This window comes from Teichococcus aerofrigidensis (assembly GCF_054073225.1).
The window spans coordinates 1-56,483 of record NZ_JBSXMU010000012.1 but is presented as its reverse complement, the minus strand read 5'-3'; the positions used below and the strand labels follow the sequence as shown (position 1 = coordinate 56,483).

General features: G+C 69.4%; 50 protein-coding genes and 1 pseudogene (1 of these 51 running past the window's edge). 29 read left to right on the top strand and 22 right to left on the bottom strand.

The window, feature by feature from the left end; all coding sequences use genetic code 11:
- The 7 genes from ACVMLK_RS05075 to ACVMLK_RS05045 all read left to right on the top strand — a co-directional run.
- Positions 1–423, top strand: the 3' portion of a protein-coding gene (locus tag ACVMLK_RS05075) for a GntR family transcriptional regulator (RefSeq protein ID WP_198367781.1). It extends 321 nt beyond the left edge of the window; only the last 423 of its 744 coding nucleotides appear in the window; its start codon lies beyond the left edge, outside the window; the stop codon is at positions 421–423.
- Positions 424–544: 121 nt separating this feature from the next.
- Positions 545–748 (top strand): 50S ribosomal protein L32, encoded by a 204-nt coding sequence (gene rpmF / locus ACVMLK_RS05070; protein ID WP_198367782.1) that lies wholly within the window; start codon positions 545–547, stop codon positions 746–748.
- 109 nt (positions 749–857) lie between these two features.
- Positions 858–1,880 carry a phosphate acyltransferase PlsX gene (gene plsX, locus ACVMLK_RS05065; protein ID WP_370592072.1) on the top strand — a complete coding sequence of 341 codons (1,023 nt, stop codon included), beginning with the start codon at positions 858–860 and terminating at the stop codon, positions 1,878–1,880.
- A gap of 23 nt (positions 1,881–1,903) precedes the next feature.
- Positions 1,904–2,857 carry a beta-ketoacyl-ACP synthase III gene (locus tag ACVMLK_RS05060; protein ID WP_198367783.1) on the top strand — a complete coding sequence of 318 codons (954 nt, stop codon included), beginning with the start codon at positions 1,904–1,906 and terminating at the stop codon, positions 2,855–2,857.
- 322 nt (positions 2,858–3,179) lie between these two features.
- Entirely contained in the window at positions 3,180–3,593 is a 414-nt protein-coding gene (gene dksA / locus ACVMLK_RS05055; RefSeq protein WP_198367832.1) for an RNA polymerase-binding protein DksA, read from the top strand.
- Positions 3,594–3,964: 371 nt separating this feature from the next.
- A complete protein-coding gene (fusA, locus tag ACVMLK_RS05050) occupies positions 3,965–6,046 on the top strand; it encodes an elongation factor G (RefSeq protein WP_198367784.1) in 2,082 nt (693 codons plus the stop codon).
- A gap of 141 nt (positions 6,047–6,187) precedes the next feature.
- Positions 6,188–6,505, top strand: a complete 318-nt coding sequence (locus ACVMLK_RS05045) for a hypothetical protein (RefSeq protein ID WP_232477384.1) — start codon at positions 6,188–6,190, stop codon at positions 6,503–6,505.
- Between the two features lie 16 nt (positions 6,506–6,521).
- Here ACVMLK_RS05045 and ACVMLK_RS05040 read toward each other — a convergent pair whose 3' ends face one another.
- The gene (locus ACVMLK_RS05040) at positions 6,522–8,024 is read right to left on the bottom strand and encodes a YifB family Mg chelatase-like AAA ATPase (RefSeq protein ID WP_457485796.1); all 1,503 of its coding nucleotides are present in this window, start codon (positions 8,022–8,024) and stop codon (positions 6,522–6,524) included.
- A gap of 44 nt (positions 8,025–8,068) precedes the next feature.
- Positions 8,069–9,106: a histone deacetylase family protein gene (locus ACVMLK_RS05035; protein ID WP_457485795.1), complete on the bottom strand. Its 1,038-nt coding sequence runs from the start codon at positions 9,104–9,106 to the stop codon at positions 8,069–8,071.
- Between the two features lie 90 nt (positions 9,107–9,196).
- Here ACVMLK_RS05035 and ACVMLK_RS05030 point away from each other — a divergent pair, with 90 nt between their 5' ends.
- From ACVMLK_RS05030 to ACVMLK_RS05000, 7 genes are read left to right on the top strand one after another with little or no spacing between them, the layout of a single operon-like run.
- The gene (locus tag ACVMLK_RS05030) at positions 9,197–10,783 is read left to right on the top strand and encodes an ABC transporter substrate-binding protein (RefSeq protein WP_457485794.1); all 1,587 of its coding nucleotides are present in this window, start codon (positions 9,197–9,199) and stop codon (positions 10,781–10,783) included.
- A 2-nt stretch (positions 10,784–10,785) separates the two neighbouring features.
- Positions 10,786–11,772 (top strand): ABC transporter permease, encoded by a 987-nt coding sequence (locus tag ACVMLK_RS05025; protein ID WP_422923975.1) that lies wholly within the window; start codon positions 10,786–10,788, stop codon positions 11,770–11,772.
- Entirely contained in the window at positions 11,769–12,614 is an 846-nt protein-coding gene (locus ACVMLK_RS05020) for an ABC transporter permease (RefSeq protein ID WP_198367788.1), read from the top strand. Before ACVMLK_RS05025 ends, ACVMLK_RS05020 begins: the two co-directional genes overlap by 4 nt.
- A complete protein-coding gene (locus ACVMLK_RS05015; protein ID WP_198367789.1) occupies positions 12,611–14,224 on the top strand; it encodes an ABC transporter ATP-binding protein in 1,614 nt (537 codons plus the stop codon). The genes ACVMLK_RS05020 and ACVMLK_RS05015 overlap by 4 nt, the downstream gene beginning before the upstream one ends.
- A gap of 10 nt (positions 14,225–14,234) precedes the next feature.
- Positions 14,235–15,524 (top strand): ArgE/DapE family deacylase, encoded by a 1,290-nt coding sequence (locus ACVMLK_RS05010; protein WP_422923978.1) that lies wholly within the window; start codon positions 14,235–14,237, stop codon positions 15,522–15,524.
- Positions 15,521–16,771, top strand: a complete 1,251-nt coding sequence (locus tag ACVMLK_RS05005; protein WP_457485793.1) for an allantoate amidohydrolase — start codon at positions 15,521–15,523, stop codon at positions 16,769–16,771. The genes ACVMLK_RS05010 and ACVMLK_RS05005 overlap by 4 nt, the downstream gene beginning before the upstream one ends.
- Before the next feature lie 5 nt (positions 16,772–16,776).
- The gene (locus tag ACVMLK_RS05000) at positions 16,777–18,267 is read left to right on the top strand and encodes a M81 family metallopeptidase (protein WP_457485792.1); all 1,491 of its coding nucleotides are present in this window, start codon (positions 16,777–16,779) and stop codon (positions 18,265–18,267) included.
- A 32-nt stretch (positions 18,268–18,299) separates the two neighbouring features.
- On the opposite strand, the gene ACVMLK_RS04995 is transcribed toward ACVMLK_RS05000, so the two are convergent.
- The 3 genes from ACVMLK_RS04995 to ACVMLK_RS04985 form a co-directional block, all read right to left on the bottom strand.
- The gene (locus ACVMLK_RS04995) at positions 18,300–19,232 is read right to left on the bottom strand and encodes a sugar kinase (protein ID WP_457485791.1); all 933 of its coding nucleotides are present in this window, start codon (positions 19,230–19,232) and stop codon (positions 18,300–18,302) included.
- Positions 19,229–19,861 carry a bifunctional 4-hydroxy-2-oxoglutarate aldolase/2-dehydro-3-deoxy-phosphogluconate aldolase gene (locus ACVMLK_RS04990; protein ID WP_422923982.1) on the bottom strand — a complete coding sequence of 211 codons (633 nt, stop codon included), beginning with the start codon at positions 19,859–19,861 and terminating at the stop codon, positions 19,229–19,231. Before ACVMLK_RS04990 ends, ACVMLK_RS04995 begins: the two co-directional genes overlap by 4 nt.
- A 141-nt stretch (positions 19,862–20,002) precedes the next feature.
- Positions 20,003–20,281 (bottom strand): hypothetical protein, encoded by a 279-nt coding sequence (locus ACVMLK_RS04985; RefSeq protein WP_198367795.1) that lies wholly within the window; start codon positions 20,279–20,281, stop codon positions 20,003–20,005.
- A 171-nt stretch (positions 20,282–20,452) separates the two neighbouring features.
- Here ACVMLK_RS04985 and ACVMLK_RS04980 point away from each other — a divergent pair, with 171 nt between their 5' ends.
- The gene (locus tag ACVMLK_RS04980; RefSeq protein ID WP_457485790.1) at positions 20,453–21,733 is read left to right on the top strand and encodes an Hsp70 family protein; all 1,281 of its coding nucleotides are present in this window, start codon (positions 20,453–20,455) and stop codon (positions 21,731–21,733) included.
- On the opposite strand, the gene ACVMLK_RS04975 is transcribed toward ACVMLK_RS04980, so the two are convergent.
- Positions 21,730–23,067, bottom strand: a complete 1,338-nt coding sequence (locus ACVMLK_RS04975) for a hypothetical protein (RefSeq protein WP_457485789.1) — start codon at positions 23,065–23,067, stop codon at positions 21,730–21,732. The two genes, ACVMLK_RS04980 and ACVMLK_RS04975, sit on opposite strands and share 4 nt — an antisense overlap.
- A 153-nt stretch (positions 23,068–23,220) precedes the next feature.
- Here ACVMLK_RS04975 and ACVMLK_RS04970 point away from each other — a divergent pair, with 153 nt between their 5' ends.
- A complete protein-coding gene (locus ACVMLK_RS04970; protein ID WP_457485788.1) occupies positions 23,221–24,522 on the top strand; it encodes a hemolysin family protein in 1,302 nt (433 codons plus the stop codon).
- A 150-nt stretch (positions 24,523–24,672) separates the two neighbouring features.
- On the opposite strand, the gene ACVMLK_RS04965 is transcribed toward ACVMLK_RS04970, so the two are convergent.
- The 4 genes from ACVMLK_RS04965 to tkt all read right to left on the bottom strand — a co-directional run bounded on the left by ACVMLK_RS04965 (position 24,673) and on the right by tkt (position 30,575).
- A complete protein-coding gene (locus ACVMLK_RS04965) occupies positions 24,673–26,106 on the bottom strand; it encodes an NAD-dependent succinate-semialdehyde dehydrogenase (RefSeq protein WP_422923992.1) in 1,434 nt (477 codons plus the stop codon).
- Between the two features lie 127 nt (positions 26,107–26,233).
- Positions 26,234–27,430, bottom strand: a complete 1,197-nt coding sequence (locus ACVMLK_RS04960) for a phosphoglycerate kinase (RefSeq protein ID WP_422923994.1) — start codon at positions 27,428–27,430, stop codon at positions 26,234–26,236.
- Between the two features lie 14 nt (positions 27,431–27,444).
- Entirely contained in the window at positions 27,445–28,464 is a 1,020-nt protein-coding gene (gene gap, locus ACVMLK_RS04955; protein WP_457485787.1) for a type I glyceraldehyde-3-phosphate dehydrogenase, read from the bottom strand.
- 47 nt (positions 28,465–28,511) lie between these two features.
- Positions 28,512–30,575: a transketolase gene (tkt, locus tag ACVMLK_RS04950; protein ID WP_457485786.1), complete on the bottom strand. Its 2,064-nt coding sequence runs from the start codon at positions 30,573–30,575 to the stop codon at positions 28,512–28,514.
- 214 nt (positions 30,576–30,789) lie between these two features.
- On the opposite strand from tkt, the gene ACVMLK_RS04945 reads away from it, so the two are divergent.
- Positions 30,790–33,447, top strand: coding sequence for a bifunctional acetate--CoA ligase family protein/GNAT family N-acetyltransferase (locus ACVMLK_RS04945; RefSeq protein WP_457485785.1), 2,658 nt, complete (start codon positions 30,790–30,792; stop codon positions 33,445–33,447).
- Here the strand turns inward: ACVMLK_RS04945 and ACVMLK_RS04940 are convergent.
- The 3 genes from ACVMLK_RS04940 to otnI form a co-directional block, all read right to left on the bottom strand.
- A complete protein-coding gene (locus ACVMLK_RS04940; RefSeq protein WP_198367803.1) occupies positions 33,444–34,319 on the bottom strand; it encodes a helix-turn-helix domain-containing protein in 876 nt (291 codons plus the stop codon). The genes ACVMLK_RS04945 and ACVMLK_RS04940 overlap by 4 nt on opposite strands.
- A 188-nt stretch (positions 34,320–34,507) precedes the next feature.
- Positions 34,508–35,389 (bottom strand): 2-hydroxy-3-oxopropionate reductase, encoded by an 882-nt coding sequence (locus ACVMLK_RS04935; protein ID WP_198367804.1) that lies wholly within the window; start codon positions 35,387–35,389, stop codon positions 34,508–34,510.
- 53 nt (positions 35,390–35,442) lie between these two features.
- On the bottom strand, positions 35,443–36,225 hold the full coding sequence (gene otnI / locus ACVMLK_RS04930; RefSeq protein WP_198367805.1) for a 2-oxo-tetronate isomerase: 783 nt from the start codon (positions 36,223–36,225) through the stop codon (positions 35,443–35,445).
- A 150-nt stretch (positions 36,226–36,375) separates the two neighbouring features.
- Here otnI and ACVMLK_RS04925 point away from each other — a divergent pair, with 150 nt between their 5' ends.
- Complete coding sequence (locus ACVMLK_RS04925; RefSeq protein WP_457485784.1) at positions 36,376–37,452, top strand: AI-2E family transporter; 1,077 nt, start codon at positions 36,376–36,378, stop codon at positions 37,450–37,452.
- A gap of 156 nt (positions 37,453–37,608) precedes the next feature.
- Complete coding sequence (locus tag ACVMLK_RS04920; protein WP_457485798.1) at positions 37,609–38,352, top strand: tellurite resistance TerB family protein; 744 nt, start codon at positions 37,609–37,611, stop codon at positions 38,350–38,352.
- Between the two features lie 17 nt (positions 38,353–38,369).
- Here the strand turns inward: ACVMLK_RS04920 and ACVMLK_RS04915 are convergent, their stop codons facing one another.
- On the bottom strand, positions 38,370–40,154 hold the full coding sequence (locus ACVMLK_RS04915; RefSeq protein ID WP_457485783.1) for a gamma-glutamyltransferase family protein: 1,785 nt from the start codon (positions 40,152–40,154) through the stop codon (positions 38,370–38,372).
- Between the two features lie 88 nt (positions 40,155–40,242).
- Here ACVMLK_RS04915 and phnN point away from each other — a divergent pair, with 88 nt between their 5' ends.
- Entirely contained in the window at positions 40,243–40,824 is a 582-nt protein-coding gene (phnN, locus tag ACVMLK_RS04910) for a phosphonate metabolism protein/1,5-bisphosphokinase (PRPP-forming) PhnN (RefSeq protein WP_457485782.1), read from the top strand.
- Here phnN and ACVMLK_RS04905 read toward each other — a convergent pair.
- From ACVMLK_RS04905 to phnG, 8 genes are read right to left on the bottom strand one after another with little or no spacing between them, the layout of a single operon-like run.
- The gene (locus ACVMLK_RS04905; protein ID WP_457485781.1) at positions 40,808–41,485 is read right to left on the bottom strand and encodes a DUF1045 domain-containing protein; all 678 of its coding nucleotides are present in this window, start codon (positions 41,483–41,485) and stop codon (positions 40,808–40,810) included. The two genes, phnN and ACVMLK_RS04905, sit on opposite strands and share 17 nt — an antisense overlap.
- On the bottom strand, positions 41,482–42,621 hold the full coding sequence (locus ACVMLK_RS04900; RefSeq protein ID WP_457485780.1) for an alpha-D-ribose 1-methylphosphonate 5-triphosphate diphosphatase: 1,140 nt from the start codon (positions 42,619–42,621) through the stop codon (positions 41,482–41,484). The genes ACVMLK_RS04905 and ACVMLK_RS04900 overlap by 4 nt, the downstream gene beginning before the upstream one ends.
- Complete coding sequence (phnL, locus tag ACVMLK_RS04895) at positions 42,618–43,316, bottom strand: phosphonate C-P lyase system protein PhnL (protein WP_457485779.1); 699 nt, start codon at positions 43,314–43,316, stop codon at positions 42,618–42,620. Before phnL ends, ACVMLK_RS04900 begins: the two co-directional genes overlap by 4 nt.
- Complete coding sequence (gene phnK, locus ACVMLK_RS04890; protein WP_198367812.1) at positions 43,313–44,086, bottom strand: phosphonate C-P lyase system protein PhnK; 774 nt, start codon at positions 44,084–44,086, stop codon at positions 43,313–43,315. The genes phnL and phnK overlap by 4 nt, the downstream gene beginning before the upstream one ends.
- Complete coding sequence (locus ACVMLK_RS04885) at positions 44,083–44,937, bottom strand: alpha-D-ribose 1-methylphosphonate 5-phosphate C-P-lyase PhnJ (RefSeq protein ID WP_457485778.1); 855 nt, start codon at positions 44,935–44,937, stop codon at positions 44,083–44,085. Before ACVMLK_RS04885 ends, phnK begins: the two co-directional genes overlap by 4 nt.
- The gene (locus ACVMLK_RS04880; protein WP_198367814.1) at positions 44,934–46,028 is read right to left on the bottom strand and encodes a carbon-phosphorus lyase complex subunit PhnI; all 1,095 of its coding nucleotides are present in this window, start codon (positions 46,026–46,028) and stop codon (positions 44,934–44,936) included. Before ACVMLK_RS04880 ends, ACVMLK_RS04885 begins: the two co-directional genes overlap by 4 nt.
- A gap of 4 nt (positions 46,029–46,032) precedes the next feature.
- A complete protein-coding gene (phnH, locus tag ACVMLK_RS04875) occupies positions 46,033–46,599 on the bottom strand; it encodes a phosphonate C-P lyase system protein PhnH (protein ID WP_457485777.1) in 567 nt (188 codons plus the stop codon).
- Complete coding sequence (gene phnG, locus ACVMLK_RS04870) at positions 46,599–47,054, bottom strand: phosphonate C-P lyase system protein PhnG (protein ID WP_457485776.1); 456 nt, start codon at positions 47,052–47,054, stop codon at positions 46,599–46,601. The genes phnH and phnG overlap by 1 nt, the downstream gene beginning before the upstream one ends.
- Before the next feature lie 103 nt (positions 47,055–47,157).
- Between phnG and phnF the strand changes: the two genes are divergently transcribed.
- From phnF to ACVMLK_RS04825, 9 genes and pseudogenes are all read left to right on the top strand, one after another.
- Positions 47,158–47,919, top strand: a complete 762-nt coding sequence (phnF, locus tag ACVMLK_RS04865) for a phosphonate metabolism transcriptional regulator PhnF (RefSeq protein ID WP_457485775.1) — start codon at positions 47,158–47,160, stop codon at positions 47,917–47,919.
- Positions 47,916–49,064, top strand: coding sequence for an alpha-D-ribose 1-methylphosphonate 5-triphosphate diphosphatase (locus ACVMLK_RS04860; RefSeq protein ID WP_457485774.1), 1,149 nt, complete (start codon positions 47,916–47,918; stop codon positions 49,062–49,064). The genes phnF and ACVMLK_RS04860 overlap by 4 nt, the downstream gene beginning before the upstream one ends.
- Positions 49,065–49,635: 571 nt before the next feature.
- Positions 49,636–49,743: pseudogene (locus ACVMLK_RS04855) on the top strand (hypothetical protein); the annotation flags it as partial.
- A 275-nt stretch (positions 49,744–50,018) separates the two neighbouring features.
- Positions 50,019–50,399 carry a hypothetical protein gene (locus ACVMLK_RS04850; RefSeq protein ID WP_457485773.1) on the top strand — a complete coding sequence of 127 codons (381 nt, stop codon included), beginning with the start codon at positions 50,019–50,021 and terminating at the stop codon, positions 50,397–50,399.
- 259 nt (positions 50,400–50,658) lie between these two features.
- Entirely contained in the window at positions 50,659–52,866 is a 2,208-nt protein-coding gene (locus ACVMLK_RS04845) for a hydroxymethylglutaryl-CoA lyase (RefSeq protein WP_457485772.1), read from the top strand.
- Positions 52,863–53,921: a Bug family tripartite tricarboxylate transporter substrate binding protein gene (locus ACVMLK_RS04840; protein ID WP_457485771.1), complete on the top strand. Its 1,059-nt coding sequence runs from the start codon at positions 52,863–52,865 to the stop codon at positions 53,919–53,921. The genes ACVMLK_RS04845 and ACVMLK_RS04840 overlap by 4 nt, the downstream gene beginning before the upstream one ends.
- 37 nt (positions 53,922–53,958) lie before the next feature.
- On the top strand, positions 53,959–54,855 hold the full coding sequence (locus ACVMLK_RS04835; RefSeq protein WP_457485770.1) for a LysR family transcriptional regulator: 897 nt from the start codon (positions 53,959–53,961) through the stop codon (positions 54,853–54,855).
- Between the two features lie 116 nt (positions 54,856–54,971).
- Positions 54,972–55,547 carry an amidohydrolase family protein gene (locus ACVMLK_RS04830; RefSeq protein ID WP_457485769.1) on the top strand — a complete coding sequence of 192 codons (576 nt, stop codon included), beginning with the start codon at positions 54,972–54,974 and terminating at the stop codon, positions 55,545–55,547.
- A gap of 23 nt (positions 55,548–55,570) precedes the next feature.
- Positions 55,571–56,239, top strand: a complete 669-nt coding sequence (locus ACVMLK_RS04825) for a Bug family tripartite tricarboxylate transporter substrate binding protein (protein WP_457485797.1) — start codon at positions 55,571–55,573, stop codon at positions 56,237–56,239.
- Positions 56,240–56,483 lie beyond the last annotated feature (244 nt).

Sequence of the window (56,483 nt, the reverse complement as noted above, 5' to 3'; positions counted from 1 at the left end):
ATCGTGGTCTCGTGCGACGAGGGGGCGGCGGAGCCCTGGGAGGCCCAGGCGTTGGCGATCGAGGCCGGGGCCCCCGTCCATCACCTGCGGCGGATTCGCCTGCTCGATGGCAGCCCGCGCATCTTCGAGCGCTGCACCCTCTCGGCCGCGATGCTGCCGGATTTCAGGCTTCCACCCGGCGAGCTGGCCTCGGAGCTGTATGTCCACTTCCAGCGCGCCCATGGCGTGACCATCGCGGCGGCCGAGGAGGAACTTTCGGCGGGCGCGGCGGATGAGGAGACGGCCCAGGCCATTGGCAAGCCCGCCGGAACGCCGCTGCTGATGGTGCAGAGAATCGCCTATGACGTCGCGCATCGCCCGGTCGAGGTGCGGCTCTCAATGATCGACACGGAGCGCCATCGCTACGCGGTCCGGCTGGAATAGCGGCGCCCGGGACGCCGCCGCTCCCCCAAAAGCTTGCGCGGGTGGGGGGAGGGTGGTAATGGCCGCGCCTTCCTGATTTACCGCTGACTACGACAGCACGACGAGAGAGAGGCCCGGCGCCATGGCCGTTCCGAAGAAGAAGGTTTCGCCCTCCCGCCGCGGCATGCGCCGCAGCCATGAGGCGCTGGTGGGTGCCGCCCATCACGAGTGCCCGAACTGCGGCGAGCTGAAGCGCCCGCACCATATCTGCGCCTCCTGCGGCCACTATGACGGCCGCGAGGTCGTCGAGGCCGGCAAGGCCCTGAAGGCCGCGGTCCGCGTCTGATTTCCTGAGCGTCGAGCGAGAAAACAACACCTTGTCGCAGGCGACCATGCCGCAGGGCGAAGCCTCTCAGGTCCGTCCTGCGGAAGTCTTTTCCCTCGCCATCGACGCCATGGGCGGTGACCACGCACCCGAGGCGGTGCTGGACGGCCTGGAGCTTGCCGCCGAGCGGCATCCCCAGGCCCGTTTTCTCCTGGTGGGCGATGAGACCCGGCTGACGCCTCTGCTGGCGCGCCGCCCCAAGGCGGCGCGACTCTGCTCGATCCGCCATGCCGCGGACGCCATTCCCGGGGATATGAAGCCGACCGCCGCGCTTCGCGTCCGCCACTCCTCGATGCGAATCGCCATCGACGCCGTCGCCGGCGGCGAGGCCGCGGGTGTGGTCTCGGCCGGCAATACGGGCGCGTTGATGGCGCTCGGCAAGATCGTCGTGAAGACGCTCCCGGAGATCGAGCGTCCCGCCCTGGCGGCCATCGGCCCTTCCGCCCGCGGCGATGTCGTGCTGCTCGACCTGGGCGCGAACGTCACCTGCGATGCGCGCAATCTGGTCGAGTTCGCGGTGATGGGCGATGCCTTCGCCAGGGCCGTCCTGGGGCTGTCGAAGCCCAGCATCGGGCTGCTGAATGTCGGCAGCGAGGAGCTGAAGGGCGACGACCGGGTTCGGCAGGCCGCCGACATTCTCCGGGAAAGCCCGTTGGCTTCCAGTTTCCATGGCTTCGTCGAAGGGCATGACATCACGGCGGGAACCGTGGACGTCATCGTCACCGACGGCTTCACGGGGAATATCGCCCTGAAGACCGGGGAAGGGGCCTTCAAGCTGGTCGGCTCCCTGCTGAAGCAGGTCTTCACCTCCTCCCTCTCGGCCAAGCTCGGCTATCTCCTGGCTCGTCGCGCGCTCGACCGGCTTCGGGAATGGATGGACCCCAGGCGCTACAATGGCGCGGTCCTGGTCGGCCTGAACGGCGTGGTGGTGAAGAGCCACGGTGGCACCGATGCCATCGGCTTCGCCCATGCCGTCGATGTCGCCATGGACATGGTGACACATGGCTTCAACCAGCGGATTCGCGAGGGCCTCTCCGCCCTGCCGCCGCGAACCAAGACGGCCGTGGCCGACGCCCATCTTCCCGGTCGGTGACCGTGGCTTCAGGATCGATCCCCATGACTCCTCGCAGCCTGATTCTCGGTACCGGCGGCTACCTGCCCGAGACGGTGCTGGACAACGAGGCTCTGGCCGCGCGCTACGGGCTGGACACGTCGGATGCCTGGATCCGGGAACGGACTGGCATCCGCCAACGCCATCTGGCGGCGCCGGGGGAATCCGCCAGCGACATGGGCGCGGCGGCGGCCCGGGCGGCCCTGGAGCAGGCCGGGCTCGATGTCGGGGCGGTGGATGCGATCATCGTCGCGACCGCGACACCGGACGCCGCCTTTCCCTCCACGGCAGCCCGGCTTCAGGCCAAGCTCGGCATCAGCCGGGGCTTCGCTTTCGATGTCTCCGCGGCCTGTGCGGGCTTCGTCTATGCCTTGTCGATCGCGGATTCCATGCTGCGGACCGGGCAGGCGCGCTGCGCCCTTGTCATCGGGGCCGAAGTCTTTTCCCGGCTCATGGACTGGAAGGACCGGGGGACCTGCGTCCTCTTCGGCGATGGCGCCGGCGCGGTGGTGCTCCAGGCCACCGAGACGCCGGGGGATCGGGGGCTCCTCTCCTGCCATCTGCACGCGGATGGCCGGCATGGCGATATTCTGTATGTGGAGCAGGAGGTCGGGCTCCTGCGCATGACGGGGCGCGAGGTGTTCCGGCACGCCGTGAGCAAGCTGGCCGCTGCGGTCGACGAGGCCCTGGCGGCGAACGGCCTGGACAAGTCCGAGGTCTCCTGGCTCGTGCCGCACCAGGCCAATGCCCGCATCATCGACGCGATGGGGCGCAAGCTGGGACTGCCGCCGGAGCGCGTGGTCATGACGGTGGACCGCCATGCCAATACCTCGGCGGCCTCCATTCCCCTGGCTCTGGCGGAGGCGACGCGGGACGGGCGTGTCCAGCGCGGCGATCTGATCCTGATGGAGGCGATCGGCGGAGGTCTGACCTGGGGCGCCGCGCTGGCTCGCTTCTGATCTGTCGGAATATCGAGAGAAAACGGTTTTTTGATACTGCTTTCCTGCCGCAAGGACCTATAGCCTGGATGGCGAACCCGGTGCCTGGGTCCGGTTCCGAAGAAAGGCCTTGCCGCCGCTGTTTCAGGGAGTGCCGGTAAAAGGTGCGATGGCCGAAAGGCTTGACGCCGAATGCGGCAATTCCGAAGTTCCGTAAAAAATTCATATGCCTACGCCTTGGTGGTCGGGCTGGCTTTTCGGTATTGCTGCCGTTATGTTCCGGCCGTTTCCGGGAGGCAGGAATTTTGCGGATGATCCTTTCGGTCGGAGATCGATGACGATGTTGATTACCGTGCCGCCTGACTACCGGCCGTCCGATGCCGAAGAGTTCATGTCTCCCTTGCAGCAGGAGTATTTCCGCCAGAAGTTGTTGAAGTGGCGGCAGGATCTCCTTCGGGAAGCGGGAGATACCCTGGCAAGCCTCAGCGAAGGCGGGATATCCGAAGCCGATCTGACCGACCGCGCCAGCGTAGAGACAGATCGCGCTCTCGAACTGCGCACCCGCGACCGCGCCAGGAAGCTGATCTCGAAGATTGATCAGGCCCTCGAACGTATCGAGAACGGCACATACGGCTATTGCGAGGAGACCGGGGAGCCCATCGGTCTGCGTCGGCTCGAGGCGCGCCCGATCGCGACCCTTTCCATCGAGGCGCAGGAGCGGCACGAGAAGATGGAGCGCATTCACCGCGACGACTGATTTGCCGGCGGGCGGAGTGGCAGGACGTGGAGAAGGCGGCGTCTTTTCCGCGATCTTCCCCGGCCCTTCGGCCCTGGCGGGAACCAGCTTCTTATTGCTTGCAATGCCGTGCGATCCGGTGCATCTGCCGCCGCGACGGTGATTGCGGCAGAACCCCTGCGGTTTGCCGCCATCGATTCTGGCGGATGGTTTGATCATCTTCCTCCCTTGCGTCCCGGCCGCCTGGCCAGGGCGGTTCCGGCTCAGGGGATGATCTCGCGGTCCGGCTGGACTGACACCCAATCCAGCGAGCGCGCGGTACGGGAAGCCGCGCCGATCTCGTATGAAGATTTCCCGCGCGGCTCGCGCCGCGACGCGTATGGAGGCCCCCCGTGGCGCGCACACCGCTCGAGAAGATCCGCAACATCGGCATTACGGCGCATATCGACGCCGGCAAGACGACGACGACCGAGCGGATCCTTTACTACACCGGCAAATCCCACAAGATCGGTGAGGTCCACGAGGGCAACACCACCACCGACTACATGGAGCAGGAGCGTGAGCGTGGCATCACGATCACCTCCGCTGCCGTGACGGCCGAGTGGAAGGGCCACCGGATCAACGTCATCGACACCCCGGGCCACATCGACTTCAACATCGAGGTCAACCGCTCGCTGCGCGTGCTCGATGGCGCCGTCTTCGTGATCGAGGGCGTGGCCGGCGTGCAGCCGCAGTCCGAGACCAACTGGCGCCTGGCCGACCGCTACAACGTGCCGCGCATCATCTACATCAACAAGCTGGACCGCACGGGCGCCGACTTCTACCGCGCCGCCGCGACCCTGACCGAGAAGCTCGGCATCAACTGGGTGGCCCTGCAGCTGCCGATCGGCATCGAGGATACCCTGAAGGGCGTCGTCGACCTGGTCGAGATGAAGGCCCTGATCTGGGAAGGCGACGAACTCGGCGCCAAGTACCACGAGGCCCCGATCCCGGACGACCTGAAGGAGAAGGCGGCCGAGTACCGCCAGCTCCTGCTCGACACCGCCCTGTCCGTCGATGACGCGGCGATGGAAGAGTATTTCGACAAGGGCGACGTCTCCGTCGAGACCCTGAAGAAGTGCATCAAGAAGGGCACGATCTCCGGCGCCTTCCGTCCGGTCGTCTGCGGCTCCTCCTTCAAGAACAAGGGTGTACAGCCGCTGCTGGATGCCGTCTGCGACTACCTGCCGAGCCCGGTGGAAGTCGAGGGCATCATGGTCGCCCCCGAGGAAGGCCAGGACGAGAACACCCCGCGCCGTATCATCGAGGTGAGCGAGACCGCGCCGTTCTCCGCGCTCGCCTTCAAGATGATCAACGACAAGTACGGCAACCTGACCTTCATCCGCGTCTATGCCGGGGTGGTGCGCCAGGGCGATACCGTCCTGAACACCGCCAAGGGCAACAAGGAACGCATCGGCCGCATGTTCCAGATGCACGCCGACAAGCGTGAGGAAGTGAAGGAGGTGTTCGCCGGCGACATCGTCGCCATCGTGGGCCTGAAGGACACCCTGACGGGTGACACCCTGGCCGACCCGGCGGACCCCGTCGTGCTCGAGCGCATGGCCTTCCCGGTGCCGGTCATCGACATCTCCGTCGAGCCCAAGACCAAGGATGGCGTGGAGAAGATGACGCTGGGCCTGCAGAAGCTGGCCGGCGAGGATCCCTCCCTGCGTCTGAAGACCGACCAGGAGACCGGCCAGACCATCCTGTCCGGCATGGGCGAGCTCCACCTCGAGATCATCATCGACCGCCTGAAGCGCGAGTATGGCGTGGACGCCAACATCGGCGCGCCGCAGGTGGCCTATCGTGAGACGATCACGAAGGCGCACACCGAGACCTACACCCACAAGAAGCAGTCGGGTGGTTCGGGCCAGTTCGCCGAGGTGAAGATCACCTTCGAGCCCAAGGAGCGGAACGAGGGCATCGAGTTCGTCAATGCCGTCGTCGGCGGCTCGGTGCCGAAGGAATACATCCCGGCGGTCGAGAAGGGCATCAAGGTCCAGGCCGATACCGGCGTGCTGGCCGGCTTCCCGACGGTGGACTTCAAGTACACCCTGACGGACGGCAAGTACCACGACGTCGACTCCTCGGCCCTGGCCTTCGAGATCGCCGCCAAGGCCTGCTTCCGCGAGGGCATGAAGAAGGCCGGCCCGGTGATCCTGGAGCCGATCATGGACGTCGAGGTGACGACGCCGCAGGACCATGTCGGTGACGTGGTGGGCGACCTCAACCGTCGCCGTGGCGTGATCCAGAGCCAGGATATGGCCGGCACTTCGGTCATTGTCCGCGCCCATGTGCCGCTGAAGGAGATGTTCGGCTACATCTCCAACCTGCGGGGCATGACCAAAGGCCGCGCCTCCTTCTCGATGCAGTTCCACCACTACGATCCGGTGCCGCGCAACGTCGCCGACGAGATCATGAAGCAGAGCGCCTGACACCTGATCGGGGTTCCGATCCGTCAGCTTCTTTCGAACGCGGGCCAGACTGGCCCGCGTTTTTCGTTTCGGTGGGAAGCATCATGTTACCAATCGTCTCCAAGCTCTGTGAGGCTTGAAGGCAGGAGTGGAATCTCCAACATGTCCGCCATGCAATCCGGTCAAGACCACCGCCCTGTCCTGGACATGACGCCCGACGGCGAATTCAAGGGGCCGGCACCTCGCCCCACGACATGGCTGGACAGGCTCCTGCTGAGGCTGGGTGGCGTGGCGGCGCTTGTCGCACTGGTGGCGCTTGGCGTGGTGGTGGCGGGGATCGCCGTGGCGTTCTTCGCGATTGCCCTGCCTGTGGCCCTAATCGCCGGGCTCGTGGCCTTCGGCACCCTGTGGTGGCGAGCGCGACGGAACGGCGAGAGCCTGCGCTTTGAGGCCATGGCCCGGCGATACCGGAGCCGCTGAACGGCGGACCGCCGTCTCAGACCAGGGCGGCGAGCCGGCTGCGGTGCCGGTAGGTGAGGGCCTCGGCCATGTGGCGGCGTTCCACCACATCGCTTTCCTCCAGGTCCGCGATGGTGCGCGCGACCCGGAGGCATCGGACATAGCCGCGATTGGACAAGGCGAGCTGGGTGGTGGCACGGTCCGCCAGAGCCAGCGCCTCCTGCGACAGAGCCGGGACGAGCGTGTCCAGCGCCTCCTCGGCGTTGCTGACGCCGCGTTCACGCTGCCGCGTGCGGGCCTGAGCGACCCGCGCTGCCACCGTCGTGCTGCTCTCTCCCAGCGGCACCTGTGCGATGTCGCCCGGCGATATCGGCGCCATCCCGATCACCATGTCGATGCGATCGAGCAGGGGCCCTGAGAGCTTCTGCTGATAGGTCTCGCCGCAGCGGGGCGCGGAGCCGCATTCCCGGCTCGCCTCGCCCAGGTGACCGCATCGGCACGGATTCATCGCCGCGATCAGCTGGAACCGGGCCGGATAACTGACATGGGCCGCGGCCCGGCTGATGGTGCAGAAGCCGGTCTCCAAAGGCTGGCGCAGCGCCTCCAGGGCAGGGCGGCCGAACTCCGGAAGCTCGTCGAGGAACAGCACCCCATGATGCGCGAGGCTGATCTCGCCGGGACGCGCTTTTGGCCCCCCGCCGACCAGTGCGGCCTGGCTGGCGGAGTGGTGGGGACTCCGGAAGGGTGGCCTCGATGATATCCGTCCCCCCTCGAGAAGCCCGGCAACGCTGCGGATCAGGCTGACCTCCAGGGCCTGCGCGGGGGTCAGATCCGGCAGAAGGCCGGCGATGCGGGAGGCCAGCATGGACTTGCCGGCGCCTGGAGGCCCGGAGAGCAGCAGGTTGTGGTTGCCCGCGGCGGCGATCTCCAGGGCGCGCTTGGCGGCCTCCTGGCCGCGCACCTGGGACAGGCACGCCTGGCCTGCCACGGGGGTCTCCAGGGCTGGCGGCTGTGGCGCGGAGAGCAATTGCTTTCCGTTGAGATGCGCGATGATCTGCGGGAGATCGCGGGCCGCCAGGATCTCGACGGAGCCGGCCCAGGCCGCTTCGCCACCCTGGGCGAGGGGGCATATCAGCCCCAGTTCCCGTTCCGCCGCGCCCAGAGCGGCCGGAAGGATGCCGGCCACGGGACCGATGGCCCCATCCAGGGCCAGTTCGCCCAGGGCGGCAAAGCCCTCCAGTTCCTCGGAAGGCACGATGTCCATCGCCGCGAGAAGAGCGAGGGCGATCGGCAGGTCGAAATGCGAACCTTCCTTCTGCAGGCTTGCCGGCGCGAGATTGACCAGGATGCGCTTGGGGGGGAGGCTCAGCCCCATGCCGTTCAGGGCGGCGCGCACCCGCTCGCGGCTCTCGGTGATCGCCTTGTCCGGCAGGCCGACCAGGATGAAAGCGGGCAGTCCGCCGGTGATCTGGACCTGCACCTCCACCGGCACGGTTTCGATACCGGAGAAGGCGAAGCTGGCCAGACGGACGATGCTCATGGCGGCAGATTACAGACCCACCCCCAGATCATCAACTTAATGGATTATCGCCCGTGCCAGCCATCGAGGAAGCTCAACAGGAGGTTTCCTATGAGATCGACGTTGTAGCCGCCCTCCTGGACAAGCACGGTGGGAAGGCCGAGGCCTGCCAACAGCGCCCCGGCGCGCGCGAAGCCGTCCCGCGTGACCTTGAGAAAACTCAACGGCTCCTGCTCGGACGCATCGAAGCCGAGGGGGATGACGAGCGCGTCCGGCCGGAAGGCCTGGCTGCGTTCGACGGCATGAGAAAGCGCGGCGAGCCACGCCTCGTCGCCCGACCCGCGCGGGAGGGGGAGATTGTGGTTGTGCCCCAGCCCCCGGCCGCCGCCCCGTTCCTCGTCATACCCGACATACCAGGGATAGTAGCCCGCGGGATCGCCGTGCAGGGACACCGTCAGGACATCGTCCCGCTCCCAGAAGATGCCCTGCGTTCCGTTGCCGTGATGGGCATCGATATCGATGATGGCGACCCTGGCCGCGCCGCCACGGCGCAGGCGTTCGGCTGCCAGGGCGCTGTTGTTGACGTAGCAGTGCCCGCCGGCCCGCGCGGCATAGGCATGGTGGCCGGGCGGCCGGCTCAGCGCATAGGCCAGGCCGCCCCCGGCGCTCACGGAGCCGGCGGCGGCAAGGGCGCAGGAGGCGGCGGAGAGGATCGACTCCCAGCTGCCGGGCCCGATCGGGCATGCCGTATCGGCGGTGTACCAGCCGGTCCGCGCCAGGATCGAGGAGGTCAGGCGGGCCCCCTGCGCCAGCATCTCAGGGGAGGGGTGCATGTTGGCCACCACCTCCGGCCCCTTCTCGGGAAGGGCCGCCCAGGCTTTCGCGGCCTCCGCCAGAAAGGCGACATAGCCGGCGTCGTGGATGTCGAGCAGCGCCGCGGGCTCGACCAGTGGCGGCGTCTCCACGGCGGTCCCGCTGCCTCGAAGCGCGGCAAGAAGCGCCTCCGCCCGCTGCGGTATCTCGAAGTTGCGGCGGACCGACCCTCTCTGGAGGAAGAAATGCGGCGAATGCCGCGTCTGATCGGGATGGGCAAAGGCGCGCATGAACTCAGGCTATGCCGGACGGACGCCCTTGTCGATGCGGCTTTCCCAGGGTTAGCGTCGCAGTCTGGGATGCATCAACGGGAGACAAAGATGGGCCTTTCACGTCGTGGCCTTCTGGCCGGCGCGGCCGCCGCGCCTTTGCTGATGCGCGTGGACGACGCCCTGGCCCAGGGCATCCAGCCCAAACGAGGCGGAACCCTGAACTCGATCGTCAACCCGGAGCCGCCCATTCTCCATGTTGGCGTCAACAATCAGGCGCCGACGCTGATCGTCGGCGGCAAGATCTTCCAGGGCCTGCTCCGCTACAGCAGCAAGCTGGAGCCCCTCCCTGAGCTCGCAAAGAGCTGGGAGATCAGCCCGGATGGGCTCGAATACACCTTCCACCTGCAGGAGAACGTCAAGTTCCATGATGGGCAGCCGATGACGGCGGAAGACGTCGTCTTCTCCATCATGAAGTTCCACATGGAAGTCTCGCCCCGTGCGCGCGGCGTGTTCTCGCGCATCAAGGAGGGCGTGGCGGTGGACAGGAACACCGCCAGGTTCGTACTGTCCGCGCCGTTCGAGCCCTTCCTCCTCATGTTCGATGTGACGGTCTCGGCGATTGTCCCCAAGCATCACTTCGAAGGACAGGACTATCGGCAGGCACCCGTCGTCCAGAAGCCGATCGGCACCGGCCCCTTCCGCTTCGTGGAATGGCAGCGTGGCAACTTCATCCGGCTGGAGCGCTTCGACGGCTACTGGAAGCCCAACCAGCCTTATCTCGACGCCATCATCTACCGGGTGATTCCGGACAGCCAATCGCGCCGCCTGGCCCTGGAGAGCGGGCAGGTTCAGCTCACACAGTCGAACGACATCGAGCCTTTCGACGTGCCGCAGATGCGCGCCCGGCCCAATCTCGAGGTGCAGACCACGGGCTGGGAGTATTTCGGTCCGCTCATGTGGCTGGAGCTCAACCACCGGGTGAAGCCTCTGGACGATGTGCGCGTGCGCAAGGCTCTGGCGCATGCCGTGAACCGCGACTTCATCGCGCAGCGGCTCTGGTTCGGCATCGGCAAGCCGGCCGCCGGTCCTGTGGCGAGTTCCACGCGCTTCCATGATGCCACGGCCAGGATGCCGTCCTTCGATGTCAACGCGGCGAAGAAGCTGCTGGACGAGGCGGGGCTGAAGCCGAACGGGCAGGGGGTCCGGTTCACGATCAGGCATCTGAGCCTGCCCTATGGCGAGGTCTTCACCCGGCTGGGCGAGTTCCTGCGTCAGTCGCTGCGGCAGGTCGGCGTCGACCTCCAGCTGGAAAGCGTGGATGTCGGAACCTGGGCGCAGCGGACCGCCAACTGGGAGTTCGATACCACCATCAACTATCTCTACCAGTACGGCGACCCGACCCTGGGCGTGGAGAGGAGCTACGTCTCCACCAACATCAAGAAGATCCTCTTCTCCAACGTCTCGGGCTACGCCAATCCGAAAGTGGACGAGCTCTTCACCCAGGCGCGCGACGCCGCCGAGCCTGCCAAACGCCAGGAATACTTCACGGCCGTCCAGAAGATCCTGGTGGAGGACGTGCCGCTGGTCTGGCTGCTGGAGATGGCTTTTCCCACCATTCATGACAAGCGGCTGCACAATGTGATCACCAGCGGCGCCGGCGTGCATGCCAGCTTCGACGACGTCTTCCTGGCCTGAGCATGGAAGTCTCCAAGCTACCGGCCTATCTGGCGGCGCGGCTGGTCAAGGCGGCGATCGTCGTCCTGGCCATCGTGATCTGCAACTTCTTCCTGATCCACGCCGCGCCCGGCGATCCCGCCAGCATCATCGCCGGCCAGTCCGGCGCGGCGGATGCCAAGTTCCTGGAGCAGCTGAGGGCCCAGTTCGGCCTGGATCAGCCGCTCTACGTCCAGCTCTGGCTCTATCTGAAGGGCGTGCTGACGCTCGATCTCGGCTTCAGCCACCGGCAGCAGATGCCCGTGTCCACGCTCCTTTGGGAGCGGCTTCCGGCCACCCTCCTGCTGACCGGCAGCGCCTTCGTCTTCGCCCTCGTGGTGGGCGTGAGCATGGGAGCGCTGGCGGCCAAGCGCGTCGGCACGTGGTGGGACAGCATCATCACCGTCCTCGCCCTCGTCTTCTACGCCACGCCGCTCTTCTGGGTGGGCCTGATGCTCGTCCTTCTGTTCAGCGTGGCGCTGGAATGGCTGCCCTCCTTCGGCATGGCCTCGGTGGGCGTCGAGCTGAGCGGCTTCCAGGCGGCGCTGGATGTCGGCAGGCACCTCATCCTGCCGGGGCTGACGCTGGGGCTGTTCTATGTCGCCGTCTATGCGCGTCTGACACGGGCCACCATGCTGGAGGTCGCCGACCAGGATTTCGTGAGGACGGCCCGGGCCAAGGGCGTGCCTGAAGGCCGCATCCAGCGGCGGCACGTGCTCCGCAATGCCCTCCTTCCCATCATCACCTTCGCCGGCATCCAGGCCGGTCAGGTCATCGGTGGTTCCATCCTGGTCGAGACGGTCTTCGCCTGGCCCGGCATCGGCCGGCTGGCCTTCGATGCGCTGCTGGCCCGCGACTACCAGGTCCTGATGGGCGTCTTCTTCTGCACCAGCGTCATGGTCGTGATCTTCAACCTGCTGACCGATCTTCTCTACGCCGTCGTCGATCCGCGCGTGGAGATGGCCGGATGAGAATTTTCTGGCGCAACTTCTCCCGCAACCGCGGCGCGGTGTTCGGGATGGTCATCCTGGTCGGGGTGGCCATGCTCGCCCTCCTGGCGCCGGTCATCTTTCCCGGCAGCCCGTGGGACATGGTGGGGGCGCCCTTCATGCCGCCAGGTGAGATGGGGCTTCTGCTCGGTTCCGACAGCCTGGGACGCGACGTCGCCGCCGGGATCGCGCATGGCGCACGGGTCTCCCTGCTCGTCGGGGCGGTCTCCACCGCAGCGGCGCTGCTCATCGGCGTCACGCTCGGCGCCGTCGCCGGCTACTTCGGTGGCATCGTCGACGATCTCGTCATGCGTTTCACCGAGTTCTTCCAGACCATCCCGAGCTTCGTCCTGGCCATCCTGCTGGTGGCCATCTTCACGCCGACCATCGGCTCCATCGTCTTCGCCATCGCCATCGTCTCCTGGCCCCCGGTCGCGCGTGTCGTCCGGGCGGAGTTCCTGTCCCTGCGTTCGCGCGAGTTCGTCCAGGCCTCCGAGGTGCTCGGGAAGTCGCGCTTCTCGATCGTGATCGGGGACATCCTGCCGAACACCCTCTCCCCGATCGTTGTCCTGTCATCCCTCATGGTGGCCTCCGCCATCCTGCTCGAAAGCGCCTTGTCCTTCCTCGGGCTCGGCGATCCCAATCTGATGTCCTGGGGCTTTCTCATCGGATCGGGCCGCAGCGTCATCCGCCTGGCCTGGTGGATGAGCGTCTTTCCCGGCATTGCCATCTTCCTCACCGTTCTCTCCCTGAATCTCGTGGGCGAGGGGTTGTCCGACGCCCTGAATCCCAGGTTGGCGCGCAATCGCGGGGCAAAGCCATGACGCATCTCCTGGAGGTCAGAGACCTGACGATCGGGCTGCCGCAAGGCGCCGACAGACCGCACGCCGTGGACGGGATCTCGCTGCATCTCGATGCCGGCGAGATCCTCTGCATCGTCGGGGAAAGTGGATCGGGCAAGTCGATCACCGCGAACACCATCATGGGCCTGCTGCCGCGCGAGTTGCCGGTCCTCGGCGGCGACATCCTCTTCGAGGGCGAGCGGCTTCTCGGCCTTTCGGCGGAAGCGCTGCGCTCCCGTCGGGGCCGGCGGATGGCCATGGTGTTCCAGGAACCCATGACCGCCCTCAACCCGCTGATGCGCGTGGGCGACCAGATCGCCGAGGCGCTGGCCGTGCATGGCCGAGGTGGCGAGGCCCGGCAGAAGGTGCCCGAGCTGCTGGCAGCGGTGAACCTGCCGGATCCCGCCTCGATCGCCCGGATGCATCCCTTCCGCCTGTCCGGCGGACAGCGCCAGCGCGTGATGATCGCCATGGCGTTGGCCCTGGAGCCGGCGCTGCTAATCGCCGACGAGCCGACGACCGCGCTCGACGTCACCACGCAGATGCAGATCCTGAAGCTCATCCGCGAGATCCAGGAGCGGCGCGGGATGGGCGTGATGTTCATCACGCACGATTTCGGCGTGGTCGCCGAGATCGCCGATCGCGTCGCGGTGATGCAGTACGGAAGGATCGTCGAGCAGGGCCCCGCGAGGGATGTGCTGAACGCCCCGCAACACCCCTATACCAGGGCGCTGATCGCCGCCGTTCCGCATGGCAGATCAACCCAGGGCCAGGCCATCCGCCCGGCTCCGGTGCTGGAGATGAAAGGGGTCACCAAGACCTATCGTCGGGGCGGCTGGTTCGGCGCCAAGGTGGCCGTGAAGGCCATCCACGACGCCGACTTCGTCCTGAACAAGGGCGAGACCCTGGGCCTGGTCGGGGAAAGCGGTTCGGGCAAGTCGACCCTCGCGCGCTGCGTGGTCCGGCTGGTCGAGCCGGAAGCGGGCGAGATCCTGTTCCACGGCGAGGATCTGCGCCCCCTGTCGCGCCAGGGATGGCGGCCCTATCGCAAGCGGATCCAGATGGTCTTCCAGGATCCTTATGCCTCGCTCAATCCGCGGCGGAAGGTGGGCGATGCGATCACCGAGGGGCCTGTCGCGCACGGCGCGGACCCGAAGGAGGCGAGGCGCCGGGCGGTCGAGCTCCTCGAGCTGGTCAAGCTCGATCCCTCGGCGATCGAGCGCTATCCGCATGAGTTCAGCGGCGGTCAGCGCCAGCGCATCGGGCTGGCTCGCGCCCTCGCCATGGATCCCGAACTGCTCATCGCCGACGAGCCCGTCTCCGCGCTCGACGTCTCGGTCCAGGCGCAGGTGCTGAACCTCCTCGCGGAGATCCGCCAGCGTCTCGGCCTCACGCTTCTCTTCATCACGCATGATCTTCGCGTGGCCGCGCAGATCTGCGACCGCATCGCGGTCATGCAGCGCGGCGCCATCGTCGAGCAGGGCCCGACGGCCAGCGTCTTCGGCGCGCCGCGTCACGGCTACACCCGCGCCCTGCTGGACAGCATTCCCGGCCGCAGCTGGACGCCACCGGTCTCCTCCGAACTCGCCTGAAGGATACGTCATGTCGACCCTCGATCCCGGCGCCCGCCGCGCCATCCTCGACGCCGTCAAGACCCTGGAGGGGGACGCCATCGCCGCGCTGGAACGCCTCGTCCGCTGCCCCTCGACCCTGGGCAACGAGGCCTCCGCCCTGGAGGAGATGGCCCGGAACTACGCCACCCTCGGCCTGGAGCCGGTCCGCGTGCCGACGGTGCCGGCGGAGCTGGCGGCGCATCCCGGCTTCTCGCCCCCGCTGATCTCCTATGAGGGGCGCGACAATGTCGTGGCGGTCCACAGGCCGCGGGAGCGCAAGGGACGCAGCCTGGTCCTTCAGGGCCATGTCGACGTCGTTCCGGAAGGCGCCCCTGATCTCTGGACCACGCCGCCCTATGAGCCCACCATCCGGGGCGGCCGCATGTATGGCCGCGGCGCCGGAGACATGAAGGCCGGCGACATCTCCAACGTGATGGCCTTCCGCGCGCTGCAGCTCGCGGGGCTTCGACCGGCCGCCGAGGTCCAGTTCCATTCCGTCATCGAGGAGGAATGCACGGGCAACGGCGCCCTGGCCTGCATGCAGGCGCTGCCGAAGTGCGATGCCGTCATCATCCCCGAGCCGGGGCCCGGTATCGAGGGCATCTATACCGCCGAGGTCGGCGTGATCTGGGCCTGGGTCGTCGTCACGGGCCGCCCGACGCATGTCCGCGAGATGCAGGCGGGCGTGAACGCCATCGAGGCGGCCTATGTCGTCGCCCAGCACTTCAAGGACTACGAGGCCGAGGCCAACCGGGCCGAGAACGTCCATTCCTCCTTCTTCGGCGTCAATCACCCGGTCAACGTGAACTTCGGAACCGTGCAGGGCGGCGAGTGGAACAGCTCCGTGCCGACGCGGGCGCGGATCGGCCTCCGGGTCGGCATCATGGTGGGCAACACGGCCGCCCGCGTGAAGGCCGAGATCGAGCGGATCGTGGCGGAGGCCGCGAGCGACGAGAGGCTCAGAGGGGCGCGGCTCACGCTGGAGTTCGGCGGCTTCATGGCCGATCCCTGCATCTTCGATCAGCAGGCCCCCATCGTGCAGATGGCGCGCCGCAACTTCATCGACGTGGCGGGCCGCGAATTGCGCGACTATCCGGCCTCGGGCCTGACCGACGGGCGTTTCTTCACGCTCTACCAGGGCACGCCCGTGGCCTGCTTCGGCCCGGACGCGGATGCCATCCATGGCATCGACGAAAGTGTCGGGCTGGAGAGCTTCCATGCCATCACGCGCACCATCGCGCTGACCATGGCCGAATGGTGCGGGGTGGAGAAGGCATGAGCGCGGGCAACCTGCCGGTCTCCGGCGCCCGCCTGTGGGACAGTCTCATGCAGATGGCACGCATCGGCGCGACGCCCAAGGGCGGCTGCAACCGCCAGACCCTGACCGATCTGGACGGCGAGGGGCGGGCGCTGCTGCGGCGCTGGGCCGGGGAGATCGGCTGCAGCGTCACGCTCGACCGGGTGGGGAACATGGTGGTGCGGCGGGAAGGGCGCGAGCCGTCCCTGCCGGCCGTGGCCATGGGAAGCCATCTCGACACGCAGCCTACGGGCGGCCGGTTCGACGGTGTGCTGGGGGTGCTGGCCGGGCTCGAGGTGCTACGGGCCCTGCACGAGGCGGGGATCGAAACCCAGGCGCCGGTCGTCCTGATCAACTGGACGAATGAGGAAGGGGCGCGCTTCTCGCCACCGATGATGGGCAGCGGTGTCGCGATGGGGTTGTTCTCCGAGGAGGAGGTGCTGGCCAAGAGCGACCCGTCCGGCGCCATCTTCGGTGAGGAACTGCGGCGGATCGGCTGGCGGGGGGAGGAGGATCCCCGGTCCCTGCAACGCCTCGGCGCCTATTTCGAATTGCACATCGAGCAGGGTCCGCTGCTCGAGGCGGAGGGCATTCCCGTCGGTGTGGTCGACAAGGCGCTGGGGCAGATCTGGCTCGATGTCACCGTGGAGGGCGAGGAGGCGCATGCCGGCTCGGCCATGGGACCGCGCCGGGACGCCATGATGGCCGCGGCGCAACTCATTCAGGCTGTCGAGGAGATCGCGCTGGAGGCCGGCGGAGATGGCCGCGCCACCGTCGGCCGCCTGCTGGTCTCGCCGGACAGCCGGAATGTCGTGCCGTCGCGCATCTGGTTCAGCGTGGACCTGCGGCATGGCGATCCCGCCGCGCTGTCGGCCATGAGCGAGGCGGTGCGGAGGCGCGCGGAGGAGATCTCGGCCGCCCGCCAGGTCTCCGCGCGGGTCGATCTCTTCTGGGAATCCCCGCTGATACCGTTCGACCCGGCGTTGGTGGACAGACTGCGCCAGGCCGCGGCCGGCCGTGGCCTGCCCTTCAGGACCATGCCCACAGGAATCGGGCACGATGCCGTCTATGTGGCGCGGCGGGTTCCGACCGCCATGATCTTCGTCCCCTGCGAGGGCGGCGTGAGTCACAACGAGGCTGAGGCCATCTCGCCCGAATGGGCCGAAGCCGGGCTCGTGGTTCTGGCGGATGCGGTGCTGGCCACCGCCCGGCCGGTGCGGGAGGAGTGAGGAGCATGCGCATCGCCATCGGTGGCTTCCTGCATGAAAGCCATTCCTTCGCGCCGAGATCGACCGCCTGGACAGACTTTCAGCAGCCGGGCGGCTTCCCCCCGTTCCAGCGTGGCGCGGGCCTGCCGGATGCGCTGCGCCCGACCTCCGTGCCCGCCGCCGGCGCGATCGCCCGGGCGGAGGGCGAGGGGGCCGAGATCGTGCCGCTGGCCTGGGCCTTCGCCAATCCGGCCGGGCCCGTGACGGAGGAGGCTTTCGAGCGGATCAGCGCCTGCATCGTCGCCGATCTGGCTTCGGCCATGGAGGCCGCGCCGCTGGACGGGGTGTATCTCGACCTGCACGGCGCCATGGTCGCGGAAGGCTATCCCGATGCCGAGGGCGAGTTGCTGCGCCGGGTCCGCGCCGTCGTCGGGCCGGACATCCCGGTCGCGGCCAGCCTCGACCCGCACTGCAATCTGACGGCCCGGATGGTCGAGATGGCCGATGTCCTGGTGCCGTTCCGCACCTACCCCCATGTCGACATGAAGGCGGCGGGGGAACGTGCGCTCGCGCTGCTGTTGCGGCGCATCGGGCATGGCGCTCCCTTTGCCCGGGCCTACCGGCAGCTCGACTACTGGATGCCGCTCACCACGCAATGCACGCTGGTCGAGCCGATGCGGGGCGTCATGGAGCGCCGGACCGCCTTGTCGCAGCGTGAGGGTGTTGTCGAACTCGCCTTCTGCTTCGGCTTTCCCTATGCGGATTTCCGCGATTGCGGCGTGGCGCTGGCCTGCTACGCGACGGATCAGAATGCCGCCGATGCCGCCGCGGAGGCCCTGCTGGCCTGCCTGGCGGAGCGGGAGGCGGAATTTGCCGGCGCTGCCGTTCCTGCCGCGGAGGGTGTCGCCGAGGCCCGTGCCCTGGCCGTGTCGGCCAGCCGGCCCGTGGTCCTGGCCGACACCCAGGACAATCCGGGAGGCGGCGGGCATGGCGACACCACGGGCCTGCTGGCGGAACTGGTGCACCAGGATGCGGATGCGGTTCTCGGCCTGATCAACGATGCCGAAAGCGCCGCGCTCTGCCATGCGGCGGGTGAGGGCGCGGAACTCGCGCTCAGGCTGGGCGGAAAGTCGGATGGCGCCCCCTTCGAGGCACAGGCCCGGGTGCTGCGTCTGTCGGATGGTCGTTTCACCTGCACGGGTCCGATGAGCGCCGGAAATCCCGCGAATCTGGGCCCCTCCGCACTGATCGCCATCGGGCGGGTGCGGGTGGTGGTGGTCAGCCGCAAGATGCAGGCCCATGACCAGGCCCTGTTCCGTCACCTCGGCGTGGAGCCGGCGCGCGAGAAGATCCTGGCGTTGAAGAGCAGCGTGCACTTCCGCGCGGACTTCCAGCCCATCGCGGAGAAGGTCATCGTCGTCGCGGCGCCAGGCCCGGTTGTCGCGGATCCATCCTCCCTGCCGTTCCAGCACGTCCGCCCCGGCGTCCGGCGCAGGCCACTGGGTCCGGCCCAGTGACGGGGTGACGGGAACCAAGCCGGGCCGGCTTCTCAGCCGGCCTGGTTCATGAAGGCGCGGACGGCTGCCTGACGGGGCATGGGGGCCACCGCGCCGTAACCGGTGGTCGCCAGGGCCGCGGCGGCATTGGCATAGCCCGCGGCTTCCTCCGCCGTGTCCCCGAGAAGGCGTCGCGCCAGGAAGTTGCCGGCGAAGGTGTCGCCGGCTCCCGTTGCGTCCACCGCTTCCACCTGACGGCCGGGCAGGATGATGCGGCGCTCCGACGTCGCGACCATGACGCCGCGCCGGCCGAGCTTCAGCACCACCAGGGGCGCGAGCTTCAGATAGAAGTCGGCGATGGCGTCCGGCTCCGTCAGCCCGGTCAGCGCGACGGCGTCCTCCTCGCTCGGCAGGGCGATGTCGGCCATGCCGAGCGCGGCGTGCATGATGGCGCGCGCCCTTGGCAGAGGCCACAGCGCCCGGCGGAGGTTGGTGTCGTAGGATATGATGACGCCGGCATCGCGGGCGATCTCGATGGCCCGGAAGCAGGCGTCGCAGGCGCTGGTCGAGATCGCCTGGCTGATGCCGGAAAGGTGCAGGATCCGCGCCCGTCGGATGGCATCCTCCGGCACGCTCTCCGGGGTCATGCGGCTGGCGGCGCTGTCACGGCGGTAGAAGGTGAACTGATGGCCGGCCTCGCCGTGAGTCACGAAGTAGATCCCGGTGGGGGCGTCCCCGCGCCGCTCCACCGTGCCGGTGTCCACGCCTTCGGACGCCCAGAGCGCCATGAAACTGTCGCCCGGCGTATCCTGCCCGATGGCCGTGATGTAGCCGGCGCTGGCCCCGGCCCGCGCCGCCGCGATGGCGGCGTTGGAGGTATCGCCGCCGTGCCCTTCCAGGTAGAGCGGCCGGCCCTGCGCGTCCTTCCGGCTCTGATTGAACTCCAGCATGGGTTCCCCCATGCAGAGAAGATCGGCGCCGCTCATGCCTGCTTGATCCCCAGGGCCTCGCGTGCCGCGGCCTCGACGGCGGCACGGTTTCCGGCGGCGATGGCTGCCTCATCGACCAGCTTGCCGCCGATGCCCACGAAGGCCGCTCCGGCCGCGATGTAGTCACCGGCATTGCGGGCATCCACACCGCCGGTGGGGCAGAAGGCCACACCGGGGAACACGGCCCGGAGCGAGCGGATATGGCCCGGCCCGCCGGCCGAGGAGGCAGGAAAGATCTTGACCACATCCGCGCCGGCCTTCAGGGCGGCGCGGACCTCGGTCGGTGTCATGGCGCCCATCATGAGGCAGGCGCCCGCCGCGCGCGCCGGTGCCGCCAGCGCGGGGTCGACCCAGGGCGAGACCAGGAAACGCGCGCCGGCCGCCAGGCACGCCTCCGCCGAGGCGGCATCAGGCACCGTGCCGGCGCCGACCAGCAGGCCCGGATCGGCGGCCAGGTCACGGATGACGGAGAGCGCATCGGGAATGGTCAGTGTGATCTCGAAGATGGTGACCCCCGCATCCTTCAGCCAGGATGCCGCCAGCGCGGCATGGGCCGCGGTGCTGGTCCGCACCACGGGCACGATGCGGGCCTTGCGGAAGGTCTCGATCAGAGGATGCGGTGCCACGGGCTCATATCCTGCTTGCCGGCCGACACCGGGCGCCGTGGGGTTACCGCGCCGGCAGCTGCCTTTCCGTCAGGCTAACGGCCCGGGACGCGGAGGTGAAGCGCCGCCTGGCGGAAGGCACGACCGCCGGAACGGCGGCACCTAGCCTGCCTGGGCCGCCAGATCCTGCGCCGAGCGCTCCAGATGCCGCGCCGCGATCCGGGCATCCTCCACGCGACCCATGACCTCGGTGAGGCCATCCTGGTAGGACGAGACGCTCCTGTGGAGGGAGAGGGTGGACTCGCGCAGCCGGCCGACCTCGGAGCGGAACGCCGAGACGGCCGCCTTTTGCTCCGCCAGAGCACCTTCCAGCCGGCGCAATGCCAGCCGCAACCGGTTGGAATCCGTTCGAGGGAAGTCGAGGAGGCCGCTTTCCGCCATGGGGTTGCCTGCTTAATCAACTGTTGACGACAAGGCAGGCTTAGACGTCTCGCGGGATGATACGAAGTAAAGCCTGTGGGAAAATCGTTAACTGCCCCGCGACGCGGGTTGTTTCCATTCCCGCGCCGATCTGCTCTAACGCCCGGCCCTTCACGGCACAGGGCGCCCGCCATGACCGACATCATCGGCATCGACTTCGGCACGACCAATAGCGTCATCGCCCTGCACCGGCCGGATGGATCGGTCGAGAGCCTCCGCTTCGCCATGGGATCCCGCGAGGCCGAGACCTTCCGCTCGCTGATCTGCTTCTGGATGGAGGAGAGCGGCGCCGGCCGTGGCCGGCTCGAGCATGCCGCCGGGCCGGCGGCCATCGAGGCCTATCTGGATGACCCCCTCGGCTGCCGCCTCATCATGTCCATGAAGAGCTATCTGGCCAGCCGCAACTTCACCGAGACCAGGGTCTTCGGGCAGGCCCTGACGCTGGAGGCGCTGATTTCGCTCTTCCTGCGCGCGTTGCTCGCCAGCCTTCCCGCCGGCCGCGATCTGCTCCGGGCGAGGGTGATCGCCGGGCGTCCGGTCCACTTCGTGGGCGAGACGGCGGATGACGCCCTGGCGGAGCGGCGCCTTCGGTCCGCGTTTCAGGCGGCGGGATGGAGCCAGGTGGACCTGGCCCTGGAGCCGGAAGCGGCGGGCTATCGCTTCGCCGCGGGGCTGGATGAGCCTGCCAATGTCCTGATTGGCGATTTTGGTGGCGGCACCAGCGACTTCTCCATCCTCCGCTTCGAGCCGGGGGAGCGGCGGCGGGTGACCGCGCTCGGCCATGCGGGGCTTGGAATCGCCGGCGATGCGCTGGACTATCGCATCATCGACAATGTCGTGTCGCCCCGCCTGGGCAAGGGCGACCATTACCGCATCCTGGGCACCGCCCTGCCGGTGCCACCCAGTTTCTTCAGCAGCTTCGCGCACTGGCACCGGCTCTCGCTGATGCGGGCTCCCAAGACCATGCGGGAGATTGCCGAGGTGGCCCGCAACGCCGATCATCCGGAGCGGCTGATGCATCTGCTGCGGCTGGTGGAGGACGAGGCCGGCTATGCCCTCTACCGTGCGGTATCGGAGGTGAAGGCCAGCCTCTCGACGCAGGACAGCGCCGTGCTGCGCTTCCGGCACGAGGACTTCGAACTGGACGAAACCGTCCGGCAGGCGGACTTCGAAGCGTGGATCGCGCCCGAGCTGCGGCGGATCGGCGCGACGGTCAGCGAGGCGCTGGAGCGGGCCGGAGTGCGGGAGGACGCCATCGACCGTGTCTTTCTGACCGGCGGCTCCTCGCTCGTCCCCGCCATTCGCCGCATTTTCGAAGCGCGGTTCGGCGCCGACCGAATCGCCCATGGCGGGGAGTTCGTCTCCGTGGCCGAGGGACTGGCGCTGATCGGTGCCGAGAACGGAGCGATCTAGCGGCGCGTAGCCGGATCATCGCGCCAGGGCGCTCGCGCCAGGCAGACCGTCGGGCGCCCTGCCGCCGCCAGGCCGCCGAGGATCGCAAGCGCCACCAATGCCTCCTCCGGCCGCCAGCCGGATGGAGCGACGATCAGCCCCAGCGGCAGCGACAGCCCCGCCACCCAGGCCCAGCCCTGAAGGAGGACAGCGGAGGCCTCGCCCAGCAGTTGCCTCCGCTGCTCCGGCGTGAAAGCGGGATCCGACACATCAGACAGCGCATCGCCATGACGCCGCCAGAGTGTCGCCAGACGCCGCGCCTCACGCCGCAGGGTCGTCCGGCATGGCTGCGGCCGTTGGCAATCCTGCGTCAGAAGCAGGGCCCGCCAGCCCTGCCGGAACAGCAGCGGGCGTAGCGCCGCTTCATCATCGGACGCGGCCGCGCCAGCGGCCATGTCGAGCGCGTCGCGCCGGACCAGGGAGAGGCCTTCGAGCCAGGGAAGGGCGCCGGCGGCCTCCAGTTCCTGGAGCCGCGGAAGATCCGGATGACGCCTCTCGACGGTGTGCAGCACTCCGCAATCAGGCTCCGCCAGCCTAGCCACGGCCTGTGGCCACCATTCGGCCCCGCCGGCGGCTCCGGGTCGGATCAATCCGATCCATTCGGCGTCGGGATGGGTCTCCGCGCGGGCGAAGGCGCGGCTCTGTGCCGCATCGACCGGCCCCAGATGGAAGAACCGGCAATGCCTTAACCGCGCGCAGTGCTCCGCCACGGGCTCCCAGGCCGCCGGGCTGCCACTGGAATCGACCACCAGCACCTCGCAGGACGAGGAGGGAAGGGTGGCCAGCCAGTTCAGCGTGGAACGGACCTCCGGGCCGGAAGCATCCCGGATCAGCAGGTGAAAGGAGATACGGGGAAGCCTCGCGCCCCTGGGGATGGGGGAGGGCACCGGCACGGATGAAACGGGCCGATCCGGCGCGAGACGGGCCCGCAGCACGGTGGCCAGCGGCACAACCATCGGGGCGTACAGCAACAGGAGCAGCGATCCCAGCGCACCCGCTCCCGCCTGCAGCACCGCGAATCCCAGGACGGCGGCCAGTCCCTGGAGCGACACGAGCAGGGCAAGGCCACGGCGGCCCGCCGGCAGCGGCGCGACCCAGCGTGGAAGCAGGATCGCCATCGTGGCGACCGCGGCCGCCGCCCAGCCCGCCGACACCCCCGACCAGGCCAGCGCCTGGAGCAGCGTCGCACCGCGCAGCATCCAGGCGCCCCGGCCACGGCGGGTGCTCCGGTCGGCGGGCACGGCGGCGGTGAGAGACCCCGAAGGGACCATCGGCAGGACAAGGCTGATCTTCATGGCGGAACCGGTCCAGGCGCATGCTTCTCAGCTCTTATCCCCTCCGGTTGCGGCGAAGGCGGGTTCAGTTGATGGCCGGAATAGGGCCGGCGCCGCGTGACCCGCCTGTCCCCAGCAGGTAAACCCCTGTGCCGAGACGAAGGATGGCCTGCCATGGAAGCCGCGCTAGAAATACTCGTGATTCTGCTGCTGGTGCTGCTGAACGGCATCTTCGCCATGAGCGAGCTGGCGATCGTTTCCGCCCGTCGGGTCCGGCTGCTCGGCATGCAGCGGGGAGGAAAGGCGGGGGCGACCGCGGCCCTCGCGCTGGCCGAGGACCCCCAGCGCTTCCTGCCGACGGTGCAGGTGGGCATCACCCTGGTGGGTGTCCTGGCCGGCGCCTTCGCGGGTCAGGGCCTGGCCCAGCGCTTCGCCGGCGTCCTCGCCCTGGTCCCGGGGCTGGAGGCCTATGCCGCGCAGATCGCCCTGGGCGTCGTGGTGCTCGGCATCACCTACCTGTCCCTGATTCTCGGCGAACTGGTTCCCAAGCAACTGGCCCTGCGCAATCCGGAGGCCGTCGCGACACTGGTCGCCCCGCCCATGCTGCTGCTGTCACGCATCGCCGCGCCGATGGTCTGGCTGCTGTCCCGATCCTCCGCGCTGGTGCTGGGCCTGCTGGGCGCCTCCCGGCCGGTGTCCTCGACGATCACCGAGGAGGAGGTCAAGGCCGCCGTGGCCGAGGGCGCGGAGGCGGGAGCGCTGGAGACCGAGGAACGCCACATGATCGAGCGCGTTCTCCGTCTCGCCGACAAGCCGGTGCGCGCCCTGATGACGCCCAGGACGGAAGTGGACTGGATCGACCGCACGGCGACGGCGGAGGAGATGGCTGCCCGCCTGCGCTCCAGCTCGGTGACGCGGTTGGTGGTGGCCGACGGCCGGATCGACAATGTCGTCGGCGTGGTGGCGGCCAAGGACCTGCTGGACCAGCTGCTCTCCGGCCAGCCGCTTTCGACCGCCGAGGCGCTGCGCCATCCCATGATCCTGCCGGACAATCTTTCCGCCCTGGACGCCCTGGCCCGCCTGCGGAGCGACCGTCTCGGCATCGCCCTGGTGATGGACGAGTATGGCAGCTTCGAAGGCGTGGTGACGGCTTCCGATCTCCTGGAGGCCATCGTCGGCGAACTGGGCGTCGAGGCCGTGCCGACGACCGGCGGCGCCGTCGAGCGGCATGATGGCAGCCTGCTGCTGGACGGAATGATGCCCAGCGACGAGCTGCGCGCACGCCTCGACCTGCCGGAGCTGCCGTCCGAGGGCAGCTATCACACCGTGGCGGGGCTGATGCTCTCCCTGCTGCAGAGAGTCCCGCGCGAGGGGGACCGCATCGTCTGGTCCGGCTGGCGGTTCGAAATCATCGATATGGATGGGCGCCGGATCGACAAGGTCCTGGCGCAGCGGGAGCAGGCGACCGGCTCCTAAAGCAGATCCCGATCCGGTGGAATCACCGGATCGGGTGAAGATGCTGGCAAAAACAAACAGCTTGAGCGTTTTCCGTGAGCCAGTGCGAACGGAAAATGCCCGAGGAAGGAGCCTAGCGGCGCTGCGCCGGGCGCCCGTTCACCAGGGTGCTTAGAGCCCCGCCTGCGAGACGAACTTGGTGATCAGATAGGCCTCGATCGCCTCCGAGCCGCCCTCGGAGCCATAGCCGCTATCCTTGATGCCGCCGAAGGGCACCTCGGGAAGCGCCAGGCCAAGGTGGTTGATGGTCATCATGCCGCTCTCCACCTCGGCGGCGATGGCGTTCGCCGTCTTCGCGGAGCGGGTGAAGGCATAGGCCGCCAGACCGTAGGGGAGGCGATTGGCTTCCTCCACCACTTCGTCGAAGTCCTTGAACGGGACCATCAGCGCCAGCGGGCCGAACGGCTCCTCGTTCATCGCCCGCATCTCGCGCGTCAGGCCGGTGACCACGGTGGGTTCGTAGAAATAGCCCTTGTTGCCAATCCGGTTGCCACCGGTGCGGACCTCGGCGCCCTTCTGACGGGCATCGGCCACCAGAGCATCGATCGAGGGAATGCGCCGGTCATTGGCCAGCGGGCCCATGGTCACGCCGTCCTCAAGGCCGTTGCCGACCTTCACCGCCTTGGCGTGGGCGACGAACTTGTCGACGAACTGATCGAAGACCTTCTCCTGCACCAGGAAGCGCGTCGGAGAGACACAGACCTGGCCGGCATTGCGGAACTTGCTGCCGGCGAGCGTCTTGCTGGCGAGATCGACATCGGCGTCGTCGAAGACGATGGCCGGCGCGTGGCCGCCCAGCTCCATCGTCGCGCGCTTCATGTGCTTCCCCGCCATCTCGGCCAGGTGCTTGCCCACCGGTGTGGAGCCGGTGAAGGTCACCTTGCGGATGGTCGGATGGGGGATGAGGTAGGAGGAGATCTCGGCGGGCACGCCATAGACCAGTCCGACCACGCCCTTCGGCAGGCCCGCATCCAGGAAGCAGCGGATCAGCTCGGCGGGCGAGGCTGGGGTCTCTTCCGGCGCCTTGATGATGATCGAGCATCCGGTGGCCAGCGCCGCGGACAGCTTGCGCACCACCTGATTGATCGGGAAGTTCCAGGGCGTGAAGGCCGCGACCGGACCCACCGGCTCCTTGATGACCAACTGGTACACGCCCTGCGCCCGTGCCGGAATGACGCGGCCATAGGCGCGGCGCGCCTCCTCGGCGAACCAGTCGATGGTGTCCGCGCCGGCCAGGACCTCCATCCGGGCTTCCGGCAGCGGCTTGCCCTGCTCCATGGTCATCAGCCGGGCGATGTCGTCGGCGCGGCTGCGAAGCAGATCGGCGGCCTTGCGCATCAGCTTGGAGCGATCGAAGGCGGAGACGCGTCGCCAGGTGGCAAAGCCGCGCTCGGCCGCGGCCAGCGCCTCGTCCAGATCGGTCTCCGTCGCATGCGGCACCGTGCCGATCTGCTCCTCGGTCGCGGGGTTCAGCACCGGAATGGTGCGGCCGCCCGTCGCCGGGCGCCACTGGCCGTCGATATGAAGCAGGACGTCATGATTCATCGAAGCGTCTCCTCGGAGTCTAACCTGGCCCGAATGTGGCGCCATGCCGTGACCTGTGCCACCCCGGCGCCGCAGCTTTTTGCCCGGCACAACGAAGAAGGGCCCCTCCAGGGAGGGGCCCGTTCCATCATGCGGCCTCGAGTACCGCAACGCCTGGCAGGGTCTTGCCCTCCAGCCACTCGAGGAACGCGCCTCCGGCCGAGGAGACGTAGGTCATCCTCTCGGCCACGCCGGCGTGGCGCAGCGCTGACACCGTGTCCCCGCCGCCGCCGATGGTCTTGAGCCCGGCGGAGGTCGTCAGTGCGGCCGCCGCCTGCGCCACCTGCACGGTCGCCGTATCGAAGGGCGGGATCTCGAAGGCGCCGAAGGGGCCGTTCCAGACCAGGGTCGAGGCGCGCTTCAGCCGTGCCTCGACGGAAGCGACCGTGTCCGGCCCGACATCCAGCGCCATCATCCCCGCCGGCACCGCGTCGACCGATACGGTACGATGCGGCGCGTTGGCGGCGAAGGCCTCCGCCACCACCAGGTCGACAGGGAGCAGCACCTCGCATCCGGCCGCCTTGGCCTCGTCGAGGATGCGGAGCGCCGTCTCGTGCATCTCCGCCTCCTGCAGGGACTTGCCCATGGGCTTGCCCTGCGCGGCCAAAAAGGTGTTCGCCATGGCGCCACCGATCACCAGCACATCCACCTTCCTCGACAGGTTGCCGAGCAGGTCGAGCTTGGTGGAAACCTTGGCGCCGCCGACAATGGCCATCACCGGCCGCGCCGGAGTGCCTAGCGCCGCATCCAGCGCCTCCAGCTCCGCCTGCATCAGGCGGCCGGCGTAGGAGGGCAGCCTGTGCGCGACGCCCTCGGTGCTGGCATGAGCGCGATGCGCGGCGGAGAAGGCGTCGTTGACGAAGACATCCGCCAGCTTCGCCAGGGCCTCGGCCATGGCCGGGTCGTTCTTCTCCTCCCCGGCATGGAAGCGCGTGTTCTCGAGGACGAGAACCTCGCCATCGCCGAGCGCCGCGACGGCCTTCTCGGCGTCGGCGCCGATGCAGTCGTCGGCGAAGGCGACCGGCTTGCCGAGGGCCTCGGACAGCGCCTCGGCCATCGGCTTCAGCGACATCTCCGGCACCCGCTTTCCCTTCGGGCGGTCGAAGTGGCTGCAGACGATGACCCGGGCACCCTTCTCCGCCAGCTCGCGGATGGTGGGCACCAGGCGCTCGATGCGCGTGCGGTCGGTGATCTTGCCGTCGCGCACCGGCAGGTTCAGGTCGGCACGCAGCAGGACCCGCTTCCCGGCGGCATCCAGCTGGTCGAGGGTGCGGAAGCGGGCCATGCCGTGCCGATCCCTCAGAGGCTGCCGAGGAGGGCGGCGGTGTCCGACATGCGGTTGGAGAAGCCCCACTCGTTGTCGTACCAGGACATCACGCGGACCAGCCCGCCATCGACCACCTGCGTCTGCGTCGCGTCGAAGGTCGAGGAATGCGGGTTGTGGTTGAAGTCGATGGAGACCAGCGGCGCCGTGTTGTAGCCGAGGATGCCCTTCATCTCGCCCTCGGCGGCGGCCTTCATCACCTCGTTGACGGCCTCCTTCGTCAGCCCTTCGGTCTTGGCCGGGACGAAGTCCAGGGAGACGAGGGAGACGTTCGGGGTCGGGATGCGGATGGCGGTGCCGTCCAGCTTGCCCTTCAGCTCGGGCAGCACCAGGCCGACGGCCTTGGCCGCGCCGGTCGAGGTCGGAATGGCGGAAACCGCCGCGGCACGGGCGCGGTGCAGATCCTTGTGCAGCGTGTCCACGGTGCGCTGGTCGCCGGTATAGGCGTGGATGGTGACCATGTAGCCGCGCAGGATGCCGAACTTTTCATGCAGCACCTTGGCCACCGGAGCCAGGCAGTTGGTGGTGCAGGAGGCGTTGGAGACGATGACGTGATCCTTGGTCAGCGTCTTGTGGTTCACGCCATAGACGATGGTGGCATCGACACCGTCGCCGGGGGCGGAGATCAGCACCTTGCGGGCGCCGGCCTGCAGCAGCTGCGCCGCCGAATCCCGCTTGGTGAAGAGGCCCGTGCATTCCAGCGCCACGTCGACGCCCTGGTACGGCACCTTGGTCGGATCGCGTTCCGCGCTGACCTTGATGGGGCCGTAGACGCGGCCGTTGTGCTTGATGGTGATGGCGTTGCCCTCGACGCCGACCTCGCCGGGGAACACGCCGTGCACGCTGTCGTAGCGGAAGAGGTGGGCATTGGCCTCGACACTGCCGAGGTCATTGATGGCGACAACCTCGACATCGCTGCGACCGCTTTCCACGATGGCGCGCAGCACCAGCCGCCCGATGCGTCCGAAGCCGTTGATCGCGACCTTAACAGCCATGGTGTGTTTCCCTCGTCTCTGTGAAAAGTGGTCTTGAACGTTGCGTTTCAGGCCAGCTTGCGCCGGACTGCCGATACCACCGCCTCGACCGTGATGCCGAAGTGGCGGAAGAGATCGTCCGCGGGTGCCGAGGCGCCGAACCCCGTCATGCCCACAAAGGTTGCGTCCGCGCCCAGCCAGCGCTGCCAGCCGAAGTCCAGCGCGGCCTCGACGCCGATCCGGGGCGCCTCGCCAAGCACGGCGCCACGGTAGCCCTCATCCTGCAACGCGAAAAGCTCCCAGCAGGGCAAGGAGACCACCGCGGTCGGCACCCCCTCGGCCTGCAGCGTCTCGCGCGCGGCCATCGCCAGATGCACCTCGGACCCCGTCGCCACCAGCGTGGCGCGGCGCGGCCCCTCGGCCTCGGCCAGCACATATCCGCCGCGGGCGCAGCGGTTCTCGCCCGCCTCGCCGCGCAGGGCGGGAAGGTTCTGCCGCGACAGCGCCAGCACCGAGGGTCCGTCCGTGCGCTGGATGGCCAGGTCCCAGCACTCCGCCGTCTCCATCGCATCGGCGGGGCGGAAGACGCAGAGGTTCGGGATCGCCCGCAGAGAAGCCAGGGTCTCCACCGGCTGGTGCGTCGGCCCGTCCTCTCCCAGGCCGATGCTGTCATGCGTCAGCACGTGGATGACGCGGGTGCGCATCAGGGCGGCGAGGCGCAACGCGGGCCGCAGGTAATCGGCGAAGACCAGGAAGGTTCCGCCATAGGGGATGATCCCGCCATGCAGCGCCATGCCGTTCATGGCCGCGGCCATGCCGTGCTCGCGGATGCCCCAATGGATGTAGCGGCCGCCCAGATTGTCCGGCGACAGGACCGGCACACCCTTGACGTTGGTGTTGTTGGAGCCGGTGAGATCGGCCGAGCCGCCGATCATCTCCGGAATGGCCGGCACCAGCACCTCCAGGGTCTTCTGGCTCGACACGCGGGTGGCCGCCTTCGGCTTCTCCTCGGCGATGCGCTGGCGGAAGGCCGCGCTGGCCTCGTGCCAGCCTTCCGGCAGCCGGCCGGCCATGGCCCGCTCGAACTCGGCCTTCTGCTGATGGTTGGCCAGCCGCTTCAGCCAGGACCGGCGGGTGCCGGCGGAGCGCCGCCCCGCGGCTTCCCAGGCGGACTTGATATCGGCCGGGATCTCGAAGGGCGGGCTGCTCCAGCCCAGGGCCTCCTTGGCGGCGGCGGCCTCCGCGCTGCCGAGGGCGGCGCCATGACTGCCCGCCGTGCCCGCCTTGGTGGGGGCGGAGAAGCCGATGATGGTGCGGCAGGCGATGATGGTGGGCTTGCGGCTGCGCGTCGCGGCCTCGAGCGCCTTCTCGACGGCAGCGGCGTCGTGTCCATCGACGCGCCGCACCGCCCAGCCATAGGCCTGGAAGCGCTTCAGCACATCCTCCGAGGAGGCCATGCGGACATCGCCGTCGATGCAGATGCCGTTATCGTCCCAGAGCACCGTCAGCTTGGAGAGCCTGAAGTGGCCGGCGATGGCGGCGGCCTCGTGGCTGATGCCCTCCATCAGGCATCCATCGCCCGCGATCACCCAGGTCCGGTGGTCCACGAGGCTGCGGCCGAACCGGACGGCGAGGTGCCGCTCCGCCAGCGCCATGCCCACCGCATTGGCCAGGCCCTGGCCCAGCGGCCCGGTGGTGGTCTCGATGGCGGGGTGCTCGCCATATTCCGGATGGCCGGCGGCCACGGAATGCAGCTGGCGGAACCGCTTCAGATCCTCGATGCCCATGCCGGCATGGCCGGACAGGTGCAGCCAGGCATAGAGCAGCATGGAGCCATGCCCGGCGGACAGCACGAAGCGGTCCCGGTCCGGCCAGGTCGGATCGGCGGCGTCATACTTCAGGAACTTGCTGAACAGGACCGTCGCCGCGTCCGCCATGCCCAGAGGCATGCCGGGATGGCCGGACTTGGCCTGTTCCACGGCATCGATCGCCAGCACCCGGATGGCGTCCGCCATGCGCCGCGTCTCGGTGCACGGCAGTGCCAGGATGCGGTCCTGCGCCGCCAGAGCGGGGTTGCCGGAGGGATCGGGGAGGGGAGCGATACTGGCCAAGGTGGAGAACCTCTCTGGCATCGGACGGCTATAAGGCTGAGATTACGGCGCGGCAACCCGCTGGCACCGCCCCGTCCCAGCTCCGCCAGTCCGGCTGATTCGTCGGGGTTGCGGCTGCCCATAGCCCGGCGAGGCCCACCCGGCCAGCCTTCCTCTCGCATGCCTGCCGCCGGCGCGCGGAACTTCCCGAGCCGGGCGTTGCGAGCCGGCGGCGAAGTTGCCACCTTCCTCCACCATGAAGCTGCCTTTTCCCGTGACGCGCCATAAGCCGGGCTTCCGCGAGACCGCTCTCTTCAGGCCGGCCTGCGTGGTGCTGGTCGCGGACCCCGCCTTGCCGGAGGCCGCCATCCTGGCCGCCAATCTGGCCGCTGGAGGCTTCGAGGGGCGCATCCACGCCATCGGCATCGAGGCGCCGGGCCTGCTCGCGGCGCCGGACATCGAATCCCTGCCCGAGGTTCCCGACCTGGCCGTGATCTGCCTCCCCCCCGAGGCGCAGCGGGAGGCCATGGCGAGCCTGGCCCGGCTGGGCTGCTTCGCCGCCGTCATTCCGGTCGCCTCGCCCGACCTCGCCGAACTCTGCGAGGCGACGGGCATGCGGGCGCTGGGCGGCCATAGCTTCGGCCTCTGTCTCCCCTCGATCGGGCTGAACGCCAGCCTGTCCCACCTGCCGCCCCGTCCCGGACGCCTGGCGCTGCTCTGCCAGTCCTCGGCCATGGCGCGCGCCATCATCGACTGGGCGGACGGGGAGGAGCTGGGTTTCTCCCATATCGTCGGCATCGGCACGAACCAGGGCCTCGGCTTCGCGCTCTCGCTCGACTGGCTGGCCCGGGACCCGGAGGCCGGCGCGGTGCTGCTGGATCTCCGCCGCATCAAGAACCGCAGGATGTTCATCTCCGCCGCGCGCGCCACGGCGCGGACCCGGCCCGTCGTCGCCATCCGGCCCGGCGGCCGGCAGTCCGATGCGAGCGGGACGGCGGATGCCGTCATGGAGGCGGCGCTGCGCCGCGCCGGCGTCCTGCGCGTCTCCGGGCTGGAGGACCTGCTGTCCGCGGCGGAGACGCTGGCGCGCCTTCGCTCGGTCGTGCGGCGCGGCAAGGATGCGCTGCCCGGCAACCGCATCGCCATCGTGGCCAATGGCCAGGGACCGGCGCAGCTGGCCGCGGACGACGCCCTCCGGGGCGGAGCCCGGCTCGCCGAATGGACGGAGAGCGATGCCGCCGCCCTTCGCCTGGCGCTGCCCAGCGCCAGTTCCGGCAATCCCCTGTTGCTGCCCCCGGAGGACAGTCACCGCCTCGGCGAGGCAGCGAGCCTGGTGGCGGCGCTGCAGGGCGTGGACTCGGTGGTCGCCATCCACGCCCCGGCACCCCTGCAGGATGGCGAGATCACCGCCGGACTGCTGGCGGCCGCCTGCAAGGCGACGCGGGGCGCGCCGATCCTGGTGTCCTGGCTCGGCCGGGCCGGTGCCGATGTGGCCCAGCAGCGCCTCGGGCAGCAGGGTATCGCCGTCTTTCCGACGCCCGAGGCCGCGATCCGCGGCGCCCTGCATCTTGCGACGGACCGCCGCAACCGCGCCGCGGCCGCCGAGCTGCCACCGCGCGAGGTCCTCGAGGTGGTGCCGGACCGCCAGGCCGCACGGTCGATGATCGAGCGGATGCGAAGCGACGGCCGGCTGGACTTCAACGAGGCCCAGGCGCTGAGCCTACTGAGCGCCTATGGCATTCCGGTCATCCCTGGAAAGGCGGTGGCCAGCGTCGAGGAGGCCATCGAGGCGGCCATGCGCATGGGCTTTCCCGTGGTGCTGAAGGCGCTCTCCCCGGATCTGCCGCGCAAGACCGAGGTGGGCGGCGTGGTCCTTGGCATCAAGGACGTGTCGAGCCTCCGGCAGGCCGCGGCCGGCATGCTGCGGAACATCCGCGCGCAGCGGCCCGATGCGCGGCTGGATGGCTTCCTGGTGCAGCGCCAGGCCATGAGCGGGCGCCGGCGCAGCCACGAGTTGCGGATCCGGCTGGGCGATGACGCCATGTTCGGCCCCTTCATCGGCTACGGCCGTGGCGGCACCGCCTCGGATTTCGAGCCTGACGTGGCCTTCGATCTGCCGCCGCTCAATCGGACCCTGGCGCTGGCGCAGATCCGGCGCACCCGGAGCGTCCGCCTGCTGGAAGGCTTCCGCGACCATGCCTCCGTCGATCTGGCGGCGGTGGCCGATACGCTGGTGCGGGTCTCCCAGATGGCCATCGATTTCCCGGAGATCGAGGGACTGATCATCAACCCCCTGCTGGCCGGGGATGAGGGCATCCTGGCGCTGGACGCCTCAGGGCGGCTGCGCGCACCGGGCGTGGTCTCGCAACTGGCCGTGCCACCCTATCCGGCCGAGCTGTCACGCCCCTGGACCGCGCGGGACGGGCGTCAGGTGGTCATCCGGCCGATCCGCCCGGAGGACGCGGCCGCCCATGCGGAAGCCTTCCGCAACCTCGCCCCCGAGGATGTCCGCTGGCGCTTCTTCAGCCAGTTGAAGGAGCTGCCCGCCGCGCAGATCGCCCGCATGACGCAGATCGACTACGATCGTGAAATGGCCTTCGTGGCGGTGGAAACGCCTGAGGGCGGCGTTCCGCGTACGGTCGGCGTCGCGCGCCTGATCCGCGAGCCCGGTCTGCGCCAGGGCGAGTTCGCGGTTGTCACCCTGCCGGCCTGGAAAGGGCAGGGACTTGGCCGGCAGTTGATGGAACGGCTGATGGAATGGGCGCGCGACCATGCCCTGGAACGCATCGTCGGGCAGGTGCTGGTGGACAATCAGCCGATGCTCGGCTTCGTGCGCGCCCTCGGCTTCACCCTGCGCCGATCCGCGGAGGATGAGGAGGTCATGGATGCGATCCTTGACCTCCGCCCGTCCTAGCGCGGGCCGCTTTCCCGGATCAGGTCCCGCACGCGGCTGGCCGCCGCGGGCCCCTTCAGCGCGTTGCGCCAGGCAGACTCGGCAACCCGCTGATGCACCGAGACCGCTTCATCCGCCGCCGTGATGGTGCCGACACCGATCGCCGCGCTGGAGGTCACATCCGCGGCGAAGGGGCTGGTGCAGACATGCGCCCGGTCGCGGCCCCGCAGGACCATGAAGCCACCCGCGGGTTCCATGGACAGCAGGCCGAGCTGCAGGCCGATCGGCACGCTTTCCATCAGGGAGGCAATGCTCTCCACCTCGGTCCGCGCGGCGAGGCGGCAGCGGGTCCGCGTGCGTTCCGACACGGCCATCCCCGCCGCGACGCCCTCGGCGAGGAAGCGCCTGATCGCCCCTTCGGACAACATGGAGATGATATTCGCGCGGCGCGACTGGTGCAGCTTCTTGCGCGCGGCGAGCAGGCCCATGGCCTGATCCGCGGCGGCCCTGGCCGCCACCCGCTCGGAGGAGCCGTCGGCGGCTTCCGCCCAGGCCTCGGCGAGGGCGCCATCGAAGGCTTCCGTCGTCGTCTGATAGCAGAAGGCGCCGCCGACCTGCAGGATCTGGTCGGACTGCTCCTCCACCTGGCGCAGCCGCTCCTGGAAGGCGATCGGTCGGGAGAAATATTCGACGCCGATGCCCAGCAGGGAGAGCGGCGAGATCTTCAGCAGCTCCGCCAACCGGCGGATGGTGTCGAGCTTGATGACCTCGCCTTTTTCATAGCGATAGAGCGCGGCGCGTGACACGCCGAGCCGCGCCGCGATTTCCTCCGCGCGTAGGCCTGATTCCAGGCGGTAGGCCCGCAACTGCTGGCCGATATCGGCGAATCGCATGGCACCTCTTGTCGATATCAACCGTGACGAATCTTTCGCAGAGCGAGAATCTCGCCCGGCGGCTTTGTTTCCGAAAATGCGTGGAGACGCGCCACAAGGCAATCAAAGAATTGCCAGAATTGGTCCAGACTCTCATCCCGAGAGCGAGAGCGGTTAAAATTCCTCTCCCGCACCGCGCCCGGACCGTCTTAGTCGTTGACCTTGTGCTGGGCGAGCCGTTCCAGCGCCTGCACCAGCCCTGAATGATCCCAGTCCTCGCCGCCGGCCGCCGCGCAGGCGGAGAAAAGTTGCTGGGTGGAGGCCGTGTTCGGCAGCGCGACGCCCAGCGCCCGCGCCGATTGCAGGGCCAGGTTCAGATCCTTCTGATGCAGGCGGATGCGGAAGCCCGGATCGAAGCTGCGCGTGATCATCCGTTCACCGTGCAGTTCCAGGATGCGGGATGTGGCGAGGCCGCCCATCAACGCCTGCCGGACCTTCGCCGGATCCGCGCCCGCCTTGCTGGCGAAGACCAGGGCCTCGGCCACGGCCTCGATGGTCAGCGCCACAACAATCTGGTTGGCGACCTTGCAGGTCTGCCCGGCGCCGTTCTCCGTACCCACCAGGGTGATGTTCTTTCCCATCGCCTGGAACAGCGGCAAGGCCTTGTCGAAGGCCTGCTGCGGACCGCCCACCATGATGGTGAGCGAGGCCTGCCGGGCCCCCACCTCGCCACCGGAAACCGGCGCGTCGAGATACTCGCAGCCGGCGGCGTTGATCTTGCGGGCGAAGGTCTTGGTGTCGGTCGGGCTGATCGAACTCATGTCGATCACCAGCTTGCCGGCGGAGAGTCCCTCGGCCACGCCATCCTGCCCGAACAGCACCGCCTCGACATCCGGCGTGTCCGGCACCATCAGGATGATCGCCTCGGCCTCGCGGGCCACCGCAGCCGGGCTCGGCACGACCGTCGCGGCCTCCCGGATCTCAGCGGCAAGGCTCTTGCGATCGGGAACGACGAGGTCGTGGCCAGCCTGCTTCAGGTGCAGCGCCATGGGCCGCCCCATGATGCCGAGGCCGATGAAACCGATTTTCATGATGGGAACTCCTCCGCGTTACGATTGGGATGTCCGTGGCGGCGCCCGGCGCGTCAGCGCGGGCGGTAGGGCGCGAACCAGGACAGTCCTTCCAGGGTGTCGCCCCGGGGCCGGTATTCGCAGCCGATCCAGCCGCGATAGCCGAGCGCGTCGATGCGCTCAAAGACGTAGGGCCAGTTGACCTCGCCGGTGCCCGGCTCGTTCCGCCCGGGCACGTCGGCCACCTGCATATGCGCGATGAGCGGAAGGTGCTTCTCCACGCGCCTGACGATGTCGCCCTCGGTAATCTGGCAATGATAGAGATCGAACTGCAGGCCGATGCGATCCGGCCCCAGGCTGCCGATGATCGCGGCGGCCTGATTAGTGTCGCGCAGGAAGAAGCCTGGAATATCCCTCTGGTTGATGGGCTCGATCACGGGCTTCACCCCCGCCTTGGCGCATTCCTCCGCCGCCCAGTGCAGGTTCACGGCATAGCTGGCCGCCATGGCTTCCCGGGATACGCCCTCCGGCACGAGGCCGGCCATGACGTGCAGGCGGGGGCAGGACAGCGCCGCGGCATAGTCCAGGGCCTTCCGGATCGCGTCGCGGAATTCCGCTTCCCGGCCGGGAATGGCGGCCATCCCGCGCTCACCGCCCTGCCAATCGCCCGGCGGCGCGTTGAAGAGCACCTGGCGGAGGCCATTGTCCTGAAGCCTGCGCGCGATCTCGGCGGCCGGAAAATCATAGGGAAAGAGAAACTCGACCGCCTCGAAGCCGCCCCGACGCGCCGCTTCGAACCGTTCGAGGAACGGCAGCTCCTGGAACATCATGGAGAGGTTGGCGGCGAAGCGTGGCATGCGGCGGGACCTCGGCTGGTCACCCGCCCGGGCGGGTGCGTTCCTCAGGCGGGCCACGCTAGTCGGCCTGTCGCCGAGTGCAAGCCCCCGGACCCCCATGCGTTCAGGAGGGCGCTGGCAGAACCGCTGCAGGTCGGGCAGATTTCCCGCATGTCCCTTTCATCCTCGCCGGACCAGCACGGCCTCAAGCCCGCCCGCCTGCTCGGGTTGGCGGCACTCCTGACTCTGCTCGGGGGGTGCCTGATGGTCCTGAGGCCATTCGTCTCGGCCCTGCTCTGGGCGGCGATCCTGGCCTTCTGCACCTGGCCCGCCTATCGGACCCTGCGGGACAGGCTGCATCTGCGGCCCTCGCTGGCCGCCCTGGTCATGGTGACGATCGAGATGCTGCTCCTGGGCCTGCCGATCCTTTTCGCCGCGCCGATCCGCGCCGAGGACGTGGAGAGCCTTCGTCAGGCGATCGACGGCTTCATCGCCAGCGGCCTGCCCAGCCTGGGCGGCAAGCTGGCGCAGATCCCGATCGTCGGCGAGTTCCTGGGACGGCAGTGGGACTCCCTGCAACTCGACTTCACCCCGCTCACCAATCTGCTCCAGCCCTATGCCGGCGTCATCGCGCAGCAGGCACTCGGCCTCCTGCTGGCGGTGCTGTCGGGCCTCGCGGAGCTGGTCCTGGCGATCCTGCTCTCCTTCTTCTTCTACCGGGACGGCCCGCGCATGGCCGCCGGGCTGGAGGCGGTGATCGTCCGCATGGCCGGCGCCCAGGCGCGACGCCTGGTGCAGCTCACCGCCAATGTCACGCTCGGCGTGGTCTACGGGCTGCTGGGCACGGCGGTGGCGCAGGGCGTGCTCACCGGCTTCGGGCTCTGGATTTCCGGCGTGCCGCAGCCGGTGCTGCTCGGCGTGGTGGCGGGGCTCATCTCCATCCTGCCGATCGGCGCGCCGGTCGTCTGGTTGCCGGCCGCGCTGTGGCTGTTCAGCCAGGGCTCGACCGGCTGGGGCCTCTTCCTGCTGATCTACGGCGCGGGTGGCATCAGCAGCGTGGACAATGTCATCCGACCCTGGCTGATCAGCCGCGGCGCCGACCTGCCGCTGCTTCTCACCATCCTCGGTGCACTGGGGGGCATCTTCGCCTTCGGCTTCCTCGGGTTGTTCCTCGGGCCGGTGCTGCTCGCGGTGGGCTTCACCCTTCTGCGCGACTGGGCGGAGGAGGAGCCGCAGACGCTGCGTTGACGCGCCTGTGTCTTGTCTCTCCGAGGCGGCGTACCGAACTGTCGCTTCATGATCGATCCGAAAATCCTTCTCGAGCAATTCCTGGGCGCCGGCCGATCCGGCGGACAGGCGAACCCCTCGAACCCTCGGGCCGGCGGCAGCGATTTCGGCAGTCTGATCGACGCCGCGCGTGCCGCCCTGGGTGGCGGCGGACCGCAGGCTCCGCAAGGACAGTCGGCCCCGGGACAGGCCTTCCCCGGACAGGGTGGCCCGCCCCCCGCGCGAGGCGGCTCGGGCTTTCCGGGCGCGGGTTTTGGCGGTGGTGGCCTCGGAGGCGCCGCCATGGGCGGGCTGCTCGGCATGCTCCTGGGCCGGGGCCGACGGGGTCGCTCCGGCGGCCTGTTGGCCACGCTGGGCCCGATGGTGCTCGGTGCCCTGGCCAGCCGTGCCTTTCAGGCCTGGCAGCAGGGCCGGGCGGCGCAATCCTCCACGCCCCTGGCGCCACAGCAACTGGCTGAGGTGGATCCCCGCTTCCTGCCCTCCGCGGCCCCCGCCACCGATGGCCAGCCTTTCGAGTTCGCGGTCATCCGCGCCATGGTCGCAGCCGCCAAGGCGGATGGGCATCTGGACGAGCAGGAGCGCGCGCAGATCCTGGGCCAGATGTCGGAAGGCGGCATGGATGTCGAGGCCCAGCAGTTCCTCGCCGAGCTGATGGCATCCGACCTGAGCCCAGCCACCGTCGCAAAGGCGGCCGGCAGCGAGGAGCAGGCATCACAGCTCTACGTGGCCTCGCGCATCGTCGTCGATGCCGAATCGCCCCAGGAGCGCGCTTATCTGGACGCGTTAGCGGTGGCCTTGAGGCTTCCCCCGGACTTGGCCGCGCATCTCGATCATCAGGTGACGGTCACGCTGCAAGGCTAGCCACGCGGCGCCGTGGGTCATCGGCCCACGGCGTAGCCCTGCATGCCACGAGGGTTCGCCCCCGCGAAGATCTGTCCGTCCGGCTCGCGCCGCACGGCGGACAGCCGTCCTTCCGACCATTCCCCGCCCATCTCGGCCAGATGGCCCCGCGCCTTCAGATCCTCCAGCACCGCGGCATCGAAGCGCCCTTCCAGCACCACCTTCCCGGGGCGGGCGACGCGCGGCCAGAAGCTTGACGGCCAGTGCTCGGTATGGAACGAGGGGGCGTCGATTGCCTGCTGGATCGTGAGGCCGTGGTCGATCATGCGGGTGAGCATGATGGGCTGCCATTGATCCTGCTGCTCGCCGCCCGGTGTGCCGAAGGCCATCCAGGGCCGCCCGTCGCGCAGGGCCATGCCGGGTGAGAGCGTGGTCCGGGGCCGCTTGCCCGGCCTCAATCCGTTCGGCAGGCTTTCGTCGAGCCAGAACATCTGCCCCCGCGTTCCCAGGCAGCAGCCGAGCTCCGGGATAGCGGGAGACGATTGCAGCCAGCCGCCGGAGGGCGTGGCGGACACCATATTGCCCCAGCGATCGATGACATCGACATGGCAGGTGTCCGCGCCGCTGACGCCGAGGCGCGACACCGTGGGCTCGCCGACGCCGGCAACCTCGGAGAGCTTCTGCGCGCGCCGGGCCGCGTCATGGTCCACCCAGGCCCAGTGCCCCGGGATGCCGCCCGGCCGGAGCTCCAGGGAGGCCTGCCGGCCGATCAGGCCGCGGCGGCGCTGGCTGTACGGTTCCGACAGGAGCTCCGCCATCGGCACGTCCGTGAAGTCGGGGTCGCCGTAGTAGGCTTCCCGATCGGCGAAGCCGAGCTTCATGGCCTCGACAACCGTATGGACATACTCCACCCCCAGGGGGTCCATTCCCGCCAGGTCGAAGCCCGCCAGGATGGCCAGGGTCTGCAGCATGGCGGGACCCTGGCTCCAGGGGCCGCATTTGAGCACGGTGACGCCGCGATAGTCATAGGCCAGCGGCGCTTCCACCGGCGCACGCCAGCGTGCCATGTCCTGGCCGGTGAGAAGCCCGACATGGCGGCGGCCGGAGGCGTCCAGCACCTCCGTCCGGCGGCAGAAGGCGTCGATGGCCTCGGCGACGAAGCCCTGGTACCAGGCGCGTCGCGCCGCCTCGATCTGCGCGACGCGGTCGCCGCCGGCGGCTTCCGCCTCCCGCACCACGCGCCGGTACGTCTCGGCCAGCGTGGGGTTGCGCCAGAGCTGGCCGGCGCGCGGCCCGCCGTCCCGTAGCCACAGGGCGGCGGAGGTTGGCCATTCCTGCTCGAACAGGGGCCGCACGCTCTCGACCGTCGCGGCGATGCGGGGCACGTAATGGATGCCGCGCTCGGCGTAGCCGATGGCGAATTCCAGCACGTCGCCCAGCTTCCAGCTGCCCCAACTCTGCAGCATGGTCGCCCAGGCATCGAAGGCGCCGGGAACCATGGCGGGCAGAAGGCCGGTTCCGGGGATCAGGTCGAGTCCCAGCTCGCCCTTCACCCTGGCGACGCTGAGGGCCTCCGGCGCCGGCCCCTGGCCGCAGATCACGGATTGCCGCCCCGATGCCGCGTCATGGACGATGATCGGACAGTCTCCGAGGGGGCCGTTCAGATGCGGCTCGGCGATCTGAAGGGTGAAGCCCGCCGCCGCCGCGGCGTCGAAGGCATTGCCGCCGCGTTCCAGAACCGCCATCGCCACCTGGCTGGCGATCCAGTGCGTGCTGCCGACAGCGCCGAACGTGGCGGCGATCTCCGGGCGGGTTGTGAACATTCTGCTGCTCCTGCGGCGAGGCGGGCTTGGGTGCTTGCCTCGCCGTCTCTGCGCGTCGAAAACCGGCCGGTCAACCTCGGAGGACGGGATGAAGGGCAGGCTGATCACGGTGGTCGGCGATTCGGGCGCGGGCAAGGACACGCTTCTCGGCCTGGTCCAGGATCGGTTGCGGGAGGATGCCCGGTACCGCTTCGTGCGCCGCTTCATCACCCGGCCCGCCGAGACCATCCGCCACGCCGGTGCGGAGGATCACCTGCCGATCTCCGGCACGGCCTTCCGGGAGGCACTGGCCACAGGCGCCTTTGCCCTGCACTGGGAAGCGCACGGCCTTTCCTACGGTATCCCGCGCGACATCGAGACTGATCTGACGGAAGGTCGCGTCGTCGTGGCCAATCTGTCGCGGACCGTGCTGGAGGAGGCCAACCGGCGCTATCCGTTGCTCGTCCTGCTGGTGACGGCGCCGCTGCCGCTCCGGGCGGCGCGCCTCGCCGCGCGGGGGCGGGAAAGCCAGGAGGAGGTCGCCCGCCGCCTCGGCCGCACGGCGCCGCTCGCGGCCGGGCTCGAGGTGATCGAGATCGCCAATGATGGCACGCCCGAGGCGGGCGCCGCCCGCCTGCTGGCCGCGCTCCACCGGGCCTCGGCCGCGGCGGCGATCAGCCGGCGAGCCTGAACCGCTCCAGAATCAGGAAAGGTTCGCCCGGCCCGGCCTGGGCGAACAGGCATACCTCCCGCACCCGCCGGGGCCGGCCCGCGGCGGTGCCCAGGGCCGCCTCGGCGGCCGGGCGCAGAATATCGGCCTCCCCGGGCGTCAGGCGGCGGGACAGCGTCATGTGGAAGCGCCAATCCTCGAAGACATGAGGATAGCCCCAGCGGTACAGGTGGCTGCGCTGCCGCTCCGCCAGCCGCTCGGGCCTGCGCCGCGCGACCTCGGCCTCGGTAAGAGGCGCCCGGCAGGGCTCCAGCATCTCGACCGCGGCATCGGCGAGAGCCTGAAGGGCGGGGCAGGGGTGGCTTTCCCGCAGCGCCAGGAAGCCATCCAGATCCGCCACCACGAGGGGCGGCAGGTCGAAGGGCGCGATCCGCCCCGCGAGGTTCCGGGCGGCCTCGCGAACTCCCGCCTCCAGGATGGCGGGACGGAAGGGCGCCTTCAGCGTCGCGTGGAAACCGTATCCGCGCGCATCGGCCGTCACCTCGGCCAGATCCAGCCCGGCGATGGAAGGCTGGGGCAGCGCGGCGCCCGTCTCCGCGTCCCGGCCCAGCCAGGCGGAGGCCGCGGCATGCAACGGATCCTCCCGCTCCGGGGCCCAGTAGAGCGCCAGCCGCGCGCTCATGCGATGCGGCTGCCTTCGCGCCACACGCTCCGCACCACGGGGATGCCGTCCAGCGGGCGCAAGCGGACCAGATCGGCGCGCCGGCCTGCCTCGAGCCGCCCGCGGTCCTGCATCCGCAGCATGCGGGCCGGCGCGTCGGTGATGGTGGCCACGGCGGCGGGGAGGCTGATGCCGGTCTGCGCCGCGGCGCGCCAGACGGCCTCGATCATGGCCGGCGGGACATAGTCGCTCGCGAACACATCCACGAGCCCGGCCCGGACCAGATCGGCGGCGGCGACATTGCCGGAATGGCTGCCGCCGCGGACGATGTTCGGCGCTCCGGCGATGATCTCCATGCCATGGCGCCGCGCGCTCCTGGCCGCCTGCAGCGAGACCGGGAATTCCGAGATGAGCACGCCATCGGCGGCGTTGCCGGCGATCTCCTCCTCGTCCCAGTCGTCGTGGCTGGCCAGGGGCAGGTGGCGATGCGCCAGCCGGTCCAGCAGGGCGCGCCGCTGGGGCCCGCGCAGCCGCTCGCGCTGCTCCAGCAGGTTGGCGATCCGGCGGTCCACCTCGTCGGCCGACAGGCCGCCCCGGAGCCGCATGGCACGGTAGCGCTCGACATCGACATACTGCCCGACGCCCGGCGAGTGATCCATGAGGCTCGCCATGCGCACGGCCGGATGGTCGGCCACCCGCTCCAGCAGGGGCAGCAGGTCGGGCGCCGGCAGTTCGCAGCGCAGATGCAGGAAATGCTCGCTCTTCAACAGGCCGGTCGGCGCCAGGGCATCGAGGTCGGCCACCCCGTTCAGGAAGGTTTCCGTACGCTCGGCATCGAAGCCAAGGTCGCCCAGGCACAGCGCGTCCAGCACGGTGGTGACACCGGCGGCCGCCGTCTGCGCGTCATGCGCCAGGAAGGCCGAGCGGGAAGGCCACCGGGCCGCCGAGCGGGGCAGGACCTGGCGCTCCAGATTGTCCGTATGGACGTCGATGACGCCCGGGATCAGGTGGTCGCCCTCCAGGTCGATGGCCCCCGGCAACCGGCTCGGGCCGGGCTGGAGCTCGGCGATCAACCCGTCCCGGACCAGGAGGGTCCCGGCCTCCACGCGATCCGGCAGGACCAGCAGGGCGTTGGTCAGAATGGTTTCGGCGGTCATGCGGCGTCCTGGATGGGCAAGACTTCAAGAAGGCGGTCGGCGACCCTGTCGCGCACCTCGGTATCATGGAAGATGCCGATGATGGCGGCGCCGGCCCGCTTGGCCTCGGCGATCAATGTCATCACGACTTCGCGGTTGGCGGCATCAAGGCTGGCTGTCGGCTCGTCGAGCAGGAGAATGGGGTAGCCGGGGCCGAAGCCGCGGGCAAGGTTGACGCGCTGCTGCTCGCCGCCCGAGAAGGTGGCGGGAGGAAGGCCATGCAGCCGTTCCGGCAGATTCAGCCGGAGAAGCAGGTTGCGGGCCCGGCTCCGGGCGGCCTCGGCCGCCATGCCGGCGGCGATCATGGGCTCCGCCACGATGTCGAGGGCACCGACACGCGGGATGACCCTCAGGAACTGCGAGACATAACCCAGGGTGCGGCGCCGTATCTCCCGCATCGCCCGCGCATCGGCGGCGGTGATCTCCACCGGCTCGCCCTCGTGCCGCAGCCAGATGTGGCCATGCTCGGCGCCGTAATTGCCATAGAGGCATCGCATCAGCGTGGACTTGCCGGCCCCCGAGGGGCCCGCCAGGGCGACGCATTCGCCCGGCATCACGCTGAACCCGACATGGGCCAGCACCGGGATTCTCAGCCCCCCCTGCAGATGCAGGCGGAAGCTCTTGCCGAGATCTTCGGTCCAGAGGGAAGCCGTCATGCCGCCAACACCGATGCGACGAGAAGTTGCGTGTAGGGATGCTGCGGATCGTCGAGCACCCGATCGGTCAGCCCATGCTCCACCACGCGGCCGTGGCGCATCACCAGGATGCGGTGCGCCAGGAGGCGCGCGGCGGCGATGTCATGCGTGACCAGGAGCACCGCGATGCCGAGATTGGAGACCAGCCCGCGGATCAGGTCGAGGAGGCGGGCCTGGACCGAGACGTCGAGCCCGCCGGTCGGCTCGTCCATGAAGACGAGGCGCGGGCGGGTCACCAGTGTCCGGGCGATCTGCAGGCGTTGCTGCATGCCGCCGGAGAAGTCGCGCGGCAGGTCGTCGATGCGCGTGGCGTCGATCTCCACCCGCCGCAGCCAGTCCAGCGCCTCCGCGCGGATATCGCCGTAGTGGCGCGCGCCCACCGCCATCAGCCGCTCGCCGACATTGCCGCCGGCGGAGACGTTCATGCGCAGGCCGTCGCGGGCATGCTGGTGCACGAAGCCCCAGTCGGTGCGCATCAGGCGGCGCAGCGCCGCGGCGCTCATGTCATGCACCGAATGGGCCATGCCCTCCAGGTCTCGATAGACCACCTGGCCCGCATCGGGCCGCATCTGCCCCGACAGGACGCGCAGCAAGGTGGACTTGCCGGAGCCGGACTCGCCGACGATCGCCACGACCTCTCCGGGATGGATGTCGATCTGCACATCCTCGAGGGCACGGATGGCGCCGAAGCGCAGGGCCAGGCCGGAAGCCTCCAGAAGAGCGCCGCTCATGCCGCGTCCTCCGTGCGGGAGGCCTGCCGCTCCTCGCAGTAATCGGTATCCGAGCAGACGAACATGCGGCCGCCGCGATCGTCGGTCACGACCTCGTCGAGGTAGCTGTCCCCGGCTCCGCAGAGGGCGCAGCAGCCCTTGGCGCGGTGCGCGCGGAAAGGATGATCCTCGAAATCGAGGCTGCGCACGGAGGTATAGGGCGGCACGGCATAGATGCGCTTCTCGCGGCCGGCGCCGAAGAGCTGCAGCGCGGGCATGCGGTCCATCTTCGGATTGTCGAAGGCCGGGATCGGCGAGGGCGACATGAGGTAGCGCCCATGCACCATCACCGGATAATTATAGGCGATGCTGATCTCGCCATGGCGCGCGACGTCCTCGTAGAGCTTGACGTGCATCACGCCATAATCGGCGAGGCCATGCATGCGCCGCGTCTCGGTCAGGCGCGGTTCCAGCCGGAACATCGGCTCGGGCATGGGCACCTGATAGACGATGATCTGCCCTTCCGTGAGCTTCGCCTCCGGAATGCGATGGCGCGTCTGGATGATGCTGGCCTCCCTCGTCCGGGTGGTCACCGCGATCCCCGCGACGCGCCGGAAGAAGTGCCGGATCGACACCGCGTTGGTGGTGTCGTCGGCGCCCTGGTCGATGACCTTCAGGACGTCGTCCGGCCCGAGCAGCGAGGCGGTCACCTGGATCCCGCCCGTCCCCCAGCCATAGGGCAGCGGCATCTCGCGGCCTCCGAAGGGCACCTGGTGCCCGGGAATGGCGATGGCCTTGAGAATGGCGCGGCGGATCATCCGCTTGGTGTTCTCATCCAGGTAGGCGAAGTTGTAGCCCGGGTCGGCGGTCATTCCGCGGCCTCCACGGATCGGGGTTCTGCCGCGGCGGCCTCCCGCAGGCGGCGCACCACTTCCAGCTCGCTCTGGAAGTCGACGTAATGCGGCAGCTTGAGGTGCTCGACGAAGCCGGTCGCCTCGACATTGTCGGAATGGAGCATGACGAATTCCTCGTCCTGGACCGGCGCCGCGCGGTCCTCGCCGAGAGCGCCGGCCTGCAGGGCCCGATCCACCAGGGCCATCGACATGGCCTTCCGCTCGCAGCGGCCCAGCACCAGCCCGTAGCCGCGCGTGAACTGCGGCGGCTGGCTGCGCGAACCGTGGAACTGGTTGACCATCTGGCATTCGGTGACCTCGATCTCGCCGAGATCGATCTCGAAGCCAAGCTCCGGCGGAACCATGGAAACGGTGACCAGGCCCTGCCGGATCTCGCCGACGAAGGGGTGGCTGTTGCCGTAGCCCCGCTGGGTCGAATAGCCGAGGCTGAGCAGGAAGCCTTCGTCGCCACGGGCGAGGTTCTGCAGGCGGGCGGAGCGGTCGGCCGGAAAGCTCTGCGGCTGGCGGGTCAGGTCCGCCGGCTCCTGGCCGTCCTCCGGCTCGCGCGCCATCAGCCCCTCGCGGGACAGCAACTCGGTGACATGCGGCGCGGCGGGTTGCGGCTCGGCCGCCTGGGGCGCCGCCTCCGGCGCGGCGTCCGGACGGGCGAGGGAGAAATCCAGCAGGCGATGCGTGTAGTCGTAGGTCGGGCCGAGCACCTGGCCGCCGGGCAGATCCTTGTAGGTGGCCGAAACCCGGCGGTTGAGCCGCATGGCGGCGGTGTCGAGGGGCCGCGCATAGCCGAAGCGCGGCAAGGTGGTGCGGTAGGCCCGCAGCAGGAAGATCGCCTCGATCAGGTCGCCCTGCGCCTGCTTGATGGCCAGTGCCGCGAGGCCCCGGTCGAGGCAGGAGCCTTCCGCCATGACCCTGTCCACCGCGAGACCAAGCTGCTGCTCGATCTGCGCGATCTCCAGCTCGGCGGTGACCGGATCGCCCCGCCGGGTCTCGCCAAGCCAGGCATGGGCGTGGCGAATGGCCTGCTCGCCACCCTTGACCGCAACATAAGCCATGGCCTCAGCCCCCCTGGATGCGCAAGGTGCGGGGCAGGGCCGCCAGATCCCGGCCCGCGCAGAGGATGGCGTCGACGCCACGCGGGAAGGCGCGGCCCATCTCCGCCCATTCGCCGATGAAGGATGCCGGCGCGTCGCGCACCTCGAGCCGATGCTCGCGCTCGATGCCGGGGCCCGACAGACGCCATCCCGCCTCGCCGCGGAGCGCGGCGACCTGCCAGATCAGTGTCGCGCCGGCCTGCGGGTCCTCGTCGCTGCCCGCCGGCAGGGCCGACAGGGACGGGGGGGCGCCGACGATCAGGGCGAAGGCGGCCTGGCCCGGCTGCGGGACCATGGGGCAGCCGCAGTGGAAGCGGAGCCAGTCGGCCGCCTCGCCCCCGACATCGGTGAAGAGCGGTGTCTCGGCATCCACCAGGGTCAGCAGCGCCGCGGCGGTGGCCGGAGCCAGCGGGGCGGGCGGGGTGGGTGCCGCCTCGAGGCGCTGGATGCGGCCGGGGCGGCTCATGGCTTCCAGGATGGCGCGGAAGCTCGCCTGCGCATCCAGGACAGGATCAGCGAAACCGGGGCGCATCAGCGCATGCTCGCCATGGTGAAGAACTGCACGCGCGTCGCGGCGGCCTTGCGCGCCGTGGCTTCGGCGCCGGCGGCCTGCGCGGCGGCCAGGGGCGCGATCACGCCCGAGAGGAGGGCCGGACGGCGCTCGGGGTCCTGCAGGGCGGCGTCCAGCACGGCGGCCAGCTCCGCCTTCCGGTCGTCCCGGCCCAGGACATAGGCGTGTCCCATCCGCCCGTCGGACAGAGTGATGCTGCAGCGGGTGACGACGGCTTCCGACAGGTTGAAGGCGGCGCCGTCGCCGCCGGCGCGGCCCCGCAGCATGACCAGGCCCGTCTCGGGGCCTCGCAGCCGGGTGTGGGACGGCAGGGGCGGCACGGCTTCGAGGTGTTCGGTCATCGCCGCCGCGCTCGACCGGGCCAGGATGCCCATCCAGCGCCTTCGTTCGCCGTGGTCCTGAGGAAAATCTGACAAGGCAGCCTCGGGGTCTGTTGAGATGTCTAGACGACTAGATATCCGATCCCCTACAGTCAATCCGAATTTGCCACCTCACCTCAGGATGAAGCTTGAAGCTTTGATGACGACGCAGAACTCGGCCAAAACCCTGGCGCGTGGTGAGGGCGTCGCCCTGTGGCGCCAGATTGCCCAGTCGCTTGAACGAGGCATGGCGGAAGGCGTCTTCTCGCCCGGCGAACGCCTGCCGACCGAGGCCGCGCTGGCGGCCCGGCACGGCGTCAACCGCCACACCGTCCGCCGCGCGCTGGATTCCCTGGCGCTGCGGGGCCTGATCCGGATCGAGCAGGGGCGAGGCTCCTTCGTCGCCGACGACATGCTCGACTACCCCCTCGGGCCGCGCATCCGTTTCTCGGAAGTGATCCGCGCGCAGAATCGCGAGCCCGACGGGCGCATCCTGCGCCTGCTGGAAGTCCCGGCCGAATCCTCCGTGGCCGAGCCCCTGCGGATAAGGGTGGGCCGGCCGGTGCTGCTGGTGGAGCGGCTGGGCCTCGCCGATGGCCGGCCCGTGGTGCTGGGGCGCCATCATTTCGTGTTGCCCCGCCTGGCGGGACTGGCCGAGGCCCTGCGCGACCAGGCTTCCATCACCACCGCCCTCGGCCGCTGCGGCATCGCGGACTACCGGCGCCGCTGGACCCGCCTGACGGCTCGCCTGCCGGAGGCCGAGGAGGCGGAGCGTTTGCAGCAGGCCCGGCTGCGGCCGGTCATGCAGGCGGAGGCGCTGAACGTCGATCCCTCCGGGGAACCGATCGATTACACCCTGTCATGCTACGCCGCCGGGCGCGTGCAGGTGGTCATCAGTGACGGCGGCGGAGTGGATTCATGAAGGCTTGGGTGATTTCCGGCGGCCAGCTCCTCCGGGACAACGCGCTGCGGAACGAGGATCTGTTTCTCGGAGGCGGCGTCGTCCTGCCAGACCCGGCAGCGGGCGCCGCTAGGCTCGATGCCCAGGGATTGCTGGTCCTGCCCGGTATCGTCGATATCCACGGGGACGCGCATGAGCGGCAGTTCCAGCCCCGGCCCGGCGTCAGCTTCCCGTCCGCTCTCGCCCTGCGCGATTCGGAGTCCCAGATCCTTGCCGCCGGGATCACGACGGCCTTCCTGGGGGTGACGCTGTCCTGGGAGCCCGGCCTGCGATCGGTCGCGGCCTGGCGTCAGATCCTGCAGGCGCTGGAGGCGGCCAGACCCTGGCTGTCCGCCGATCTGCGCGTGCATCTGCGCTTCGAAGCCGACAACCTGGATGCCTTGGAGGAGGCGCTGGCGGATATGGAGGCCGGCCGGGTCGATCTCCTCGCCTTCAACGACCACACGCCCAGCATTGTCCGGAAGCTTCAGGACGAGCGCCAGGCCGCCAAGTACGCGGAACGGGCCGGCATCGGCCTGGACGCCTTTCGTGACCTCGCCCGGGCTGCCATGGCCCGGCGGGCGGAGGTGCCGGAGGCCCGCAGGCGGATGGCGGAGATGGCGCGGCGTCTCGATCTGCCAATGGCCAGCCACGACGAGGCCAACCTTGACGAGCGCGAGGCCTTCCGCGCCCTCGGCGTCGGCATCAGCGAGTTTCCCATGGCCGAGGCCGTGGCCGAGGCGGCGCAGCGGGCGGGGGAGGCGGTGGTGATGGGAGCGCCCAATGTCGTGCGCGGCGGCAGCCATCTGGGCTGGGCCAGCGCGGCGCCGTTGGCGGAGCAGGGGCTGGTGACGATCCTGGCCTCGGACTACGTCTGGCCGGCGCTTCTGGAGGCGGCTTTCACCCTGCTCGATCGGGGCAGGCTCGACCTGCCGGCCGCCTGGGCTCTCATCAGCGGCAATCCGGCTCGTGCCGCGGGGCTGCGGGACCGCGGCGACCTCCTGCCAGGCATGCGCGGGGATGTCGTGGTGGTAGATCCGGCACGGCGGGCGCCGGTTGCCGTCTTCTGCGCCGGCCGATTGGCCTGGGCCCAGGCTGAATTCGGCTCACGGCTGCGGCAAGGTTGATGAACAAGAAAAGGGCGCCGTTGCCGGCGCCCTTTTCTTGTTAGCTCCCCGGACTGAATGAAGAAACGAACTTCTTGTCCGAGATTCCCCGAGAAACTACGTGGAAACTGCACGCGAAGCAAAGGAAGCGTGATCGGGAACGAGCGGAGCGTGTACGTCTTGCTGGGAGGCCTCCTCCTCCCCTGAGGTCGCGGGCTGTTGCGCTGGCTCTTCAGAAGGGAGAGGTTCGAACGAAGGATCTGACCGATATTGGTGTCCCTCGTTGCTACTTGTCTCGCATGTGCGACGAGGGGTTGCTCGTAAAGGTGGCTTATGGACGTTACCGGGCTGCACTTCCTGATGCTGCTTGAGCGCGCAGGTGGCAGCCGAAAAATTGAGGCCGGTGGCGCTGGCACGCCTGCCGCTCCACGCCTCTTCATGCTGTCGCGGCGGTCGCCTGCGCAGAAAGGAAGTCGATGAAGGCACGTAGCCGCGCCGTGACGATCATGGTGGCCTCGCCGCGGGCGGCTCGGTCGATCTCGTCGCGCGCCTCGTCGCGCAAGGGCTCAGCGATGAGCTTGGACAGAGTTTCGTCGTCGAAAACCGCGCGGGCGCTGCCGGCACCGTCGGCCACGCCGTCGTGGCGCGCGCCAAGGTGGCTGTCGCCCGCAAGCTGGCCGTCGTGTTGCACCGGATGTGATGCGATGGCACCGAATCCTGCTGGAGCCGAGAGGCGACCGTGGCGTAGTTCGCCGGAGCGGCTACGGAAAACCGGCACCCGAAGTCCCATCGTGGGGACGAGGCCGAATGAGGTCGCAACAGCCGCCGTGCCAGCATCCGCTGAGCCCGCTTGCTAGATTAACCCGCCCAGCCTTCCTGACCGTAGCCTTTGGCGCCCGCCCATCGGCTCGACGAGTTGCTGCCGTGGACCTGGAAACCCAAACCCGATGCCGACTTTGTTCAAGCGGCTTGACAGTGGCGCCGACCAACAAAGTCCACCACGTCGTCGCCATCGCGCGCATGGCGGCAATACTCGGCGAGGACGAGGACCGGCATTGGATCGTCGCTAACGAAATGGATCGGGAAGATGGGCTGATCTGGGTCTGCGGCTCCGGTGACGACGCATCATGGCGTTCATTGACTTCGGCATCGAGATGCTTCGTGAACTCGTCAAGATCCACAAAGCCGATCCTGAGCTACTCAAGCGCCCCGAGACGCCGGGATAGGATGACTGCGTCCCACGCCGAATGGCTACCTGCCAACCGCCGCCTTTTCGAGCCGATCGGCAACATCCCTCACGCCAAGGCGGAGGCGCGCTACTATTCACCACAGGAGGTCACACCCCTGGCGGCATGACCCACACCGAACAGCCTCCGGCAAACCCGGCGCGGTTCAAGGATTGCTGCGCCGGCGCGTCCGATGAGGAGCACCAGAACCCACTCTTCTGCATGAAACCCTTCTGCAGCATCCAGACCCCGAGCTGAAATTCGCCGCCGCCGGCTAACCAGCTTCCCGCCGGGGGCTTCCGCGGTTGAGCGATGCTGCTTCCGTGACTGGAGACTTCCGTGGTTCAGGCGCAAGCCTGAAACTGCGGTGAGAACAACGGGAGGAAGCGGTGAGCAGCGTCGTGCAAACAGCCAAGGTCGTGGTCCGCGAGGTTGGCCCGCGGGACGGCCTGCAGATGGCCAAGGCCGTGATGAGCACCGGCGACAAGCTGGGCTGGATCGCCGCCATGGCCGCCAGCGGCCTGCGCCAGATGGAGGTCGCGAGCTTCGTTCCCCCTGCCGCGATGCCGCAGATGGCGGACGCGCCGCAGCTCGTGGCCGCGGTGCGCGCCGCGCATCCCGGCCTGCATGTGGTGGCGCTGGCGCCCAACCTGCGCGGGGCGCAGAACGCCGCCGCCGCCGGGGCGCAATCCATTCTGCTGCCGGTGTCCGCCAGCGAGGCGCACAGCCGCGCCAATGTGCGGCGCTCGCGCGCCGAGCAGGTCGCCGAGGTCGCGCGGGTGGTGGAATGGGCGCGCGGGCTGGGCGAGGGCGCGCCGCGCATCGAGGCGGGGATCTCCACCGCCTTCGGCTGCTCGCTGCAGGGCCAGGTGCCGGCGGACGACGTGCTGCGGCTGGCCGCCGAGCTGGCGGCGGCGGGGGCCGACGTGATCGCCCTGGCCGATACGCTGGGCTATGCCACGCCCTCGCAGGTGCGGCAGCTGGTGCGCACGGTGCGCGCCGAGGTCGGGCCGGCGCGCTTCGGCAACCTGCACCTGCACGACACGCTGGGCATGGCCATGGCCAACACCCTGGCGGCGCTGGAGGAAGGCGTGCGCGGCTTCGACGCGGCGCTGGGCGGGCTGGGCGGCTGCCCATTCGCCCCCGGCTCGGTCGGCAACGCGGCCACCGAGGACCTGGTGTACCTGCTGGAATCGGAGGGCTTCGCCACCGGCATCGATCTCGGCGCGCTGATCGCCGCGCGGGAGGCACTGCGCCAGGGCCTGCCGGAGGAGAAGCTGCATGGCCGCGTCGCCGCCGCCGGCATTCCGCGCACGTTCCGCGCCACTCTGCCGGCGCCCGCCATCCGGCCCTCGGCGGCGCCGCTGGCCGGCATCCGCGTGATCGAGTTCTCCCACATGGTCATGGGGCCGAGCTGCGGCATGGTGCTGGCCGATCTGGGCGCCGAGGTCATCAAGATCGAGCCGGCGCCGGCGGGCGACAACACGCGCCGCCTGACCGGCCCGGCGCTGGGCTTCTTCCCGACCTTCAACCGCAACAAGCGCTCGCTCTGCGTGGATCTGAAGCGCCCCGAGGGCCTGGCCCTGGTGCGCAGCCTGGCCGCCGGCGCCGACGTGCTGGTGGAGAATTTCCGCCCCGGCGCGATGGACAAGCTGGGCCTCGGCCACGCCGCCCTGGCGGAGATCAATCCGCGCCTGGTCTACGCCTCCTGCAAGGGCTTCCTGCCCGGCCCCTACGAGCATCGCGCGGCGCTGGACGAGGTGGTGCAGATGATGGGCGGGCTGGCCTACATGACCGGCCCGCCGGGGCGGCCGCTGCGCGCCGGCTCCTCAGTCAACGACATCATGGGCGGCATGTTCGCCGCCATCGCCGTGATGGCGACGCTGCGCCAGCGCGAGGTGACGGGCCAGGGCGGGCTGGTGCAGTCCGGGCTGTTCGAGACGAACATGGTCTTGACCGCGCAGCACATGGCGCGCGCCGCGCTGGAAGGCAAGGAACCGGAGCCGTTCGGTGACCCGGACATGCGCAAGCCCTGGCCGCTCTACGACATATTCGACAGCGCCGAGCCCGGCGCGCAGGTTTTTGTTGGCGTAGTCACGGAGACGCAGTGGCGGGGCTTCTGCGAGGCCTTCGGCCTGCATGACCTGCGCGACGACCCGCAGCTCGCCGGCATGCGCGCTCTGGCCGCCAATCGGCCGCGCATCCTGCCGCGCGTGGCCGCGCTGTTCGCCCGCCTGCCCAAGGCCGAGCTGATGGCGCGGTGCGAGGCGCTCGGCCTGCCCTTCGCGCCCATCGCCAAGCCCGGCGAGCTGCTGGACGATCCGCATCTGCGGGCCTCGGGCGGGCTGCTGCCGGTGGACCTCAGCGGGGCCGAGGCGGCGCCGCGCGACGTTCAGGCGCGCGCCGATGCCGGCTTGCCGGGCCTGCCGGTGCTGCTGCCGGGCGGCCGCCCCGCGCTGCGCCGCCAGCCGCCGCGCGTCGGCGAGCACAATGCCGAGATCGCGCGCGAAGCCGGGCTGAGCGAGGCCGAGATCGCCGGCCTGACGGCCAGGGGCATTCTGGCGGTGCCGCAGGCGGCACCCGCCGCCGCCGAGTGACCAAGGATCCGCCCCCGCGTCACGAGGGCGGACATCAAGAAGCACGAGGAACAACAGGAATGCACGATCATCGCCTCACGCGCCGCGGCCTTGCCGCCGTGCTCGCCGCGCCAGCCCTGCTCGCCGCGGCCCGGCCGGCCCGCGCCGCGCAGCCCTGGACGCCCTCCAAGCCGATCCGGATCGTGGTGCCCTTCACACCGGGTCAGGCCAACGACATCTTCGCCCGCCTGCTCGCCGACAAGGCCAGTGAGCTGAGCTGGCCACAGGCCCGGGTGATCGTGGAGAACCGCGCCGGCGCCGGCGGCACCATCGGCATGCAGAGCGTCGCGCAATCGCCGCCGGATGGCAGCACGCTGGTTTTCGGCAGCCTAGCCACCCTGGCTATCAATCCCGCGGTCATGTCGAACGTGCCCTACGACCCGGAGCGCGACTTCCTGCCCATCATCCGCATCTTTGAGGGGCCGCTGGTGGTGGTCGTGCCGGGCAAGAGCCCGGACCAGAGCCTGGCCGATCTGGTGCGGCGCATCAGGGGCGGCAATCTCACCTATGCTTCCAGCGGCCCGGGCACCACGGGGCATCTCGGCACCGAGCTGTTTCTGCAAGGGCTGGACGCGCGGGCCACCCACGTGCCCTATCGCGGCAGCGGCCCGGCTTTGACCGATGTTTCCTCGGGCGCAGTGGATTTCAGCTTCGAAAGCGCCGCCGCCACCCAGCCGCTGATCGCCTCGGGCATGCTCCGCGCCCTGGCCGTCAGTTCGGCGGACCGGGTTCCCGGCATGGATCTACCGACGGTGGCCGAGGCCGCCGGGTTGCCGGGCTACAGTGTCAGTGGTTCGGGCGGTGTGCTGGCGCCGGCCAAAACGCCGCCCGACGTGGTCGCTGGCCTGCATGCGGGCTTCGCCAGGGCGATGACGGATGCCAAATTGCGGGCACGTATCGCCGAGGCCAGCACCAGGCCGTTGTCGGAAGGACCGCAGGAATTTGCCCGTTACATTCACGATGAGCGGCGGAAATGGGCGGAGGTGGCCCGGCGCGGCAACATCCGCATCGAGTGAAAGGGTCGGGGCCATCGGCCAGCGGGGCGGCTAGGCGATGCGGCCGCGCCCGGACTGGGTCACGCTCGACATCCTGCTCGCCACGCTGCGGCTCGGCAGCGTGACCAGGGCGGCCGGGGCGTGCGGCATCGCCCCCTCCGCCGCCGCCAAGCGGCTGCGGCTGCTGGAGCAGGATTTCGGCGTGACGCTGCTGGAGCGGCGCCCGCAGGGAGTCCGGCCCACCGTGGCGGGCCAGGCCATGGCGCAGCATGCCGGCGCCCTGATGAATCTGGCAAAGCGGCTGGACGGCGACATGCAGCCGTTTGCCGGCGGCGGCTACGGCACGGTGCGCTTCCATGCCGCCCATTCGGCCCTGGCGGGGCACGGGCTGGCGGCCGAGCTGACGTGCTTTGCCGCCGCGCGGCCAGGCGTGCAGGTCGAGATCCGCGAGGGCAGCAGCCTGGCCATCCTGCACCAGCTGGCAGAGGGCGACATCGACCTGGGCATTGTCACCATCGCCGGAGCCGTGCCAGAGGGCTGCGAGGCCTGGCCGTGGCGCAGGGACCGGCTGATGGGCGTGCTGCCGCTCGACCATGCCCTGGCCGGCGAGGCGCGGTTGCGCTTCCCGGCCCTGCTCGACCTGCCGCTGATCCGCGCCACGGAGGGCGGGGCGCTCGGCATCCTGCTGGAGGAACAGGCCCGGCGCATCGGGCGCACGCTGCGCTACCATCTCAGCGTCGGCAGCCTGGATGCCTGCCGCCACCTGATCGCCGCCGGACACGGCATCGCGATCATGCCCGAGGGCGTCTGCCGCCCCTATGAGGCGCTGCTGCACCTGCGCTGCGTTCCGCTGGCGGAGGATTGGGCGGTGCGGGAGCTGCGGCTGGTGTCGCGTCCGGAAGGGCCCCTCCCGTCCCCCTCGCGGCTGCTGCGGGACCATCTTCTGATCGGCTGAGCGTGCGCGGGCGGTGCACGCCCCCTGCGCCACATGCTTCTTCTGCTGCCCGGGCGGGCGCGCATGATGGGCCGCAACGCCGCCCATCCGAGGCGGCGGCAGGAGGAGTTCCGCCCATGGCCAGCCCCGTTATCGACGTTCACACCCACATGTTCTCGCCGCGCTGGCTGGAGATGCTGGCGCAGCATGGCGGGCCGCATCTGGCCTACCGGCCCAACCCGGCTTCCGGGAAGATGTGCATCTTCAAGGACGGCGCGCCGTTCATGACGCCCACCCCGGCCATGAGCGATGACGACCTGCGAATCCGCCGCATGGATGAGGCCGGGGTGGATGTGGCGATCGTCTCACTCACCTGCCCCAACGTGTTCTTCGGCAGCGGCGAGATCAGCCTGGCCGCGGCACGCGACAACAACGACCCCATGGCCGAGGCGCAGAGCCGCTACCCCGACCGCATCCGCTGGTTCGCCTCGCTGCCCTGGCAGTTCGCCGAGCTGGCGTGGCCGAGCTGCAGAGGTCCCTGTCGCAGGGTGCCTCCGGGGGGGGTGGTGCTGGGCAACATCGCCGGCCAGCCGGTGGCCGACCCGCTCTTCGCCCCCATCTGGCGCGCCATCGACGACCGCGCCCTGCCGGTCTTCATCCACCCGACGGCGCCGCCGGGCGTGGCGGCCATGGGCATGGACCAGCCCCCCTGACGCCGCCGGGAACCGTGGATCCGATGGAGCGGCTGGCGCCGGTCGTGCCGCTCGGCAGCGACCCGCTGGTGATCTTTGCCCGGCCCGGCCTCGGCGGGCCAGGGTCGGACCGGCCTGGTCCGGGCGGGGCCGGTCTGGCGACGGTGATTGCCCTGGCCCACGCTCGGCCGGACGGGCTGACCTACGGCGCCAACAACACCACCAGCGCGCACTACCTGATCTCGCAGCTGCTGCAGCGCCACGCCGGCATCCGGATGCGGCACATCCCCTATGCCGGCACCGCAGCGGCCCTGCCTGACCTGATGGCGGGCCGCATCGATCTGTTGTTCGGTCAGTGGTCAGGGGTGGATACGGAAACGGCGGCCAGCGGCGCCCGCCTGCTGGCGGTGACAACGGCGCGGCGCTTCCCGGCCCTGCCAGCGGTTCCGGCCGTGGCGGAAACCCAGCCCGGATTCGACCGGGCGGTGTCCTACGGGCTGATGGCGCACGAGCAAACGCCGCCGCGCCTGGTGGCCTTGCTGGCGGCGGCGGCGGACGGGGCGCTGCGCCAACCCGACCTACAGGAAAGGTTGATCGGCACCGGGTCGTTTCCGGCCGGCGGCGGTCCGGCGGACTTCGCCGCCCTGATCGGCCGGCAACGCGAGGGGCTCGGTGAGGTGATCCGCGCCCTCAACCTTCGGCCGGAGGGCTGACAGGCTGCTTCGGCACCTTCGGGAGAGGCTTCGCCCCTCCCGGGCCCGCCCCCACCCAAGGCCTGCAACGCGGCGGCGCTCGACCGCCCTTCCGGCACCGAAGATCTCCGCGCGACATTGCCAGCGGAGGCTGACGGCCATTCACGCCTTTTGCATCACGCGTGCAACGTCTCGGGGATGGCGAATTCGGCCTCGGTCTTCTCGCGCACCTCGTCGAGCGTCACGCCCGGCGCCAGCTCGGCCA

Coding starts and splice junctions, on each gene's coding strand:
- rpmF (WP_198367782.1), top strand. CDS start 545: ATGGCCGTTCCGAAGAAGAAGGTTTCGCCCTCCCGCCGCGGCATGCGC.
- gap (WP_457485787.1), bottom strand. CDS start 28,464: ATGGCTGTTAAGGTCGCGATCAACGGCTTCGGACGCATCGGGCGGCTG.
- ACVMLK_RS04900 (WP_457485780.1), bottom strand. CDS start 42,621: ATGACCGCCGAAACCATTCTGACCAACGCCCTGCTGGTCCTGCCGGAT.
- ACVMLK_RS04825 (WP_457485797.1), top strand. CDS start 55,571: ATGGAGCGGCTGGCGCCGGTCGTGCCGCTCGGCAGCGACCCGCTGGTG.
- ACVMLK_RS04905 (WP_457485781.1), bottom strand. CDS start 41,485: ATGAGCGCGCGGCTGGCGCTCTACTGGGCCCCGGAGCGGGAGGATCCG.
- ACVMLK_RS04980 (WP_457485790.1), top strand. CDS start 20,453: ATGACCGACATCATCGGCATCGACTTCGGCACGACCAATAGCGTCATC.
- phnH (WP_457485777.1), bottom strand. CDS start 46,599: ATGCGCCCCGGTTTCGCTGATCCTGTCCTGGATGCGCAGGCGAGCTTC.
- ACVMLK_RS04975 (WP_457485789.1), bottom strand. CDS start 23,067: ATGAAGATCAGCCTTGTCCTGCCGATGGTCCCTTCGGGGTCTCTCACC.
- ACVMLK_RS05060 (WP_198367783.1), top strand. CDS start 1,904: ATGACTCCTCGCAGCCTGATTCTCGGTACCGGCGGCTACCTGCCCGAG.
- ACVMLK_RS05035 (WP_457485795.1), bottom strand. CDS start 9,106: ATGCGCGCCTTTGCCCATCCCGATCAGACGCGGCATTCGCCGCATTTC.
- phnK (WP_198367812.1), bottom strand. CDS start 44,086: ATGAGCGGCGCTCTTCTGGAGGCTTCCGGCCTGGCCCTGCGCTTCGGC.
- ACVMLK_RS04860 (WP_457485774.1), top strand. CDS start 47,916: ATGAAGGCTTGGGTGATTTCCGGCGGCCAGCTCCTCCGGGACAACGCG.
- ACVMLK_RS04985 (WP_198367795.1), bottom strand. CDS start 20,281: ATGGCGGAAAGCGGCCTCCTCGACTTCCCTCGAACGGATTCCAACCGG.
- ACVMLK_RS05025 (WP_422923975.1), top strand. CDS start 10,786: ATGGAAGTCTCCAAGCTACCGGCCTATCTGGCGGCGCGGCTGGTCAAG.
- ACVMLK_RS04885 (WP_457485778.1), bottom strand. CDS start 44,937: ATGACCGCCGACCCGGGCTACAACTTCGCCTACCTGGATGAGAACACC.
- ACVMLK_RS04995 (WP_457485791.1), bottom strand. CDS start 19,232: ATGAGCGGCGCCGATCTTCTCTGCATGGGGGAACCCATGCTGGAGTTC.
- ACVMLK_RS04830 (WP_457485769.1), top strand. CDS start 54,972: ATGGCCAGCCCCGTTATCGACGTTCACACCCACATGTTCTCGCCGCGC.
- ACVMLK_RS05005 (WP_457485793.1), top strand. CDS start 15,521: ATGAGCGCGGGCAACCTGCCGGTCTCCGGCGCCCGCCTGTGGGACAGT.
- ACVMLK_RS04965 (WP_422923992.1), bottom strand. CDS start 26,106: ATGAATCATGACGTCCTGCTTCATATCGACGGCCAGTGGCGCCCGGCG.
- ACVMLK_RS04970 (WP_457485788.1), top strand. CDS start 23,221: ATGGAAGCCGCGCTAGAAATACTCGTGATTCTGCTGCTGGTGCTGCTG.
- ACVMLK_RS05015 (WP_198367789.1), top strand. CDS start 12,611: ATGACGCATCTCCTGGAGGTCAGAGACCTGACGATCGGGCTGCCGCAA.
- ACVMLK_RS05040 (WP_457485796.1), bottom strand. CDS start 8,024: ATGAGCATCGTCCGTCTGGCCAGCTTCGCCTTCTCCGGTATCGAAACC.
- phnF (WP_457485775.1), top strand. CDS start 47,158: ATGACGACGCAGAACTCGGCCAAAACCCTGGCGCGTGGTGAGGGCGTC.
- otnI (WP_198367805.1), bottom strand. CDS start 36,225: ATGCCACGCTTCGCCGCCAACCTCTCCATGATGTTCCAGGAGCTGCCG.
- ACVMLK_RS04935 (WP_198367804.1), bottom strand. CDS start 35,389: ATGAAAATCGGTTTCATCGGCCTCGGCATCATGGGGCGGCCCATGGCG.
- ACVMLK_RS04880 (WP_198367814.1), bottom strand. CDS start 46,028: ATGGCTTATGTTGCGGTCAAGGGTGGCGAGCAGGCCATTCGCCACGCC.
- ACVMLK_RS04915 (WP_457485783.1), bottom strand. CDS start 40,154: ATGTTCACAACCCGCCCGGAGATCGCCGCCACGTTCGGCGCTGTCGGC.
- ACVMLK_RS04960 (WP_422923994.1), bottom strand. CDS start 27,430: ATGGCCCGCTTCCGCACCCTCGACCAGCTGGATGCCGCCGGGAAGCGG.
- ACVMLK_RS04925 (WP_457485784.1), top strand. CDS start 36,376: ATGTCCCTTTCATCCTCGCCGGACCAGCACGGCCTCAAGCCCGCCCGC.
- ACVMLK_RS05010 (WP_422923978.1), top strand. CDS start 14,235: ATGTCGACCCTCGATCCCGGCGCCCGCCGCGCCATCCTCGACGCCGTC.
- ACVMLK_RS05020 (WP_198367788.1), top strand. CDS start 11,769: ATGAGAATTTTCTGGCGCAACTTCTCCCGCAACCGCGGCGCGGTGTTC.
- ACVMLK_RS05045 (WP_232477384.1), top strand. CDS start 6,188: ATGTCCGCCATGCAATCCGGTCAAGACCACCGCCCTGTCCTGGACATG.
- phnN (WP_457485782.1), top strand. CDS start 40,243: ATGAAGGGCAGGCTGATCACGGTGGTCGGCGATTCGGGCGCGGGCAAG.
- ACVMLK_RS04945 (WP_457485785.1), top strand. CDS start 30,790: ATGAAGCTGCCTTTTCCCGTGACGCGCCATAAGCCGGGCTTCCGCGAG.
- ACVMLK_RS04940 (WP_198367803.1), bottom strand. CDS start 34,319: ATGCGATTCGCCGATATCGGCCAGCAGTTGCGGGCCTACCGCCTGGAA.
- ACVMLK_RS05000 (WP_457485792.1), top strand. CDS start 16,777: ATGCGCATCGCCATCGGTGGCTTCCTGCATGAAAGCCATTCCTTCGCG.
- tkt (WP_457485786.1), bottom strand. CDS start 30,575: ATGCCAGAGAGGTTCTCCACCTTGGCCAGTATCGCTCCCCTCCCCGAT.
- ACVMLK_RS04835 (WP_457485770.1), top strand. CDS start 53,959: ATGCGGCCGCGCCCGGACTGGGTCACGCTCGACATCCTGCTCGCCACG.
- plsX (WP_370592072.1), top strand. CDS start 858: ATGGGCGGTGACCACGCACCCGAGGCGGTGCTGGACGGCCTGGAGCTT.
- ACVMLK_RS05030 (WP_457485794.1), top strand. CDS start 9,197: ATGGGCCTTTCACGTCGTGGCCTTCTGGCCGGCGCGGCCGCCGCGCCT.
- phnL (WP_457485779.1), bottom strand. CDS start 43,316: ATGACGGCTTCCCTCTGGACCGAAGATCTCGGCAAGAGCTTCCGCCTG.